The organism is Sphingobacterium sp. LRF_L2, from assembly GCF_965644235.1.
Lineage (GTDB): Bacteria > Bacteroidota > Bacteroidia > Sphingobacteriales > Sphingobacteriaceae > Sphingobacterium.
In genome coordinates, this window is record NZ_CBFFRI010000004.1 from 94,044 (window position 1) to 151,714 (window position 57,671).

Here is a 57,671-nt window from a genome sequence, read left to right on the forward strand (position 1 = left end):
CGGTGGTGATGGCAGATAAATTAGCTGTGGAGGATATCATGAAATTGCTCGCTAAAATTCCAGATATACAGCGATCTATTTTTAATTTATTTGAAATTGAAGGATACACGCATGAAGAAATTGGAATAATGTTACAGATCCCGGAAAGTACTTCTCGAACTTATTTGACGAGAGCGAAACAACGTTTGCGAAAATTGTATATGGAAGAATTTAGTGTGTCGCAAGATTTACATTCTTAATTTGCGGATAAAGATGAACGACAATAGTAATAAAGACATCATAGAAATCATCAAGAAGCAACTTAAAGAAGCTTCTGATCTTCCGTACAAAGAGGGGGCCTGGGAGTCTTTTAAGTCGAAACATGAAGTAAAGGAAGTGCGACGTGTACTTCCTGCATATTGGGCTGCCGCTGCAGCTCTTGCGTTAGTAGGTTTTACCACCTTATTTATAGTTAACCGACGAGAAGACTTAGAAAGATTGACAGCAAACTCTCTTCCGTCTGTTACGGAAAGGAATATTTCTCAGTCTCAGCCTACTACACTTCCTTCCGGGGATAAAGAAATTCCTCTCGTGCTTCATATGAAAGAAGGAAAAAGTAATGATCTTGCCCCTCAGGTATCTTCTGGTAATCCTGTAGAGAAAAGTTTAGAAAATATTCATTCTATTGACATACAAGTGAAATTGGCATCAGTATCCTTGTCTTCAGTAGGGCAGGAAGAATTGCTTTCAGAAGAAAAACTGGAGACGAAAATGAACTCGAATGTATTTACTTCGAGTTTTGAGAAAACAGATGCTGTTCCCTTTGTTTCTGATATTGGGGGATCGTATGTAATGGCACAGGCAGCTGCGACAAAACAGTCGGAAAGAGATATTTCACCGAAAAAAATAAAATTTACAGACAAATTTGAAATTGGTGCATTTTTAAGTCCATCAACTACGAGCCAAAATTTTGATGTAGGAGGAGGACTTGTTCTTGCCTATCAATTGTCTCCGAAAATTGAACTCCGAACAGGCGCTTCTTTTAATCAATATGAGGTTGGAATTTTAGCCTCGGATATCCGCAGTAATGGTGGTGAATATTATGAGTCGCCTTCTACGAATGCTCAGTTGGTTTCTAAGGATGTGCCTTATCGTGCAAATAGTTTATTATTGCCAGATCTTAATTCGGTTACCGGTAAAGTTCAAACGTTGGATGTGCCTTTTGAGATCAAATATAATGTAGGACGACAATTCTATGCCACAGGAGGACTTTCATATGCTGTAGTTCTTTCGCAGGAACGGTTCAATCATTTTAATGAGTATGCAGATGTCGCGACTTATTCGAGTGAATCAAACTCGGACCAACCTACTAAAAATCCATCGTCTGTTGTAGAGCGAACGCTCCAGACCTCAGATAATAACGTTAATCCAAATGGGTTTGGAGGGTTTGTTAATTTCTCGATAGGAAGAAGGGGTACGCTAGGTAGAAATTTGAAGATTTCTGTTGAACCATTTGTAAAAATCCCATTAGGTCGTTTTAAAACCGCTGACATGAATTATACAAATGGTGGCGTGAAGATCATTACGAATTTTTAAGCGATTGAAATATCCGAAATTTCAATCGCTATACAGTTTTTGCATTACTTACAATTTATCCACGCGTATCCAACCCATTCCTGCTGCTATAGCACCTTGAACACCGGGTTCTCCATCTTCAAACACCAAACATTCCTCCGGTAGAACTCCTAAATGTTGTGCTGCAAGGAGAAAGGGCTGAGGAGATGGCTTTCCTTCAGGAGTATCCCCTGCAGCTACTAATGTTTCAAATTTTCCGTGGATATCGATCACTTCTAATGTAATATTTAAAGTAGATCTGGATCCTCCAGAAACTAAACCTATTTTTTTCTTTCCTATGTTAGCTAGTAGATGTTCCAAAACATAGTCGATAGGTGTTGTATCACGGATAAAACGTGTAATAAAAATTTCCGATTTCCGTTTTGCAAATTTGTTTACATCAATTTCCTTGTTGTAACGTTTTGAAATTTCTTCTGCAACATCCACCGTAGGCCAGCCTGCTAATTCATCTACGATATCGTCGTTCAGATCAATATCATATTCGTTAGCAGTAGCAACATATGCTGCTTTATGGGCATGCATGTTGTCCGCGAGTGTGCCATCCACATCATAAAGGAGGGCTTTAAAGGGAGCAGATTTTTCCTGTAAAAGATCAAATTTTCGTTTAGATTCTGAATTCATAATGTAAAAATAAACAATCCCAAACATTTGCTTGGGATTGTTGATCTATTTTTGATTTTTACGTCTTGTTTTTTCCTTAATAATCAGACTAAGCTCTCTACTTGTTTGCCCTCCTACAGAAGTGTTTTCTTGTGCCCGACGGAAAAGATAGGGCATTACGGCTTTTACGGGACCGTATGGCATGTATTTCGCAACGTTGAAACCAGCTGCTGCAAGATTAAACGAAAGGTTGTCCGACATTCCTAATAATTGAGCGAAGAAGACATGTTTGTTTTTCGGTGAAATATTTCTTGAAATTATTTCATCCGCTAGTAATCTTGAACTATCTTCATTATGTGTCCCTGCCATAAGACCGATTCTGTTGAGGTGATCAAGAGAGAATCGGATAGCCTCATCATAATCTTTATCTGAATCAACTTTTGTAGCTTGTATGGGAGAAGGATAATTTTTCTCTAATGCCCGCTCACGCTCTATCTCCATATAAGCACCGCGTACGATTTTTGCACCTAGATAGAAATTTTGGGTTTGTGCGTAAGCAAAATCAGCTTTTAGTGATGCTAATTTATCACTTCTATAAAGTTGGTAAGTGTTATAAACGATGACTTCCTGTTTGTTATATTTTTCCATCATTTCTCTTGCTAAATCATCGATGGTATCTTGTATCCAGGAATGTTCTGCATCAATCAAAACTTTAATGCCCGCTTCGGAGCAAGCTTGACATATACTGTTAACTCTTTCGTAAACCTTATCGAATTCAAGCCTTTCTGTAGAAGAAAGGCTTTCTTTTTTATCCAATTTAGCAAACAAATCGAAACGACCCAATCCCGTAGGTTTAAAAACACAAAATGAAATCAGTGGATTTTGCTTTGCGAATACGACGGTTTGAAGTATTTCCATACATGTCTTATCGAAGCTCTCTTCAGATTCTTCTCCTTCAACGGAATAATCCAAAATTGTCGTTACATTTCCCTCGCCAAGTTCCGCTATAGCCTTCTTACATCCTTCTATAGATTCTCCTCCACAAAACTGTTTATAAATTGTGTTGCGAATGATTCCTTGAATAGGTAAGCCGATGTTGAGCGCAAAATTTGTAAGGGGTGTTCCGACTTTTATCAAGGTCGTATTGGCGACCATTTTAAATAGCCAATAAGCTTTTTCTAGGTCCTTATCGCTCTTACTACGAAAGGCTATTTCTGTATTATTAAAATCTAATTTTGTCGGGTTACCAGTAGCGACCATATCTGTAAAAATTAATGGACAAAATTAAATATTTATTTTGAATAGCCTTATATTTACGCCGGGTTGAACCGTAATTATTTGAAAAGTATGCAAACGTTTTCGTTAAAGGGAGATTATATACAAATGATCCAGTTGTTAAAAGTTATGAATTGGGTCGAACATGGAGCTATGGCTCAATTAGTTGTTGAAGAAGGCTTGGTTAAATACAACGGTGAAATCGATTACAGAAAACGCTTGAAAGTTAAAGTAGGAGACACCGTAGAATTTGAAGGGCAATCAGTAAAGATTATATAAAATAAAAAATAATGACAAAACAGCTATCCAGTATAGGGTATTCCGTCTATTTCGAACATGATTTAGCATCATTAGAGTCACTTATCGCAGCGCGTAACTATTCACAAGTCTTGGTATTGGTTGATCGGAACACCAATGATCATTGTTTACCGATTTTACAGCAGGCACTTCCTAACTTAACTGATTATGACATCATAGAAGTCGACCCTGGAGAGGAAAATAAAAACATCGATTTTTGTATAGGTGTTTGGAAAACGATGTTGGATTTTGGAGCTGATAGAAAGGCTTTAATGATTAATCTTGGGGGGGGAGTGGTTACGGATATGGGTGGATTTGCCGCATCGACTTATAAACGCGGTATTGATTTTATCCAGATTCCAACAACCTTGCTCTCACAGGTAGATGCTTCTGTTGGTGGAAAAACAGGTATTGATCTAGATAACGTAAAGAATATTATAGGCACATTCACTCAGCCACAAGCGGTGTATATTAGTTCTGCTTTTCTGAAGACATTGGATGATAGACAGATGAGATCTGGCTTTGCAGAAGTCATTAAACATGGCCTTATTTATGACAGAAATCTATTTGAGGAAACTAAAACAACGAATTTAGAAGTTGATAATTTGGACAATATCGTCTTTCGTTCTGTTGAAATTAAAAATAACGTCATTACTGAGGATCCAACAGAAAAGGGAATACGTAAGATTTTAAATTTCGGCCATACGATAGGGCATGCCGTAGAGGGATATTCACTATTAAATGACGAAAATCCGTTGTTGCACGGTGAAGCAATCGCAGTTGGGATGATTTGTGAAGCCTATCTAGCTCATAAGTTGAACGGGCTAAATGCTAATGAATTGGATGAAATTATAAAGAATTTCGATCAATTTTTTGATCGTTATGATTTACGAGTGAGTTCTTATGAGGAATTGCTTCTGTTGATGAAGAATGACAAGAAAAATGAAAGCGGGAAGTTAGGATTTGCTTTATTATCTCAAATCGGAAGCTGTGATTATAATTTATTTGTATCCGAAGAACTCATTATCGAAAGTTTAGATTTTTATAAAAATTTAAATTAGCTTATGAAGCAGACCATATTTGCGCTATTGTTGGTTATTATTGGGGGGATACCTTTCTGCCAAGCGCAGAAAAAAGTTTTGATTTTTTCGAAAACAACAGGATTTCGGCATAAGAGTATACCTAAGGGGATTCAGGTTGTGTCCGATATCCTTCGCGCCGAAAATATTCCTACTGTTGCTACGGAAGATGCTGCGTATTTTTGTACGGATAGTTTAAAGAAGTTTGATGCCATAATTTTCTTAAGCACTACAGGTACAATATTAGATGCGGATCAAAAAAGAGCCTTTCAACAATTTATACAATCTGGACATGGTTTCGTAGGTATTCATGCTGCTTCTGATACAGAGTATGAATGGCCTTGGTATGGTGAATTAGTGGGGGCATATTTTAATCGGCACCCTGCAGTTCAGGAAGCAAAGATTGATGTAGTTGATAGAAGTCACTTGTCGACAGCGCATCTACAGCAGGTTTGGTGGCATAAAGATGAATGGTATGACTTTAAAAACGTTCAGGATGGGCTTCATATTTTGCTTCGTCTTGATGAAAGTACGTATGATGGAGGCCAGATGGGGAAATTTCATCCTATAGCTTGGTTTAGAAGTTTTGATGGTGGACGAATGTTCTATACCGGATTAGGTCATACCAAGGAATCATACGATGTTCTTGAATTTCAAAGACATATTATTGGCGGTGTAAAATATGTTTTGTCATTGAATTAATTAAGTAGTAAAAAATAAAAAAGCCAAACTTTAAAAAGTTTGGCTTTTTTATTTTGAAAAAGATGACGATTATTTTTTTTTACGGAAACGTTTCCGTAAATTAGATGTGACAATACGATAACTAACATTATAAACAACAAAATCTAATTCTTATGACATAAGCAAACTTATTTCTATTGGCACATTTGTGCGCTAATCAATCTAATCAAGTAAACTTAATGTAAACCTTTTTTACACATACCATGAAAAAAACTACCAATTTTTGTGGAAGGGCATTCTTTTGTCCTAAAAAAACGCTCAAACAAACTTTATGGATTGCGGGAGCTCTGTTGTTGACAGGAAATCATGCCTACGCGAACTATTTACCTATCGTTGAACCTGCCTCTAAGCATGGCCTTAGAAACGACCAAGAAAAAACGGTTCGAGGGACCATCGTCGATGCGGAGAGTAAATTACCCTTAGCTGGCGTAACCTTAAAGCTAGTTGGGAAGTCGACAGCGACGTCAACAGATGCGAATGGTTTCTTTGAAATTAAAGCCACTGTCAACGATGTTATCGAGGTGAATTTTATTGGGTATCAAGCTGCGCGCGTGACTGTTTTATCTACTACCAATAATGTTAATATTGATCTACAACCCGATAACAGTAATCTCGAGGAGGTCGTAGTAACAGGCTATGGTGCACAGCGAAGAAAGGATTTAACGGGAGCTGTTGCTGTAGTCAATGTCGCGGGCTTAAAAACGCAACCAGCTGCTTCTGCGGTCGAAGCTCTGCAAGGAAGGGCGACAGGGGTTATTGTCGTAAATGATGGTGCGCCAGGCTCAACACCACAAATAAAGATTCGTGGTTTCAGTACGATCAATAATAATGAACCTTTATACATTATCGATGGTGTGCCATTCGAAGGAAAACTAAGCTGGTTAAATCAAAATGATATTGAATCCATGCAAGTTCTTAAAGACGCGTCTGCCGCTTCCATTTATGGTTCTAGGGCAAATAATGGTGTAGTAATTATCACGACTAAGGCGGGGAAGGAAGGAAAACCACAAATTGCATTTGACTCGTACGTAGGTTTGCAGACACCACGGTACAATACGTTTCCTAAAATGATGAGCCCACAGCAGATTTACGATTTAAATAACCGGTTGAATGGCACGAATTTGAGTTTGCCAGATTACTTGCTCGCAGGTGAGAAGGGGCGAGAAGATGTCGATGAAATGACTGCTGCGGATTATGATATGTCTAAGTATAATTACTCCAGGGATGCATCGACTTTCTATCAGATAACAAAAGCAAATAAGCAGGGAACGGATTGGTTCCGCGAGCTGTCACAAAATGCGCCCACGCAGAGCTATAATGTTAGTGCTACTGGAGGTGGCGAAAATGCTACATATGCAATGTCCGTGGGTCATTTAAAGCAAAAAGGAGCTATTATTCATAGCGGTTTTGAACGTTTTAGTGTAAGGTCAAATACGCTATTTAAGGCTTTTGAAGGTAAACTTCGTATAGGAGAAAACATGCAATATGGGTATACAAAAGGTTTTGGATTGGGGGTTAATCCAAATACTGCCGGTGGATATATGGAAGAAGGAAGTATTATTGGCTTTGCTTTTCGCATACAAAATATCATTCCTGTATATGACGAGGGAGGAAACTTTGCCGGATCTAAAGGTGGCTGGGGAAATGGCCAAAATCCAGTAGCCATGGCTTATCGGGGTAAAGATGATATTAATAAAAGCAATATGTTTTTCGGTAATACATTTGCAGAATACGATCTTTTAGACGGACTAACATTCAGAACGAGCTTTGGCATCAAGTATGAAAACTATTTTGGGACAGATATCACTTATCCTAACCCAGAGTTTTCTGAAGGATCTTTTAATAACAGCTTAAACGAATCGGCAGGCTATAATACAGAATGGACCTGGACGAATACGTTGAATTGGAGAAAGGTCTTTGATAAGCATAGCATTAACATTCTAGCGGGCACGGAAGCAATAGATAATCGTACCAAAGATTTAACAGCAAATAGAAATGGTTTCTTCTTACTAAACAGCCTGGACTATCTCTATTTAAATTCTGGAACTTCTAATTTTGGAAATACTGGAACAGGGGCCTTAGGCGCACTTTTTTCTATTTTCGGAAAAGTAGACTATAGTTTTGACGATCGCTTCATATTTAGTGCTACTGTTCGAAGGGATGGATCGTCTAATTTCGGAGAAAATAACCGTTATGGTGTATTTCCTGGTGTAAGTGGTGCTTGGCGCTTGTCTAATGAAGAGTTTTTGAAAGATGTAAGTTGGATAAGTGATTTCAAGCTTCGTGCAGGATATGGCGTAACAGGGAATCAAAGAATTCCTTCGTTTCAGTTTATGAACAGATATGCTTCTGTTATCAATGAATCATCGTATCCTATTGCAGGCTCTGTTTCGACAGGTATTTATCAAAATGCGTATTCGAATCCAGAAGTCAAATGGGAGCAGGTAAATGCATTGAATCTTGGTATAGATTTTACATTGTTCAAAGGGGATTTCGATGGTGCATTTGACTATTATGATAAAAAGACAAAAGATATGCTTTTCAGGGTGCCTTTACCTGCAGCAGCGGTTGGCCGGTCTGAAGCTCCTTATGTCAATGTTGGAAACATGAGGAATCATGGTGTCGAATTTTCATTGGGGTATCATTATGGACAGCGTCAGAATAGTGAGTTCACTTTAGATTTGGCCGGAACTATTTCTAGGAATATCAACAAAGTGGAATCATTGGCTCCATCCGTTTCTTCCCAAATCTATGGTAGCTTTAGAAGTATGGAAACAACCATATTAAAGCCTGGAGAAGCTTTTGGTGCATTCTACGGTTACAAAGTTGTTGGAATTTATCAAAGTGACGCGGACGTTGCGAACTCTCCTTCATATTCCGGAGCAAGAGCGGGTGGTTTAAAATATGCGGATATGAATGGTGATGGAACAATCAATGACGCAGATAGAACGATTACGGGATCTCCACATCCAGATTTCGTTTATTCTCTAGGTGTAAATGCTGCTTATAGAAATTTTGATTTAGCAATGTTTTTCTATGGATCACAGGGGAACGAAGTTTATGACGCCACTCGTTATTATACGGATTTCAGTGTGTTTTCCGGCCAGAAAAGTGCCCGTTTGCTAGACGCTTGGAGCTCAACAAACACAGGCAGTTCTATTCCTTCACCGACCTTAAATGCATCGACATTTGAATACGCTTCGTCTTCTTACTATGTACAGGATGCTAGTTTTCTAAAGTTGAAGAATATCCAGTTAGGATACAACATTCCTGTAAAGAATGTTTTTGGACAAAATACGACTGTAAGCAAACTTCGTGTGTATTTGGGAGTGGCCAATGTCTTCACAATTACGAAGTATGACGGATTAGATCCGGAAGTGAGCGCGACATCTAGCGACTACCCAGCATTGGGCGTGGACTTTGGTGTTTATCCACAGGCTCGTCAATATACTTTCGGAGTAAGTTTAGGTTTTTAGTTTAAAGAAAATCTTATCATGAAAAAGAATTCATTTTATAAATTAGTATTAGCAGCTTTTGTTGTCGTTTTTTCGGCATGTGGAAAAGATTTTCTCGAAAAAAATCCACAAGGCGAGCTATCAGAGGAACAAGTGTTGAATAGTGAAGGTATCGAAGCCAGTTTACTTGGAGCATATGGGATTTTAAATGGAAATGTGAGTGGAACATGGGGAAACTATTCCTCGGCTCCAAGTCAATGGCTATTTGGAGAAGTGGCGGCTGACAATGCTCACAAAGGATCGGAGGAAACGGATCAACCAAATATGAATTTAATAGAGCTACTTCTTCCCAATCCAGCAAACGACAATGTCTCTCAAATGTGGCAAGTGTACTACGAAGGTGTGCTTCGCTGCAACAATACGTTAAAGCTTTTAATGAAAGATCAAGAGGGAAGCAAAACGATAACTGCCGAGCGCGCTACACAAATCGAGGCAGAGGCTAGAATGTTGCGTGGCCATTATTATTTCTTTTTATGGCGTGTATTTAAAAATATTCCTTGGGTGGATGAAAATACATCCGTTGAAGATGCTAAATTGGTAACTAATGAGTCTGATATATATCCAAATATTATTGAAGACGTGAAGTTCGCCGCGGATAATTTACCTGACAGCAAGATTAATGATCAAAGCGGGCGTATGGACCGTATGACTGCAAAAGCCTATTTAGGGAAAATCTATCTTTATCAACAAAAATATGATCTTGCTTTGCCATTGTTTCAAGAGGTAATAGGTAGTAAAGATATCACTTCGATGGCTTTTGAAGATAATTTTAATGTGGAAACAGAGGATGGGCCGGAGGCAATCATGGTATCTAAGCACGCAATAAATCCAGATGGTTCGGGAGATAATGCAAACGTAGGCGATATGCTGGCAGGGCTTTATGGAACCTCTCCTGTAGGCTGTTGTGGTTTTTACCAGCCTTCTATAGACTTGGTCAATGCCTATAAGGTAAATGCTTCAGGCCTGCCTTATTTAGATGGAAGTTATCGGGATAGCCCTTATAAATCAGATCTTGGACTTACGGGGACGGCCAAGTCAAATTATCAAGTAGACAAAACGCTTCGTATAGATCCTCGGTTAGATTATACCGTAGGACGACGTGGAGTTCCTTATTTAGATTATGGGGTAATGCCTGGTGATGCTTGGATTCGAATGGCTACCTATGCTGGTCCATTTGTTGGTATTAAAACGATGATCAAACAGAGTCAATTTGCTTCATTTGCTGTTCCTGGTCAAAACTACCTTACAGCATTGGATGTAAATATCATACGTCTTGCAGATGTGGTTTTAATGGCGGCAGAATGCGCCGTCGAGTTGGGAGATTTGGATGCAGCGCTTGATTATGTAAACTCCATTCGCTTAAGAGCTGCTAATCTGCCTCACAAACAAATCGACGGCGCGGATATTGCAGCTTATGATGTAAAACCTTATCCTTCTTTTTCTTCGACAGATTATGCAAGAAATGCGGTTCGAATGGAACGACGTTTAGAATTGGCTATGGAAGGACATCGGTTTTATGACTTGGTTAGGTGGGGTATAGCAAAGCAAACTATTGAAAGTTATTCTACTTTTGAAGGTGGCTTATTGCCTGCTTTTAAAGGCGTTACATTTAATACGCATAACGCTTATTTTCCAATCCCACAAATCGAGATTGATCGTAGCGGAGGTGCTTTGAAACAAAACGATGGATATAATTAAGTATTATTTAATTACCAAAGGCGATCTGTGATTGATCTTACATATATAATGATAGGAAAGGGGGGCATATATTGCCCTCCTTTTTGTATGTTTATAGTATGAAAAGAATGTTTCTTCTGTTTGTCCTGATTTCCGTGTTTCAGCAACTTATCGCTCAGCCATTTTCTTTTTTAAGACATCAACTTGATCTTTCTCCAATATTGAATAAGCATTTCTATGGTTTTTGCTTATACGATCTCGATAGCAACCGTTTTTTATTGGGAGTAAACGATGATAAATTATTTACTCCAGCTTCTAACACAAAAAATTTCACGCTATTTACTGTGCTTAAAAATCTCGGTGATTCTCTAGATGGATTACACTATATAGAAAGAGGGGATTCCTTAATTTTTTGGGGCACAGCAGATCCTACATTTCTGCACAATAGGCTGGATTCAAGAAAAGTTTATGATTTTTTAAAAAAAACTTCTAAAAAATTGTTTTACGTAGCTGAGAAACAAATGGAAGAACCCTTTTTTAGAAAGGGCTGGGCAATGGAAGATTTTGAAGAATATTATCAACCTGAACTGAGTAGTTTTCCTATTTACGGAAATGTGGTCACTTTTCGAGAAAATAGAGGACAACTTCGGACTAGTCCAGTTTTTTTTCAATCTTGTCTCAATTACACGAATGCAAAAGCTGGTGAATTTATTGTCACACGAAAGTTTGATGAAAATTTATTTTTCATCAATAGCTCACGTATTAAGCATAATTACGTGAATGAAAAGCCTTTTCGATATTCAGATTCACTTTTTGTTCACTTATTATCGGACAGCTTGAAGAAGGAAATTAAACTTATTTCCTACAGCAAGCCATCTGATTATCGTATTTTACATTCACATGCTACCACTGATATATTACGGGAAATGATGTTACCTAGTGATAACTTTCTGGCAGAACAATTGATGATGATGACGGCTTTAAAGACCTATGGTGAGATGAATACGGCTCAGTTAAGGAAGAAGATGAAGGCGGAATATTATGATTTCCTTACGGATAAAATTGAGTTATATGACGGAAGTGGATTGTCTGTGTACAACAAGATCACACCTCGTAGCATGGTTGAATTGTTGGTTCTTCTTTATGGGATTTTTGAAGATAAGCAAAAATTACATTTCTTATTCCCAACAGGAGGGGTAAATGGCACCTTGAAACGCACTTACGGGCTAGATCAAGGAGAACCTTTTGTATGGGCGAAAACTGGAACAATAAATTCCGTTTACAATCAAAGTGGTTTCGTTAGAACAAGAACGGGTAGAAACTTAGCGTTCTCCTTTCTGAATACAAACTTTTATGGTGAGGCAACTGCTGTACGAAAAGAAGTGGCACGTGTTGTTACATTTATCAGAGAGGCCTACTAGTTCATCTTCTTTTTGATTTTTCGCTTATTAAATTTGATTAACATTGGTATATTCGCTTTAACTATGCGCGCAATACAAAAAAATGATAAACGTTTGATCCGATCGTGGTCAATGTTCGACTGGGCCAATTCAGCCTATAATTTGGTGATTACCTCGACAATTTTTCCTGCATATTACACAGCAATTACACAAACGAAAGAAAATGGCGATGTTGTTCGTTTTTTTGGTATAGAAGTGATTAATACAGCTTTGTCGAATTTCAGTTTAGCTATTGCTTACTTAATTATGGCAGTCGCCTTGCCATTTGTATCTTCTTATGCCGATGTTAGAGGAAGAAAGAAACAAATGATGATGTTCTTTACCTATCTAGGATCCTTGTCCTGCATGGGACTGTTCTTTTTTAAATTAGAAACCTTAGAATTGGGTATCATTTTGTTTGTTCTTGCTGCAATGGGTTATATCGGAGGGGTTCTTTTTAATAATTCCTATTTGCCTGAAATCGCAACGACAGATCAACAAGACCGAGTGAGTGCCCAAGGATTTGCCTATGGTTATGTGGGCTGTGTCACGTTGCAGATTATTTGCCTTGTATTTATTTTAAAGCCCGATTGGTTTGGTATCACGGATCCTTCCTTTGGCCCTAGATTATCATTCCTACTCGTTGGACTTTGGTGGGCGGGCTTCTCTACTATACCTTTCAAAGCCTTACCTAATAACGAAAAGTCGGCCATAAGATCTTCCAAGAAGCTATTTCGCACAGTTGTCATAGAGTTTAAGATTGTTTGGCGAAAAATTCAGCGCATGCAAAGAATTCGTCGATTTTTGCCAGCTTATTTTTTTTATGCTGCGGGAGTGCAGACAGTAATGATTGTTGCCGCGGCATTTGGAGCAAAAGAGCTCCATATGGAAAATTCAAAGTTAATTATTACCATTTTGTTAATACAATTGGTCGCAATAGTGGGGGCTATATTTATATCGAAGCTTTCTGCCAAATTTGGCAACATAAAAATATTAATTACGCTTGTTTACGTATGGATGGCTATCTGCGTCAGTGCCTTTTATATAAAAACGGAAACTTCATTTTATATCTTGGCGTGTGTTGTTGGTCTAGTCATGGGAGGTATACAGTCTTTATCTAGATCGACCTACTCTAAATTTTTACCTGAAAACACGAAAGATACAACCTCGTTTTTTAGCTTCTACGACGTAACCGAGAAGTTGGCAATCGTACTAGGTCTTCTTTCATTTGGAGTAATTGAACAGGTAACACATAATATTCGTTATTCAGCTTTGTCTCTATCGATATTTTTTATTGTTGGATGTGTATTACTATTTCGCGTTTTACGGTTTAATAAAGCCTTGACAGCATGAGAGTAGAAGTTTTTATACCATGTTTAATTGATCAGATTTATCCTGAGACAGCCTTTAATATGATTAAACTACTTCAGAAGGCTGGCTGTGATGTAAGTTATAATCCTGAACAGACATGTTGCGGTCAATATCCTTATAACGCAGGCTTTTGGGATGAAGCAAAAAAAATAGGGTCTAAATTTCTTACGGATTTCTCTGAAGACAAATATATCGTAGCTCCTTCCGCAAGCTGTGTAAGTATGGTTAAGAAAGGTTATGATGATCTTTTCACGAATACAATTGTGCATAATCGGTGCAGAAATATTCAATCCAACATGTATGAATTGAGTGATTTCTTAGTAAATGTGTTGAAAAAAGATTATTTTGGAGCCGAGTTGGTTGGAACAGCAGTATATCATGATTCTTGCTCGGCATTAAGGGATTGCAATATAAAAGATGAGCCTAGAAAGCTTTTATCTCAGGTCGGTGGACTTCATATTGTCCCCATGCGTAATGAAGAATCTTGTTGTGGCTTTGGCGGCAATTTATCCATGAAGTTTGATGAGATATCTTCAGCAATGGCCGAACAAAAAGTCTTGAATGCTGTTGAGGTCAAAGCTGATTACATTATTTCGACAGATAGTTCCTGTCTTCTTCAATTGCAGTCTTATATCGACAAAAATGAGCTTCCAATTAAAACAAAACATATTGCAGATGTGTTGACATCTGGTTGGGCGAATATTTAATTAAAAACCTATTATCGATGAACTCAAGAAGAGAATTTTTAAAGAATTTAGGTATAGCTACTGCTGGATTAGCATTGGCTCCTTCCTTAGAATCGTTTGCTGTAAAGAAATCTTGGTTTGATATTTCTTTGGCAGAATGGTCCTTACACAAAACCCTTTTTAAAGGCGACCTCCAGAATATCGATTTTCCGGAACTTGCAGCTAAAAAGTTTGGCATATATGGAGTTGAATACGTCAATCAGTTCTTTAAGGACAAAGCAAAAGATATGACTTATTTAAAAGATTTGAAAAATCGTGCAAAGGATAATGGCGTAACTAACGTATTGATCATGATTGATGGAGAAGGAAATCTTGGAGATGAGGAAGAAACAAAACGTAAGGGTGCCGTCGAGAATCATTATAAATGGATTGATGCTGCGGCGTTTCTAGGATGTAAATCTATCCGAGTTAATGCTGCTGGAAAGGGAAGTCCAGATGAGATTAAAGGACGCGTTGTAGAGAGTTTAAGTACTTTAGCGGACTACGGTAAAAGCAGAAAGATCAACGTTATTGTTGAAAACCACGGTGGTATTTCTTCCCATGGTGATTGGCTCGCCTCTGTATTAAGTACGGTGAACATGAAAAACTGTGGCAGTTTACCTGATTTTGGAAATTTTTATGAATATGATCGTTATCAAGGAGTAACGGATCTTATGCCTTTTGCAAAGGGCGTGAGTGCAAAAACACACGATTTTGATATCGACGGAAATGAAACACAGGTTGACTACAATCGTATGTTGAAAATTGTAAAATCTTCTGGATTTAAGGGGTTTATAGGAATAGAATACGAAGGTTCTAAACTTTCAGAAGAAGACGGTATTTTTGCGACGAAAAAGCTTTTAGAGCGTTTCAAAGCGCTTTGATAGTATTTTTTTAATATGATTTGTATATTCCGAAGAAGTTGTATTATCATCTTATTTATAGTGACTTGTGTTTTTTCATTGAAAGCTCAGGTTAACTTCTTCACGATGGATAAATGGCAGGATAGTCTCGTGAATCTGGGGAAATATGTGTTTTCACCAGATTTAGGAGAGTCCGAAAGGCTTGATAAAAACTTTGTATTTGTGAAAACCTTAGTGTCTGCTCTCAAAGAAAAGCATTCATTTATTTATAGGTTTGATAAATTGTCAACGATCTCGATCCTTTATTCGCCAGATGATTCTTTTCGTATCTTTTCCTGGAACGTTCCGCTGAATGACGGTTCGTATCTTTATTATGGAGCCATTCAGAAGAAGTCGAAAGATGGAAAATTGAATCTTACTCCGCTTTTGGATAAGACATTTGAAATAAACAAACCGGATAACAGTATTCTGTCGGCCGACAATTGGTATGGCGCTCAATATTATGATATCATTCCATGGGGTAATAGGTATATTTTGCTAGGATGGAAGGGACATACACCTGAATTTTCTCAAAAAGTCATCGAAATTTTACAATTTAAAGATGGAGCTTACCAATTAGGAGAAATGGTCTTTTTAAATGAGTCGACATTGACACGTAAGATTTTCAATTTTACAAGACAGGCAACCATGTATCTGCAGTTTGATTCGACGAGTAAAAATATAGTTTTTGATCATTTGGTTCCTATAAATGACAGTTTAAAAGGTGTTTATAAGTATTATGGGCCAGATTTGTCTCATGATGCATACCGTATCAAAGACCAGGGACTGGAATTGATCGAAAATGTCACGGTTCGAAATGGTCTAAAAGTGGAAAATGATAATGGTCAGAAGCCTGGCCAAGCGGTAAAAGGAAAAAAAAGTGGATTGTAATTTTTTTTTATTTTCTTTGTAGCCAAATCCGCTAACAATTATTAAGTCCTATATATACGAGGAAGCTTAAAACGTATACACACACAACTTTAAATATGATTCAAGAAAAAGATGAAGTCTTGGTTGATCACTTGGAAAAACAAGGGATTGATGACAAAATGGTGATGGGCCATCCTGCCAGTTTATTCGTATTGTTTTTTACGGAAATGTGGGAACGTTTTAGCTATTATGGCATGCGTGCGCTGCTCGTTACCTTTTTGATCACGGAAGTAGCGAAACATGGTTGGGGCTGGACTAATGCGGAGGCAATGGAGTTATACGGTTGGTATACGGGCTTGGTATATGCTACACCTCTTCTCGGCGGTATGTTGGCAGATCGTTTAACAGGCTATAAAAAAGCGATCCTTATGGGGGCTTTAATTATGACATTAGGACATGCGTCAATGGCGTTAGAAGGAGAATCTAGGCTTTTCTTTTATCTAGGTTTAGGTCTAATGATTATAGGAAATGGATTATTTAAACCAAATATTTCCTCAATGGTTGGGCAATTGTATCCGAATAATAGTTCAAAGAAAGATGCAGGCTACACCATTTTTTATATGGGTATTAATGCCGGTGCATTCCTGGGGTCTTTATTATGCGGATATATTGGAGAGAAAATAGGTTGGCATTATGGCTTTGGTCTTGCGGGCGTGTTTATGTTTTTCGGCATGCTTCAATTTTATTTTGGACAACGCATCTTTGGTGTAATAGGTGATGCACCTCGTAAAGATAAAGATGAAAGTCATGTTGGGGAAGACGAAAGTTTACCTGGGAATGTAGTTAAAGATCGTTTAATTGTTGTTTCGGTTCTTATTGTTGCAAGCGTCTTTTTCTTTTTAGCATTTGAACAAGCTGGGGGCTCGATGACTATTTTTGCGAAAAATTATACGCAACGTGTGTTAGAAGGTACAGCTGGCTTGACGTTTAAGTGGGTTGATGCTATCCTTACGTTGCTTCCTATTTTAGTAGTTACTTATGTACTCTCTAAATTAGCGTCTAAAATAATGAAACAATATCCACTCACGGTTATTTTTACATTAATTTCGTTTTTCTCCATTATGCTTTTGGGGGTATGGAAAATACATAAGGAATTTACATCGGATGTAACGGAGGTGACAGTTGCTTGGTTCCAGATCTTGAATGCATTTTTCATCGTAACGTTAGCATCTTCTTTTAGTAAATTTTGGGAACGTGTTTGGAACCCATCGGGGCCTGTAAAATTCGCTTTTGGACTTATTCTAGTTGGGATAGGCTTTTTGACATTGTCTTATGGAAGTATGAGTATTCCTCAAGGTGCTGCCACAGCTTCAGTGAGTATGATTTGGCTTATTTTGGCTTATTTCTTCCATACTACGGGCGAGTTGTGCGTATCTCCGGTCGGATTGTCTTACATGAGTAAACTCTCACCGAAAAAATTCATTGGTCTTATTTTTGGTTTTTGGTTTTTAGCTTCTGCTATAGCTAATAAGTTGGCAGGATGGAGCGGAGGATTGATTGATAGAATTACCGAATTGTATTCGATGTCTACTTTCTTCTTAATTATTGCCGGCTTACCGATAGGAGCAGCCTTGTTATTATTGATATTTAGTCCTTTGCTCAGAAAAATGATGCATGGTATTAACTAATCCTTGCAGATCTTAAGAAAATGCTCGTAAGTTGTTACGAGCATTTTTTGTTTGCATCGGAAAATATTTGAGGGATTTGTTTAATTTTGGCAATCTAATAAAAAGCGTATGACAGAAAATTCTTCGTTTTCACTTCGCAACCCTGCGGGTGAAGGACGGGTATTAGGACATCCAGCAGGCCTGTTTGTCTTATTCTTTACTGAGATGTGGGAACGTTTTTCCTTTTACGGAATGCGTGTACTACTTATCCAATTTTTAACAGCATCCGTACTCGGAGCAAATCCCGGTTGGGGCTGGAGTGCAGAACAGGCTGGAGCTCTTTACGGAACTTATGCAATGTTACTATATATTACACCAATTTTTGGGGGAGTTATAGGTGATAAATATATTGGGTCTCGAGCTTCCGTTATTTTAGGTGCAGCTATCATGACTTTGGGGCATGCAGCTATGGCTTTTGATTCACCTTTGATGTTCTTTATAGGTCTTGCTTGTCTCGTTATAGGTACAGGTTTTTTTAAACCGAATATGCCCGCAATCTTGGGGGAAATGTACAAGCAATTACCTGAAAAAAAAGATGGTGCTTATACCATTTTTTATATGGGGGTAAATGCAGGAGCCTTTTTCGGTATGATGTTATGTGGCTACATCGCTGAAACTTCCGGCTGGCATTGGGGATTTGGTTTAGCTGGTATTTTTATGTTATTAGGCACGATTCAATTTTGGCTCGCAGGTCCATTATTGGGACGCCTAGGTTTGCTCGATAAGTCTCAGAAAAATAAGGAAACACCGCAAAATAATTTAGAAGCCGGTGAAGTAAAATACAATAAATTTTCGACAGGAGATGTTGTACTCATGATTATTGTCGGGATTGTGGGGTTAATTTACGCATTTAACGACCCCTTATCGAAAAATAATGTATTAGACGTATTTGCCTTCATGGATACCGCCGCTTTTAGAGGACAAAACATAGCAATAGTTATTGCTTTGCTTATGTTCCTTTTTCTAATTGTTTCGCGTGCACGTCGTTATACAAAGGTTGTACGTGATCGGATGTATGGAGTCATACTTCTCGGTTTTTTCTTGATTTTCTTTTTCATGAGTTTCGAGCAGGGGGCGACTTCTTTGGTATTGGTTGCAAGAGATTATGTAAATCGTGAGTTGTCCGGGAATAGTCTTCTTATTTTCAATATTATAAATACATTGCTTACGATTGTTCCTTTGGTCATTATTTCCTGGGTTCTTATTAAGCTTGCTATTGTTACCTGGAAGAAAATCGCTTGGTCTAATGTGATCCTATTTATATGTTTTATATTGATTTGGGGAGCTGGTATTTGGATGCTGTATAAGGAGTTTACTGCGGAAACTTCTGCTATAAAAGTCTCTTGGTTTTCAACATTGAACTCATTTTTCATCATAGCACTTGCCTCTTCAGTTTCCAAAATCTGGGAGTCGAAATATAATCCAACTGCCGCCATGAAATATGGTTATGGTCTACTTTTGGTTGCAATAGGTTACCTTTTGATAGCTTTTGGCTCTTTTGGTGCTAGTGATGGAGTTAAAATATCCATGGTCTTTCTGGTATTGACTTACCTTTTTCATACTTTAGGAGAGCTATTTATTTCACCAGTTGGCTTATCCTATGTTTCAAAACTTGTACCTGCACGCATGCTGGCATTTATGTTTGGAATGTGGTACCTAGCGATAGCTATCGCACAGAAACTGGCCGCTATTCTTGGTGGACAGGTAGAGGCGATTCAGCAGGAATACTCCCTAAGTCATTTCTTTTTCCTTTTCACGATTATTCCTGCGGTAGCTGGATTACTCGTTATGGCGTTAAATCCGCTGATTAAAAGGTTAATGCACGGTATTAAATAGACTTTTTGTTGCAGTAGAAGTTTGCTGATAAAATTTCTACTCTATTAAATAGATAATTGTTATGTCGAAACAAGTTACATTAGATGACATTCAAAATTTCCAAGGTAAATACCCCAAGCAATTGTGGTATTTGTTCCTGGTGGAAATGTGGGAACGTTTTTGTTTTTACGGGATGCGTGGCGTATTGGCTATTTTCATGGTCGATCAGCTGTTGCTTTCCGAGAAAGATGCCAACCTAAAATATGGAGCAATTCAAGCCTTTGTGTATGCCTTTACTTTTGTTGGTGGAATATTTGCAGATAAAATTCTGGGGTTTAAACGTTCCCTTACTTTTGGTGCTATATTGATGATTTTAGGTAATGGCCTAATTGCTATTGACCCGCACCAGTTCTTTTATTTTGGGATCGCACTAACTATTATTGGGACTGGTTTTTTTAAACCCAACATTTCTTCCATGGTAGGTGATCTTTACAAAGAGGGAGATTCAAGACGTGATGCAGGGTTTGGTGTCTTTTACTCGGGAATTAATGTAGGAGCTCTTCTTGGAGGCGCTTTATGCGTTTGGTTAGGAAAGGAACATTCATGGAACTTAGCTTTTTTTGCAGCGGCGGTGGTGATGTTGATCGGCGTAATCATTTTTTTAGCCACAAAGAAACATTTAGGCCCAATAGGTAATAGCCCTATCGCTCATCTCTCTAAAAAGGCAAAAACAACACGTGAGATTCTTGTTTATCTCGGCGCATTAGTTTGTATTCCGTTGATTTTCATCATGGTTAATAATACGCGTTACACGGATATGTTTATGTACATAATTGGACCACTAGCGATACTCTATTTCCTATACCAAATTGTTCGAGAAAAGGAATCTCAGATTCGTCAGAAACTTATTGCAGCTTTAATTCTGATTCTGTTTTCTATTTTGTTTTTTGCTATTTTCGAACAGGCAGGAGGGTCTTTGGCCTTATTTGCAAATAACAATTTGCAAACAAACCTTTTATTTTTCAATATCGATCCTAACGTAGTCAATAACGGTGCGAATTCTTTATTTGTTATTGTTTTTAGCCCAATTTTGGGTCTTTTGTGGTTAGCTTTAGCTAAGAAAAAGCTTGAACCAAATACCGTGATTAAATTTGGGCTTGGCTTCCTTTTCTTAGCAATTGGTTATTATGTTTTCTTTGGTACACGATTCTTCGCTGATTCTTCTGGAAAAACGTCATTAGGCGTTTTTACTTTAGCCTATTTAGCTGTGACTATTGGAGAACTTTGTCTTTCACCAATAGGACTGTCGATGATTACTAAATTGTCTCCAAAGCATTTAGGTGGTATGATGATGGGATTGTGGTTTTTGGCAAGTGCTTATGGGCAATATGTTGCAGGACTTTTGGGCGCGGGAATGTCATCTCCAGATGAGAAGGCCTCTCTTCTTGATAAACTAATTGCCTACACAGACGGGTATCAACAGCTTGCTTGGTATTCGTTAATTGCTGGTGTTATCTTAATCGCCCTATCTCCGTTGATAAAGAAATTGATGCATGGCGTCAGTTAGGAAAAATAAATTCACTTAAATTTATAGATACGTGTCCGATAGCTTAGTTATCATTCCAACTTACAACGAAAAGGAAAATATAGAGAAAATCATTAGAAAGGTGTTTTCTCTATCCGTGAGCTTTGATATACTTATTGTGGATGATGGTTCTCCAGATGGGACTGCACAAATTGTAAAAAATCTACAAGAAGAATTTGCTAATCGATTATTTATTGAAGAACGGTCGGGCAAATTGGGCTTGGGGACTGCTTATATCCATGGTTTTAAATGGGCATTGCAACGCACATATGAATATATTTTTGAAATGGACGCTGATTTCAGTCATAACCCAGATGATTTATTAAGATTAAGATCTGCTTGTCTGGAGGGAGCAGACATGGCTGTTGGTTCGCGTTATGTTAAGGGGGTGAATGTCGTCAACTGGCCTATGAGTCGAGTTCTGATGTCATATTTTGCCTCGGTTTATGTACGGTTTATCATGCGCATTCCTATTCAAGATGCTACAGCTGGCTTTGTATGTTTCTCTAGAAAAGTACTTGATAAAATTCCTTTAGATAAAATTAAATTCGTTGGATACGCCTTTCAGATAGAAATGAAATTTAAAGCCATACAATATGGCTTTCAGGTAGATGAAGTTCCTATTATATTTACTGATAGAACTGAAGGGGTTTCGAAAATGAGCACACGCATCTTTCGGGAGGCTTTTTGGGGTGTAATCCAATTGAAATTAGAAAGTTTTTTTAAAAAATACAATTAATTGTTATACATTAGGTTAAAGGAAACGTATGAACGAGTATCTCGATCCCAATCCAGAAAAATTAAATCCTGCCGATAGAGATGTCGAACGTGCGTTGCGTCCGCAGGCTTTTGAGGATTTTACAGGTCAAGATAAAATTCTAGAAAATCTATCCATTTTCGTAAAAGCAGCAAAGCTTAGGGGAGAAGCGTTGGATCATGTATTGTTACATGGCCCTCCAGGACTAGGTAAAACTACCTTATCTCATATTATCGCCAATGAAATGGGGGTGAATATAAAGATAACATCTGGCCCTGTACTTGATAAGCCGGGGGATCTTGCTGGACTTCTCACTAATCTGGAAGATGGTGACGTACTCTTTATTGATGAAATACATCGATTAAGCCCCTTAGTTGAGGAATATTTATATTCGGCTATGGAGGACTTCAAGATCGATATTATGCTAGAAACAGGGCCTAATGCACGCTCTGTTCAAATATCACTCAATCCATTTACACTAATAGGTGCCACCACCCGCTCAGGATTATTAACAGCTCCTTTGCGCGCCCGTTTTGGCATAAATGCACGACTTCAATATTATGACGCAAAACTATTAACAACGATAGTCTTACGATCTTCCTCTATACTTAATACAGCTATAAGCGAAGAGGGGGCTTATGAGATTGCCAGAAGAAGTCGCGGAACACCTCGGATTGCGAACGCGCTCTTACGGCGTACTCGAGATTTCGCACAGATAAAAGGAAATGGTACAATAGACAAAGGAATTGCTCAATACGCATTGCATGCCCTGAACGTTGATGAAAATGGACTAGATGAAATGGATAACAGAATTTTATCGACCATTATCGAGAAATTTAAGGGAGGACCGGTGGGCCTAAAAACAATTGCGACAGCGGTAGGTGAAGATGAAGGTACTATCGAAGAAGTATATGAACCTTTTCTCATTCAAGAAGGATATCTGATGCGCACCTCCCGTGGACGAGAATGCACAGATATAGCATATAGACATTTAGGAAAAATTAATTTAAACAAGGGGAATACTTTATTCTAGATATATTAGAACTATGAGCCTACGAATTTCATGTTATTTATTACTGACTTTTCTACCTATTTTACTTTATGCGCAACTTGATTGCCCACCAGTTGGTAAGGAACGACACTCTGAGAAAATAAGTTTAACCATAGGAGTGGGGCCTACACTCCTTTACGGTGATATAAAAAAAGAGTATAATCTAGGGCTGGCGACTGTATTTAAAGCAGATTATAAGCTATATAAAGGACTCTACGCGGGTGTTGAAGGGCAATGGGGTATATTGAATTCGTATGGAAAATACTATAATCGGACAGATCTGGAAGTTGATTATCAAAATGTGGATCCTCGTTTTGTTAGAAACTACTATATAGCCGGAACATGGAATCTAACGGTTTATCCAGCATTATTTTTTTACGATGAATACAGAGATTTCAAAAAACCTTCGCTGCAGACCTTAATAGTTCGGGGATTGTATGGCGCGATAGGTTTTGGTGGAATTATAAATCAATATGATAAGCTCTATCGACACGATCCGAATAATCCCAATAACAATGCTGAGTTCGAAAGAAACGTCGATGGCGAAATTGAGAAATATAAAACTCCGACGAAAGATCTGTTGTTTCCAGTTTTTAATATTGGCGTAAGTTTACCAATCAACAAATATTCTTATACCTCAAGAGGATTCTGGAGTGTAGTGGTCAATGGTCAATTCAATTTTTCTGAGGGAGATCAATTAGATGCCTATCAACCAATAACAGGAGATGGCGTTTCATCGAAAGCTGACGTCTTCAGTTTTGGGTATTTAGGCTTAAAGTATACGTTTTAGAATTCTATTCGCCCTACTTTTTAGTGCAGGTGTAGGATTTTTTAATAGAAAGTGGATTTGCGCAATAAGTTCCTCTTTCACCCAAGTATGCGAATCACTAAGGTAGTAAAGTACATTGAGACAATTGACAGTAACGGCTACTGGACAATTTGCGTTTATAATCCAATTAAAACAACATTCTATTATTAGCTGTTCTTCTTGTTGTTTCAGAATTACAATTCTTTGAGAAGGATGGGTGAGGAGCATACATATTTTTGTATAACTTCGAATGCAGCTCCAATTACATTGTTCTTTTAGCCTGCTTAGAAAGGTTATATACATACCTTTAATCAAGGTGTTATCATCAAGTAGGACATGCTCCAATAACCAAGATGCTCGAAATGCAATTTGTGTATCAGCATGGATAGAATATTCAAGCAACATCGGTATAGTGAGCCCTTGCTCTTCTATGAAAGTTTTACCAAATGACTTTGCCTTAAAATAACGAATATCTTCTTTTAAAAACTTTAAAATAGCCGACTGATTATTCTCCATAAAACTTAGGATTAAAGTTCACTAAAAATAATTGTTGGGTAGCTCGAGTTATCGAAGTATATAACCATCTCAAAAATTCTGTATTAAGCATGTCATCATTAAGATATCCTTGATCAACGAATACGCATGGCCATTGCCCGCCTTGAGCTTTGTGACAAGTTATAGCATATGCAAATTTGATTTGTAATGCGTTGTAATAAGGATCCTTTTTAATAGCCTCTAATCTATCTTTTTTTTGAGGTATATCGATATAATCTTGTGCTATAGATTCATAAAGACGTTGCTGCTGATCGTAAGGTAGATTTGGTGCATCTACATGTATACTGTCCAATAATACTCTACATAAAATAGGGTCTAACTCATCGTCATCAATAAATTCCAATGAAATGTCGGCAAAACGAAACCCGTGTTGATCATGTATGTTGGACACTTTTCTTACCTTAGCTAAATCTCCATTTGCAATAAAACCCGTATTTTTTTCATCATGCTGTTGTAGCCAATAGTAATTGTTACGTACAATCATCACTAGATCTCCGCCCGTAATTTCTTCTTCGCGAAATAAGATTTGATTTCTAATATGTTGATTGTATAGGTTCGCGGATTTATTCGAACGACATATAACTATGGAGTTTTCGATGTCAAATTTATCATAACTGTAATGCAATCCTTCAATAAGTCTTTCTCCATTCATTCTAAAAATATCTCCAAAGCCTTTGGTAACAAATTGAGGAAAAGGTAAGTGGTCTTGCTGTTTTTCTATACTGATATCGTCCCTAATTTTTGTAGCGTTATACAAAATACCCGAAGCTTGCTTTTGACGTACAACTTCCGTTAGTTCGAAATGAAAGACTTGCATGTGATAGTTGGAAGCAATGTGTTCATTATCTAAGGCGGGACTGTCGAGCATACCTACTGGTGGTAGCTGCGCAGTGTCGCCAACAAACATTAAACAACAATTATTACCGGAACGAACAAATCTGATTAAATCATCCAAAAGACTACTCGAAAAAAACTGTACGGCATCATCAGCAATCATTGACGCCTCGTCAATAATGAAAAGAGTGTCTTCATGTAGATTTTCAGCCAATGTAAAATCTAATTCTATGGTAGAGGCCGTTTTCTTTCGATAAATTTTTTTATGGATTGTGTACGCTTTTTTACCAGAATAATAGCTCATTACTTTCGCAGCGCGACCAGTTGGCGCTAGCAATACTACCCGTTTTTTTAATAAGGGTAACACACTGACGACCGCACTGATGATCGTGGTCTTTCCTGTCCCGGCATACCCTTTCAAGAGGAAGCAGGTTGTGGAATTGAAAGTTGTTAAAAAAAAATCCAGTAGCTTAAATACCTCAAGCTGTTGTTTTGTAGGCTGCCAGTGAAATTGTTTGACAAGCAGTTCTCGAATAGACATAACCAAAGTTATCTAAAAGGTTGGTCAAATCAATTGTAAAAGCTAATTTTGTTTTTATAAGTAGGCAGAACCGTATATCACTTACATGAACTATACATCAAAAAATTTTCATTTACATTACGTCTCACGATACCGATTAATTATAAAGTCAGGGTTCGCAACCGATACATTGATTGTGGTAGACGAAGACAACGAAGTTCAAGCTTTTCATTCGTATCCATCTGAAGAACCGAGTATAGAGGCGACTAAATTACTAGGACTACCTTTTCAAAAGATTTTTATAGGGTTACCACTACAAAGTTTAGTGTTTATTCCCTCTGAAGTTTACAATACAGAAGACCGTGAGATCTACCAAGAATTTTTACTAGACGATAAGATTGAACGAAGTTACCGTTGTGATATTGAAAATTTAGGAGTTACAGGTTATTTTCAATTTGATTTATTGTTACTAAATCGTTGGCAGGCCATATTCCCTCAAGCAAATTTTATGGCAGACTTTCAAGTTGTATTACGCGATATACAAGCGTATATTCCAGCAGAAGGTACCGTGCTAGGTGTGCATGTAAGGGATAAGCAAGTTGAGCTTTTCGTATTTATTCGTGAACGTTTCCAATTGTATAATATATTTGATATCGAAACACCAGACGATCTACAATATTTTATTCTACACGTGTGCAGGCTTTTAGCAATCAGTCGAATTGATAAAATCCTTGTTTCGGGAATTGATGCCGAACATACTTTTATGGAAGTTCTACGACAACATGCGCATACCATTGAATTTGTAAAATCAACATTAAACTTGTACTCAAACGATATCGATGTTGTTAAAGAAGCTCAACTATTAAACATACTAGCTGATTTTCCTTTATGCGTATCATAGGAGGAAAATTCGGCGGACTTCGGCTCACGCCGCCACAAAACTTGCCCGTTAGGCCAACAACTGATATCGCAAAAGAAGCGTTATTTAATATATTGGAAAATAAAGGGGCATTTGAGGATTGTGCTTGTCTAGATTTGTTTGCTGGCACAGGTAACATCAGTTTTGAATTAGCATCTCGAGGAGCTGCGTCGATCGAGGCTGTGGATATTCATTTTAAATGCCTTCAATATATTAAGGATACGGCTACAAAGTTGAAAATAGATGTTATTAAGACGAGGAAAGCAGATGTAATCAAGTTTATTGGAAGCGCGAAAGATAGTTATGATTTTATTTTTGCAGATCCACCTTACGACCTATCAGCGCTACCGCAACTTGCAAACGCAATCATTAATCAAGGCATGTTAAAAAAAGGCGGTACTATGGTTATTGAACATCCCTCTACTAGAAAAATGGATGATTCTTCCTTTTATTTAGAGACAAGGAAATATGGATATTCTTCATTTAGTTTTTATCAATTTACGTGATGCTCAAACTTGATATAAAAATAGCTGTATTTGCAGGGTCATTCGACCCCTTCACTTTTGCTCATAAAGATATAGTAGACCGAGGTCTTTGTTTATTTGACAAAGTTGTTATTGCTGTAGGTAAAAACAGTGCAAAAACAGGTGTATTGCCTTTTGAAGATCGTGTTGAATCTATCAAGCAAGTTTATAAGAATAACGAACGGATAGAAGTGGAACAGTTTAACGGTCTCACAGTAGATTTTTGCAAGAGGGTAGGTGCTAATTTTATTTTACGCGGTTTAAGAAATACAAACGATTTTTTGTTTGAACAAGCTATTGCCCAAAATAATTTGTTACTTGCGCCAACTATAGAAACCTATTTTCTTGCTTGTCAGACAGGATTAGGGCATATTTCTTCAACAATTGTACGTGATATATGGATGAACCAAGGTGATATTTCTAAGATGGTGCCTGAAGAAGTTTTGTTTTATCTAAAAAGAAGTAAATAGGGCTTATGTTCGCCCTATTCTAACTTTTTTACCTTTTATTTTTAAATTGTTTGCAATCTTTATAATACCTAAAACGACATCTCTATTCACCGCTACAAAAGATTCCTTTTCTTTCACTTCTATTAATCCGATATCTTCTTTCTTGATATCAGGAAGATTCAAGAGAAAACCTACGATATCAACTTTATTTATTTTATCTTTTTTTCCTCCTGTTATGTAAAGCGTTGCAAAAGCTGAATTTGTAGGCAATGTATAGTCTTCATCATCTAAATGTAAGGTTTCGCTATCAACGGGAAGATATGGGTAATCTTCCTCAGGTTTTAAAATTACAAAAACTTCCCCGGACGATTGCATTCGAGCGGTTCTACCGTTTCTATGTATAAAAGCATCTTCTTTGTATGGAAGTTGATAGTGTATGATGGTCTCAACCTCGGGAATATCGAGCCCTCGAGCAGCTAAGTCGGTCGTAACCAATATTCGGTTAGAATTGTTCCTAAACTTCAATAAGGCAAGTTCTCGATCAGGTTGTTCCAATCCACCATGGAATAGATCATGAGTGACCTCGTATTCTTCTAATAAAGAACTTATATGATCAACAGCATCCCTGTGGTTGCAAAATATTATTGTTTTCTTTTCACCATTTTTTGACAATATTCGGAGTAAATTCTTTAATTTATGCTGCGAAGGGCTGATGATCTTTTTTACCGAGATCTTGGGCTTAGAGTCTCCATCGCCAGAAAAATCTACAATCACAGGCGAATGTATTCTAGCAAAGTCGGGGATTTCTGACATTTTCGTCGCGGAAGTCATGATAGTTCTTCCTATATGATTCATCTGTCCCAGGATGTAACGCATCTGTCCTTCAAACCCAAATTCAAGTGATTTGTCAAATTCATCGAGTATAATTGTATGGACATCGTTAATATTGACATGATTACGTTCGATATGGTACATCAATCTGCCTGGTGTACCGATTAACAAAGCCGGGGATTCGCGAAGTTTGTTTCTTTCAACTTTAGTATCATTTCCACCATATACACAAGTAACTTTGAAACCAACATGTACTTTTTTGAGGACCTGTTCAATTTGCAACGCTAATTCTCTGGTAGGAACTAGTATCATCGATTGTGTACCCGGAATATCTTTTCGGAGATGCCTTTCTAAAAGTAAAGTAAATGCCAGTGTTTTCCCTGTTCCAGTCGGAGAATGTAAAATAAAGTCTTTTTCAGGATTGTATTGTTCAAGTACAGCTGTCTGCATTTCATTAAGATTTGCAATCTGCAATCGCTGTAAAATTTCTTGGAGTTTCATAGAAACAAAGTTACAATATAAAATATGTTTTTTTCAGTAGATTAATAGAACAGGCGAGGCTGCGATACTTAAGCTGCCTTGGTTTATTGCGTAGAGATGTGCTTAAAAATAAAGAAGGACTAATCCTTACCTTCGAAGTAATCGATTAGTCCTTATATTATCTATATGAAATAGATACGATCGTTGTTATGAATTAAAAATGAAATTGCACACCAAGAGTTGGAGATAGAGAATTTGCATCCAATCCGAATTTATTTTCGGTGATATCATTTGTTTTGTTTTTATCAGATTCGAAATAAAGTCCTCTAACCTTGAACTCGATACCTATTTTACTTGTAGGGAAGAACGCAAAACCAGGTGCTAATTCAACACCGTATTTTTCAAATTTTTGTTCATTTGTTACCGTTGCACTTTCTACAGTATTTTTTCCCCAAGCCATAGGAACAGATAATTGAGAGAAAAATTTAAATTGCCCCTCACCAATATAATTTCTTACAAAGGGAGCCACTTGGAAGTAATTTGTTTTGTTTGTAGTGATACCATTTTCATTTTTCCCCCAATTATAACCGACACCAGTACCTACAGCCCAATTATCGCTAACGAAATAGCCTACGGTTGGATTGATTGAAAACGCATTTTGTTTGATATCCGTGTCTTTAGTTTTTGAAGTTTCGAAACCGACTTGACCACCAACGATAAATTTACCTTTTTCTGTTTGTGCTTGTGATGCTAAAGTTAAAGCGGTTACTGCTGTGAGTGTTAAGAATAATTTTTTCATAATACTTGAAATTAATGTTTGTTGAAAATATTTGACTTTTTATCAATATAATTCAGTATGTCCAATATATATGCCAATGGAAGCAACAAATGTCATTGAAATGTTTGTTTATACAACTAATTATCAAGCAATAGATTATATACCAGAAGCTGATTTAAATTTTCTAACGCTTTTTTAAAAAGAACAGAAAACAGCCTGTCGAGGTGACGTTACGTCTGTTTTTAAGCAAAAATGTCATGTTATTATGGCAGATAATGAAAGGTGATAGTTATCATCTGCTTGGTTTTAGAACATAAAAAAAGCCCAGGTATCTGGGCTTTTTTATATTTACTTATAAAATATATACTATTCAAAATATTCTTTGATGCGTTCGAAGAATGATTTTTCACTCTTACCGGGTTGTGGTTTGAAATTAACAGAACTCTTCAGCTTTTCTAAAATAGAACGCTCTTCTGGAGAAACAGCTTTAGGTGTCCAGATATTGACGTAGACAAGTTGATCACCTTTATGATATGAGTTTACTTCCGGCACGCCCTTTCCTTTTAACCTTAAAATTTTGCCACCTTGCGTACCTGGGTCAATTTTTATTTTTGCTTTACCATCTATCGTTGGAATTTCTACGCTTGTTCCTAATGCAGCATCCGCAAAGTTGATATATAAATCATAGATTATATTGATACCATCTCTCTTTAAGGACTCGTGAGGAACTTCTTCAATCAGAATGATAAGATCTCCAGGAACACCACCTCGAGGGGCAGCATTTCCTTTTCCGCTCATAGACAATTGCATTCCCTCACTAACACCAGCAGGGATATTGATGCTGATAGTTTCTTCACCACGCTCTAGCCCTTCACCTTTACAGGTTGTACATTTAGAAGTAATTTCTACACCTTCACCATTACAAGTAGGGCAGGTGCTCGTAGTCTGCATCTGACCTAAAATAGTATTTGTTACACGCCTTACAGATCCAGATCCACCACAGGTATTACATGTATGATAAGAGGATTTGTCTTTAGCCCCAGTGCCATTACAAGTATGACAGTGAACCTGTTTATTGACCTTAACCTTCTTTTCTACACCTTTGGCAATTTCTTCCAACGTTAATTTGACCTTGATGCGTAGATTTGTTCCTCTTTGTACACGTCTTCCTCCACCACGGGAACCACCGCCGAAAAAGCTTTCAAAAGGACTGCCACCACCAAAAATATCGCCAAATTGACTAAATATGTCATCCATATTCATTCCGCCACCTCCAAAACCAGAAGCAGAATTTCCTGAATGGCCGAACTGATCGTAGCGTTGACGTTTCTCTGGATTGCTCAATATTTCGTAGGCTTCTGCCGCCTCCTTGAAGTTTTCCTCAGCATCTTTGTCATCTGGATTTTTATCCGGGTGATATTTAATAGCCAACTTACGGTAAGCCGACTTTATCTCTGATGCATCTGCTGATTTAGAAACACCTAATACGTCATAATAATCTCTCTTAGCCATGCTCTTATTGCCCTATAACTACTTTTGCAAAACGAACTACTTTCTCATTTAAAAAGTATCCCTTTTCGACAACATCGATCACTTTATTTTTCCATTCTTCAGAAGGAGCTGGTATTGCCGTAATAGCTTCCTGAAATTCTGGATCAAAAGGATTCCCTATAATATCTTCCATTTCCTTCAAGCCTTCTTGCGCCAAGGTTTTACGGAATTTTTGATTAACTAAATCAATTCCCTGTTTTACAGAATCAATTTCTTGCGCCGTTTGCATTGCTGTTAGTGCGCGATCCAAGTCATCTAGAACAGGCAGTAACTTATTGAGGACATCTTTGCTAGCGGATTGAATAAGTTCCACTCGTTCTTTTGATGTTCTCTTTTTATAATTGTCGAACTCCGCAAATAAACGCGCATATTTATCTTGCGCATTAGCTAGTTCTAGCTTTAATTGATCTTCTACAGTTTGATCACTAACTTGGTCATCCACATTCTCAGTAGAAGCTTGATCCAAATTGTCTACGTTTTCGTCTTGAATATTATTTTCCTGTTCGTTCATCATATCTAATTATGTAGCTCGGATAGTATCTTTCTTGCTATTTCAATTATATTGCCATTGTATATAAAACCGACACCCTGTCAGTTTATTTCATGATAAACTACCAAAATGTCGGTTTGCTGTTGTTTATGTCAGTAAGGATTAAATACTCACGTTGTCATAAAGTGCGGTGTCAGCAGTTTTAATAATACGTGCTGGCATATTCTTTATGATCTGATAGTCGTGTGTCGCCATCAGCACAGATGTTCCTGCTGATGCTATATCTTTTAATAATAATACAATTTCTTCGGAAGTTGCGGGATCTAAGTTTCCCGTAGGCTCATCTGCTAGGATAATCTCAGGATTGTTTAACAGAGCCCTCGCGATAACCACACGTTGTTGTTCACCACCGGAAAGCTCGTGCGGCATTTTACGTAATTTAGAGCGTAAACCTACTTTCTCTAAGACATCCAGCATTCGGTTTTCTATAAGTCCACGCTCCGTCCAACCTGTAGCTTTTAATGCAAATTCCAAATTCTTTTCTACCGTCCTGTCATTTAATAGGTGAAAATCCTGAAATACAATACCTAATTTTCTGCGTAAATAAGGGACATCATTTTCATGAAGTTTCTTCAAGTCAAATCCCGCAACCATACCTTCGCCACTATTTATGTATAAATCGCCATAAATAATCTTTAATAAGCTGCTTTTTCCGGTACCAGACTGTCCGATTAAATAAATAAACTCTCCTTTGTTAATATCTAGATTTACGTGAGAGAGAACTAAATGCTTTTGTTGATAGATGTCTACGTTTTTTAATTTTATAACTGTATTGTCTGCCATACCATTTTATACTTCAATTTTTTTTATCTGACCAAAAGGCATTTCCTGAACAATGCGCATGATATATTCTGCCTTATCACCTAATCCAATTTTTTCTAGGGATTTGTCGGGTCTATCTACTCTAAAATATGCCAATAAGGTAAATGCTTCATCCCGTAACTGCACATAATCTGGAATTTTGGCAACACCCTTCACTTTTATAACATACATAATGAAACAAAGTTATAATTTTTTATGTAACAGCCCATCTTTAATTTCGTAGTATTTAAACTGAGGTATTATTAGATAGAAACTCTAAAACATTAACCCCATCAGCATAATCTTCTAGTGAGGGAGATTGGCTTTTACCAAAAGAAAAGACAGGAATGACACTTTGTACATCAATCTCTGTGATTAAACACTGGATGCCATCCGCCACGCTGTCAATTTTCTCGATAACTTGAGAGACAGTATCATATTCCTCGTAAAATAGAACACCCAAAGGCGAAGCGATACGCGTGTCCTCTTTCAGTAATAAGAAGCCGTTGTCAAAATGTTTATCCCCATTTATAAGGTAAATGGATTTATTATAATCATAGTTATTCCCATATTTGAAGTGATCTTTGACGAAATGAAAAGCTTCAATGGCTTCGAAAAGACGTGCTATATCAAAGCCTTTCGGAATATAAATCTTAGAAACAGAACGGCAACCTAATCCAAAATAATCGAAGATATCAAAGCCCAATTGATAGAGCTGTTCTGAGGATTCTTCGCCAGACAGTAAAGCAACTGAATTACGGTTTTTTCGAATAATATTAGGTTTTTTTCCAAAATAATGCTCAAAGTAGCGGGAACTGTTATTGCTACCAGTAGCGATAACGAGATCATAGTCCGTCAATCTATCTACAATTTCTATTTTAGATCCAAAATCAGGTTCTATTTGAATAAGTTGATCTACAACAAATTTTGTTAGACCTGCATCATCTGATGAGACTTTAATCTGACAGCAAAAACCCGCGCACAGCACGCATAGTAAATCATGAAATCCTACGAGAGGAACGTTCCCTGCCATAATAACACCAACTTTAACGTTCAGATCAACATCTGGTAGATTGGCCAACCAAAGGCTTAGTTTATCTTCGGTTAGGTTAGAGCCAATGGATGAAAGCTGTTTTATTGTATTCTCTTTTGTATACCAAGGGTTTTTAATCGCTGCCATTGCTACAGCATCTTGAACTTGCTGGTTTCCAGAAGTAAGCAAATCACCCAATTTCGCAAAAGCTTCTATTCGTTGTTTCTGTGTCAAAATCTTTTTATTTAGAATCGTTCTGATATTTTTTTCAAGTATCTTTGTGTGTCTTAAGAATAACTACTAACTTTGTATAGTTTTACTTAAGAGGCGAGACAAAATTAGTTTATTTTATATAATTGTAAGGTTATAAATGGCAATTAAAATTACTGACGAGTGTATAAATTGTGGTGCATGCGAACCAGAGTGCCCCAACAACGCGATATATGATGCTGGTGTGAGTTGGAAATTTTCTGAAGGAACTGCTTTAGAAGGTGTAATCGATTTTGGGGATGGAGTAACGTTGGACTCCAACGCCTCTCAAGAGGCACTTTCAAACGAAGTGTATTACATCGTTTCAGATAAGTGTACAGAATGTGTTGGTTTTCACGATGAACCTCAATGTGCGGCTGTTTGCCCTGTGGATTGTTGTGTAGAAGATGAAGATATTGTGGAAACGGAAGAGGAACTTTTAGCGAAAAAAGCTTGGCTACACGCTGAATAATTCTTTTTACGAACTTAATTATAAAAAAGCACTGCAAGTTTTGTAGTGCTTTTTTATTTATTCCTGTTTTTGATACCGTTCTAAATTTGGTTTAAAAGTCATTTTTTTTATTTTTGTTGATCAAAGAAACAAAAACTAAGCTAAATGTTAAAAAAACAAGTGGGTTTTATAACCCTTTTCACCGTTTCTATTGCCATTATCCTAACATTGATTTACGAATTTAATTTGTTTGCTATTCATCCCGATTTTATGATGGGGATTCGTTGGGTCGTGGGAGCGGTTTTGATGCTAAATGCAATATTTAGAAAAAATTTAACCACATGGATACTCACTTGTCTCGTGTTAGGGATTTTTGTTGGTCTGGACTTCCCAAATTTAGCCCGTGCAATGCAACCCTTATCACAAGGGTTTATTAAATTAGTTAAAACAATTGTCGGCCCGATTTTATTTGCCACTTTGGTTTTCGGTATTGCGGGGCATTCAGATTTAAAATCTGTCGGACGTATGGCATGGAAATCCATGCTGTATTTCTTTTGCGCTACGAGTTGCGCTATTTTTATCGGGTTAATTGTTATTAATGTTACAAAAGCTGGAGTAGGCGTAGATGTCGCAAATATGCCACATGAAGAATTGCCAAAAACAGCTACGATCACGGAGACGGACCAGAAGGCCTTAGAGCATATCTCTTCTGAAGCACATGGCGTTTATAAGTTTAATGCTTTCATACGTGATACATTTCCCGAAAACATTGTTAAAGCAGTTTACGAGAATAAGGTTTTACAAATTGTCGTTTTCGGAGTTTTATTCGGTATAGGGTTGGCGTTGGTCGAAGAGAAGAAAAGGAAGCCTTTAGTCGATTTTACGGAAAGTCTCTCGGAAGCGATGTTCAAGTTTACCAATATTGTTATGCTATTCGCTCCGATTGGTGTAGGTGCTGCGATGGCGTATACCGTTGGGCATCTGGGGGTCGATATCCTGAAAAATCTATTTATGCTTTTAGGAAGTCTCTATTTGGCGTTGGTTATATTCCTTTCTTTCGTTTTATTGCCTATTGCCTTATTTCTTAAAATTCCCATAAAGCAATTTGTAAACGCCATAAAAGAACCGGTGTCTATCGCATTTGCAACAACAAGTTCTGACGCAGCTTTACCTAAAGCTATGAGTGCTATGGAGAAATTTGGTGTGCCACGAAAAATAGTATCTTTTGTAATTCCAACAGGCTATAGCTTTAATTTAGATGGAACATCGCTTTATCTTTCTTTAGCAGCTATTTTTGTAGCGCAAGCTGCCGGCATACCCTTAACAATTGGACAGCAGCTTTTGATGGCCTTCACATTAATGATAACATCAAAAGGTGTTGCAGCCGTGCCAAGAGCATCCTTGATTGTGCTTATTGCTACAGCGGATCAATTTGGCTTGCCAACATTCGTGATAGCTGCAATATTAGGGATAGACGAATTAATGGATATGGCACGTACTTCTGTTAACGTGATAGGCAATTGCTTAGCTACGGTAGTAGTTGCTAAATGGGAAGGAGAATTTGATGAAAAAGCTCCTTTTCTTCAAGATGTCAAATCAGAAGACGAAGTCGCAGGATAAAATAGAAATAAAAAAAGCTACCAAATTTGGTAGCTTTTTTTTATTTAAGTACGGTATATCTATTGATATCCGAGTAGTTTCATCACCTGTTTAGAATTTTGCTCCTCACCGAAAACTTCATAATTAAATGTTTCGTCTCTGTTTCTACGTACCAAAACATGTTTAGGCGAAGGTAATAGGCAATGATGTATACCGCCGTAGCCACTTAAAACATCTTGGTAAGCACCTGTGTGGAAAAAGCCTAAATATTGCACCTTTCTGGTTTTTGGCATGAAGACAGAATTCATGTGAGCTTCCTGATTGTAATAATCCTGTCCATCACACGTTATACCACCCAAATTCACACGTTCATATTCCGAATCCCAGTTGTTAATAGGTAGTAGGATGTATTTTTGGTTTAAAGCCCAAACATCCGGAAGATTTGTGATAAATGAACCGTCAATCATAAACCATTTTTCACGGTCATTTTGTTGCTTGCGGCCCAAAACCTTATATAATATTCCTGAAGCCTCGGCTACCGTATATTTACCAAATTCCGTAATGATATCCGGCTCCATAACTTCGTGATGCGCACAAATTTGCTTTATACGATTAACGATTTCATTGACCATATACTCGTAATCGAAATCGTGCACTAGCGAATCCTTGAAAGGCATTCCACCACCGATATCTAACGTATCTAGATCGGGATTTACTTTTTTGAATTTACAATAGAGTGTTACATATTTTTCTAACTCATTCCAGTAATAAGGCGTATCGGAGATACCCGAATTAATGAAAAAATGCAACAACTTCACCTTAAAATTAGGGTTGTCGGCAATTTTGTTGTTATAGAAATCAATTACATCTTCCTGTCTTATACCTAATCTTGACGTGTAAAACTGTGAGTCAGGTTGTTCCTCTGATGCAATTCTTACACCTAAAGCACAAGGCTCTTCAAGCTCGATTTCGTCATCATAAAGATTAAATTCTTCTTTGTTGTCGAGTACAGGTATAATGTTTTTATAGCCATCGTGGATCATGTCGATGATATACTGCTTGTATTGGTACGTTTTAAAGCCATTACAAATCACTGTAATATCTTTATTGACTGTCCCTTGTCTTTCAAGAGAGTCAATCATCGGCATATCAAAGGCAGAAGAGGTTTCCAAATGTATGTCATTTTTCAAAGCCTCTTCGACAATATGTTTAAAATGTGATGATTTTGTACAGTAACAATATTTATAAGATCCGCGGTAGTTGTGTTTCAAAATAGCCGTTTGGAATAATATCTTCGCTTGCTGAATTTTTTTGCTGACAATAGGTAAATAGGTAAAGCGCAAGGGAGTGCCATACGTCTCTATCATTTCCATCAAATTCAAATCGTGGAAGTACAATTCGTCGTCGATAATTTCGAATCCGTCTTGCGGAAAACCAACACTTAAGTCAAGAAATTCCTGATAGCTCTGCATTTTTTATTATTTTTGGCAAAGATATACTTTCGGCATGAATACCTAACTATAGCGGGTGATATTTTTCAGATTCATTATCAGAAAGTTATAAAAATTACGAAATAATTACATGGCTTATTCGATTCAACAGACGCTAATAACACAGACAGTTCAGGCCGTTAAGGCCCTTTATGGTGCGGATCTACCCGATTCTCAAGTTACCTTACAAGAGACACGTAAGGAATTTGCGGGACACATCACTATCGTGGTATTTCCTGTAACACGCTTTTCAAAAAAATCACCAGAACAAACGGGTACAGAAATAGGAGAATGGTTGCAAGAAAATTTACAAGAAATCTCCGCCTTTAATGTAATTAAAGGCTTTTTAAATATCAGTTTATCAGATGATTATTGGGTAAGCTTAGTGAATGACACACTTATCAAATCTGATTTCGGCGTATTTGCACCTACAGGCAAAAAGTTGATGGTGGAGTACAGCTCGCCCAATACAAATAAACCGTTGCACCTTGGACATATCAGAAACAATCTGCTCGGATTCTCTGTGGCAGAGATATTAAAAGCATATGGTTATGATGTTATCAAAGCTAATTTGGTCAATGATCGCGGGATTCACATCTGTAAATCCATGCTTGCTTGGCAGCTGTTTGGCAATGGAGAGACCCCAATCACCTCAGGCCTTAAGGGAGATCATTTGGTCGGCAAATACTATGTAATTTTTGATAAAGCTTATAAACAAGAAATAGACGCTTTAAAAGCAGAAGGGCAAGCAGAGGAGGACGCGAAAAAAAATGCGCCTTTGATTAAACAAGCTCAACTCATGCTGCAAAAATGGGAATCAGGTGACGAGGAAACCCTCGATCTTTGGAAAACCATGAATGGCTGGGTGTATCAAGGATTTGAAAAAACCTACAAGCAGCTAGGTGTTGATTTTGATAAATACTATTATGAGTCGGACACCTATTTATTAGGTAAGGATATTATACAAGAAGGACTAACAAGCGGTGTGTTTTTTCAAAAAGAAGACAAATCTGTATGGATTGATTTGACTGAAGAAGGCTTAGATCAAAAACTGGTGCTGCGTGGTGATGGAACTTCGGTGTATATCACGCAGGATTTAGGTACCGCGCAATTGAAATATGATGAGTTCAAAATGGACGAATCGATCTATGTAGTAGGCAATGAACAAGATTACCATTTTAAGGTTCTTTTCCTTATTTTAAAGAAATTAGGAAAAGCATGGGCAGATGGCTTATTCCATTTATCCTACGGCATGGTCGATCTTCCTTCTGGAAAAATGAAATCTAGAGAAGGTACCGTGGTTGATGCTGATGATCTTATGTCAGAAATGATCGAAACAGCGAAGATGCGTACAGAAGAATTAGGAAAAACAGCAGGTTTGTCGGAAGAAGAGAAATCCGTATTATACGATACCATAGGGATGGGCGCTTTGAAATACTTTCTATTGAAAGTAGATCCAAAGAAACGACTGTTATTCGATCCGAATGAATCTGTGGATTTTCAGGGCCACACAGGACCGTTTATCCAATATACACATGCGCGTATTAAATCGGTATTACGGAAAGCGGACTTTGATAAAACGAGTCCATCAGCCAAGCCTACAAAATTATCACCCTACGAACAGGAGTTAATCCAAGCTTTGAGTGCTTATCCTCAAGCTATCGAGGCTTCTGCTAAGGAGTTCTCACCTGCACAATTGGCTAATTATGCGTATGATGTAGCGAAGTTGTACAATAAATTTTACCACGAGGAAACGATTTTGAAAGCTGAAGACCAGGATGTAAAAACATTCCGATTACACCTTTCAGCTGTTTCTGCTCACGTAATTGCAGAAAGCATGCGTTTATTAGGTATCCAAGTTCCTGAAAGAATGTAATATGAGGAAGTATAAGGTAGGACTTATTGGTTTTTCGATCGGAGGGCAGGTATTTCATGCCCCATTCATTGTAGGTAATCCTGGTCTTGAGCTGTATAAAGTCACGGCAAGAAAATCAGATCAAAAACAACTACTTCAAGAGAAGTATCCCCAAGCCATTGCCGTACAGGAGGCAGATGAAATATTGAATGATAGTCTTATTGATCTTGTTGTCATTGCGACTTCCAATGATGTACACTATGCACTGGCGAAGAAAGCACTGGAGGCAGGAAAACATGTGGTCGTTGAGAAGCCGTTTACCAATACCAGTTCAGAGGCTGATGACCTTATTGCTTTGGCAAAAAGTAAAGGCTTGTTGTTGACTGTTCATCACAATGCAAGATTTCATTCTGATTTCAAAACAGTAAAAAAGGTAATTGATTCAGGGGCATTGGGAAAACTAGCAAACTATGAAGCTCGATATGATCGTTTTCGTAATTTTTTAAGGGAAGGTGCTTGGCGAGAAAAAGATTTACCAGGTTCGGGTATACATTATGATTTAGGAGCACATCTTATCGATCAAGCTTTGCAGTTGTTTGGAAAGCCTGAGTGGGTTTTTGCTGATTTACGCAAACAACGTGAAGGAGCACAAGCAGTTGATGATTTCGAATTTATCCTCAGTTATCCAACGATAAAAGTATCGCTAAAAGGTCAGATGCTAGCCAAAGAGCCTACTGCTCGGTATGCAATTTATGGACAGAACGGCTGTTTTATTAAGCCGGGTACCGATCCTCAAGAGGCAAAACTACGCGAAGGATTTCTTCCACACGAAGATCCAAATTGGGGAGAGGAAGAATCTATCGATTATGGACGATTGTCCACTATTGAAGATGGTATAGAGCATTTTGAGACGATCGTGAGCGAACGTGGTACAGGAAGTGATTTTTATGCCAATGTGTTAGCTGTATTGGAAGGAGAAAGCAAATTAAATATCACTGCTGAGCAAGCACGCGACGTTATTCGCATCTTAGAGGCAGCGGAACAATCATGGACGGAAAAACGTGCCATTTCGCTCACTAACGAACTTATAGCCTATTAATGCTATACGACGCAATAATAATAGGAGGAGGGGCCTGCGGCTTAATGTGTGCGGCGCAAGCAGGATTACTCGGTAAACGTGTGTTACTTTTAGAAAAAAACGATAAGGTAGGCGCAAAGATTCTTATTTCAGGAGGGGGACGATGCAACTTCACGAATACAGGTACTTCATTGGAGAACTTCGTTTCAGATAATCCACATTTTCTAAATACAGCATTCTCGTTATGGACCGTAGAAGATACTATTGACTTCTTTAGGAATTTTGGTCAAATAGAAGGCGAAGAAAAAACACTAGGGCAACTCTTCCCTCGTTCAAACAAGGCAAAAGATATCGTACATGTTTTTACCAAATTACTGTATGAGACCGGTCAAGATATTTGGTTAAATACGGAGGCCAAATCTGTTGTAAAAGAAGGGGATACTTACGTTTTAACTGCCATTCGTGACGGACGAGAGCAGAAGTTGCAAACCCGCAAATTGGTATTCGCATCGGGGGGACTTCCAGTAGCCAAATTAGGCGCATCTGATTTCGCTTTGCGTATTGCCAAACAATTCGGTTTATCCGTTATTCCTACAGCGCCAGCATTGGTTCCACTTACGATAACAGGAAAAGATGAACGTTGGTATGCAGAATTAGCCGGTAATACAATTTTTTCACGTGTATATAACGATAGGATATCGTTTGAAGAAAATATATTATTTACACATTGGGGATTAAGTGGGCCTGCGATTCTACAGATTTCTTCCTATTGGCGTCCAGGCGAGAACTTTTTTATAAACTTACTACCTCATGCAGATATAGGAGATCTTATAAAGAATGAAAGAATAATTGGAGGAAAACGTACGATTGGTCAGCTACTTCAGCCATACTTTTCGAAGAAAATTGTAGATTCATTGGGCAAGTATCTGCCTATTCATCTAAAAATTGCCTCATTGAGTAAATCTGATGCCTTACTTATAGCCGAAACAGTTCACAAATTTAAGGTAAAACCTGCTGGCGATAAAGGATATGACAAAGCTGAAGTCATGCGAGGCGGTATAGCGACCACCGAGTTAGACCCGAGGACCTTGGAATCAAAAAAGAATAAAGGATTGTATTTTGGAGGCGAAGCTGTAGACATCACCGGCTGGCTAGGAGGATATAACTTTCAATGGGCTTGGGCCTCAGGTTTTCTCATTGCGCAGGATTTATAAAAATGACTTTAACTTTTTGACGAACACATGTTCATCACGAGAAATACGACTGCTATCCTAAATATTCCACTAAAAACATTAACTTTGCCCACGAAGCAAACCGGTTCTATCGCTGTCCTTGTTATGAGGAAAGAGGAAAGTCCGGGCAACAAAGAGCAACACGCTTCCTAACGGGAAGGCTCTTCTTTAGAAGAGACAGAAAGTGCCACAGAAAATATACCGCTCATCTTCAGGTGAGTAAGGGTGAAAATGTGAGGTAAGAGCTCACGGTCTTGTATGGTAACATACATTACGGTAAACCTCGTGTGTTGAAAGACCAAATAGGTTACGAACGAAGGCTGCTCGTCTTCTATTGCTAAGGCAATATTCGTAATGGGTAGGTTGATTGAGCTTGCATGCGAATGCAAGTCTAGATAAATGATAGAAATCCTAACGGATACAGAACCCGGCTTACAAGGTTTGCTTCTTTTTTGTAAATTGTCCTGTTATTTGCTAAATTGTTATTCTATTACCAAGATAAAGATATATGACAACAATCCTGATTATCGACGATGAACGTCCTATAAGAAGTTCGCTACGTGATATATTAGAATACGAAGATTACAAAGTTCTTGATGTCGATAATGGACTTGAGGGACTCGAGTTATTAAAGAAGGAAAAGATAGATCTGGTATTATGTGATATCAAGATGAACAAGATGGATGGGATGGAAGTTCTAACAGCAGCTCAAGAGATTGCTGAGGCCCCGTTCATTATGATTTCCGGACACGGAAATATCGAAACCGCTGTGGAAGCAGCAAAAAGAGGCGCTTACGATTTCCTCGAAAAACCATTAGATCTTAATCGATTACTTATTACCGTGCGTAATGCCCTTGAAAAAGGCACATTAGTAAAAGAAACTAAAGTTCTTAAGAAAAAGGTTTCGAGGACAAAAGAAATTCTAGGCCAATCATCGGGTATCAATTTAATTAAAGAGACGATAGACCGTGTTGCACCTACGGATGCTCGTGTATTAATCACAGGAGAGAATGGTTCTGGTAAAGAATTAGTTGCAAGATGGCTGCATGAGAAGTCAAATAGATCATCTTCCTCTTTGGTTGAAGTAAACTGCGCAGCTATACCATCAGAATTAATTGAATCGGAATTGTTTGGACATGAGAAGGGCTCATTTACCTCAGCAGTAAAACAACGCATCGGAAAATTTGAACAAGCAAATGGCGGTACTCTATTTCTTGATGAGATAGGCGATATGAGTTTATCAGCTCAGGCTAAGGTCTTGCGCGCACTTCAAGAAAACAAAATCACTAGGGTTGGGGGGGAGAAAGAAATTGACGTCAATGTTCGTGTCATAGCCGCAACCAATAAAGATCTGTTGAAAGAAATTGAAAACGGGAATTTCCGTATGGACCTTTATCACAGACTTAGTGTTATATTGATTCACGTACCTTCGTTAAATGAACGAGTAGATGATATTCCCGTTATCGCATCCAGCTTCTGTGAAGAAGTTTGCAGCGAATATAATATTCCGACCAAAGAAATTAGCGATCAAGCGATGAAAGCGTTACAGGGTTTACCTTGGAGTGGGAATATCCGGGAATTGCGTAATATGATTGAGCGACTTGTGATCTTAAGTGATAAGAAAATTACAGATACAGAAGTTCATCTTTATGCCAATCCTTCATCTTCCCATGCAAGTTCAGCTCGGGTACAATTTGAGTCGAAGAATAATCCGGCTTTTGATTTTGATAAATTTGATTCCTTTCAAGATTTCAAAGATCATGCAGAAAAGGAATATATCAATTTTAAATTGGATAAAAATGTCTGGAATGTATCGAAAACAGCTGATGAAATTGGCATTCAACGAAGCCATCTATATCATAAAATTGAAAAATTCGGTTTAAAGCGTGCTGAATAAATAAGAAAGGCTGTGGATATCCACAGCCTTTTTGCCTATTAATCGTTAAATTTTCTTTTTTGTCGCCTATATAATACGATGATGACAATTATTAAAAGAATCACCCCCAATATAATCGCCGCCGTTGGTGACGTTTCGTGAGATGCGGCAGCTATATGTCTTGGATTTGCCATTGTGGCAAGTGTTAAGTAACTGAATAAAATAATAAACCCCACTTTTCTCATAACTTTTTGTTTTTGAATTTATAATCAAGTTAATATATGAATATAATTTGACTGTAGCAAATATTTAAATGCAAAATCCACTCCAAATATGTTAAATAACGTTAATTTATTATTAATATACAATTAATTCTTAGTTAGGCTATTTCCAAGTGTTTAAATCACGAGTAGCCTAAGCTTAATCACAAAGTCTTGGACGATCCAAAAGCTCTTGTGCTTCCTGTAAGATTTGATTTCTGTCGTTCGCTTTTATTTCTATATGATTTAAAAAGCTGGGATTATCGACCAGTTCCTGCACTAAAATACACTGCTGCTTAAGCAAAGCCGATTTCTGCAAATCAGTCAAAGTCGTTAAGCAAGTAATAGGATAGAGGCCATTATTATCGACCCTTACCTTCAAGCTGCTTTCAGCAGGATAATCCCATCCAAGTAAGTTGATATTGTAGTAGCTGCTGAATTCCTTAGAATCTATCGTAAAATATGCGTTCGTTACCAACCAACCCTCCGTGAATTTTTTATTTTGTCCAAAAAACGAATAATATTGATCGGTAATGTCTATAAATCTCGATTTGAAATACATAGGAGTCGTAACCGATATTTTTGCGTCGATATCATTTCTAAATTTACATTCGATCGCAAGCATTCGATCATCCTTTGCCGCTACGACATCAATTTCATGCGTAACAGCATGCCCTTGTATAGTTTGACTGGTTATTGCTTTATAGTCTCCGTCGATAAATAATTTGCTAATCCATCGTTCAAAATAGAATCCTTCCGGACCAAGCTCACGTAAAGCCTTTTTTAAAGAATACCGTGCAGCATAAGCTCCTTTATATGTCTTTAACAAATTAAACGCGATCTCATACAATTCTCTTGTTCCTATGCCATCATAGAGATGGGACTGTATATCTCTGTATACCTTTTCAACTTGAATAGATGATGCGCCAGATTTAGCCAAAGAATTGCGTAAGCTTTCTGCGTTAAAAGGAACGAGTTCTCCCGAATATTTTCTTATGTTCATACATGTATTTAAAATTAATTGCGATAATATACGAAACAATTTAACGAAACAGATTGTTATAACAGAAACAAAAGTTATGGGTATTGTAGAATTAGGTTTAAACAAGTTAAAACATAAGTTAGACGAGGTCTGTGAGCACGGTGAGATAGGCAGTTCGGAGAGAATATTGTCTGTCGTTGCCGGAGGATTCATTGTTGCCTTCAGTATTAAACGAGCTCTAAAAAGTCCTTTGAAGTCTTTTTCAGGATTAGCATTAGGAACAGCGTTGGTTGCAAGAGGTGTAACTGGAAAATGCCCAGTAAAAGGAGCATTAGAAAAAGAACCTGAGGAAACAATTACCGTCGTTGAGCATAAGTATTTTGTGAAGTAAATCTGGTTTTGTTATATTTTTTATAAACGATTTGGCCTAATAGTCAAATCGTTTTTTTTACCTGCTAAAATTTCCTAGTTTTATTCCCTACTAAAGGATAACGATGAAAAAGATAGTTGTTTTTACAGGAGCAGGGATTTCTGCTGAAAGTGGATTGAAAACGTTCAGAGGTACTGATGGTCTGTGGGAGGGATATCAAATAGAAGATGTAGCAACACCGGCCGCATGGAAAAAAAATCCAAAGCAAGTTTTAACATTTTATAATCTTCGTAGAAAGCAATGTTTGACCGCTCAACCCAATGAAGCACACCTTATACTGAAAGAACTTGAAAATTGGTTTGATGTTCAGATTGTGACACAAAATATCGATGATTTACATGAGCGGGCTGGTAGCTCGAAAATCCTGCATCTTCATGGTGAAATACGAAAGGCACAATCGTCACTAAATCCTCGGTTTGTATATCAAATGGAAACAGATGAAATCAACATGGGGGATACCTGTGAATTGGGTTCCCAATTACGGCCAAACGTTGTTTGGTTTGGAGAAGCGGTGCCTAACTTAGAAAAAGCCATTTCCATGACAAGAGAAGCTGATATTTTTGTCGTTATCGGAACATCACTGCAGGTTTATCCAGCAGCTAACTTAATTCACGAAACTTCGGATGCTTGTGAAATCTACCTCGTCGATCCCGATGCAGACGTATTAGCTATGGACAAGAATTTCAATCGAATACCATATGCAGCGACGAGAGGGATGAGGCTGTTGCTTGATATTCTGCAAAATAATATTCTGTAGGTTTTTTTATCAGTTTGGTTATTAATTACTTATGTTGATTCAGGAACTATGTGAGTTCATCTAATTATAAGCATAACCAGTTATAATCAACGTTTGCCGCAGAATATTATTCTGAATCAATATATTTTAATTTGTTAAAAGCTGTTTTGCAGTATTTTACATGGTTTATTTAAACTACATATCTAGTTTAATTATACCGGTTATAAGCCTCTATAAACGATTGGCGCATACTTGCAAATTGGCTAATAACAGAACCAATAAACTGCTCGTCTAGGATTTCGAACACACCATTCACGCCACCAACAATATCAGTTTCTGCAATTTTAAAGGACTGCTCAAGTGTACCTTGTTCAAACTTTATAATGAATTTTTGATTCATTGCAAAGATGGATATTTTACAATCAGGATGGGGGAGTTCAGCAATAATACGCATATGATTTTACATTTATGGGTTGCTGCAAAGTTAAACAATAACTTCACAGCAACCCATTCCAAGATTATTAAATTAAAGTATTTAAGATTAAACGATACCTTGCGCAAGCATAGATTCAGCAACTTTTATAAATCCACCAATATTGGCACCTTTTAAATAGTTGATATAACCATCCTCTTCCTTACCGTGTTTAACACATGTTTTGTGGATGTTATTCATGATTGTCTTGAGTTTTCCATCAACTTTATCCGACGACCATTGTTGTCCAGCCCAGTTTTGAGACATTTCTAAGCCCGACACAGCAACACCACCAGCATTTGCAGCTTTCCCAGGTGCGAAATGAATCTTCGCCTTGTGAAAGACTTTGATAGCTTCAGCAGTAGAAGGCATGTTAGCACCTTCAGCAACACAAATACAACCTTGAGAAACCAGCAATTGCGCATCCTCTTCGTTTAGTTCATTTTGGGTCGCACAGGGCAATGCAATATCGCATTTGAAGTGCCATGGCTTTCTGTCGGTATAAAATGCAGCTGTTTTGTACCTGTCTACATATTTAGGCAGTTCTCGTCCAATTTCTTTTAAATAAGCCAGCTTTTCAAGCGTGAAGCCCTCAGGGTCATGTATAGTTCCAAGACTATTGGATAAGGTGATCACTTTCGCTCCTAAATGAATCGCTTTTTCCGTAGCGTAATACGCCACATTACCAGCGCCGGAAATACAAATCTCCTTGCCAGCAACCTCTTCATCCATATTTTCGAAGACACACTGTACAAAGTATAATAATCCGTATCCAGTAGCTTCAGGTCTCAAATAAGACCCTCCCCAATATTTTCCTTTACCTGTCAATACACCCGTAAAGTTGTTTTGTATGCGTTTATATTGACCGAAAAGATAACCTATTTCACGTTCGCCCACACCAATATCTCCCGCAGGCACATCTGTTTCGGCGCCGATATGGCGGTATAATTCCGTCATAAAACTCTGGCAGAAACGCATGATTTCCATATCTGATTTTCCTTTAGGATCAAAATCAGAACCGCCTTTTCCACCACCCAAAGGTATGCCCGTTAAACTATTTTTGAAAACCTGTTCAAAAGCAAGGAACTTTAAAATACTTAGATTTACTGTAGGAGAGAAGCGTAATCCCCCTTTATAAGGGCCGATCGCGCTGTTCATCTGCACCCTAAATCCCCGATTTACCTGAACCTGATTCTGATCATTTAACCAACTAACTTTAAATATAATTATACGTTCTGGTTCAATTATACGTTCTAATATTTTAGCGTCAATCCAGTCCGGATGTTTTTGATTAATATAAGGGATTAAATCTTCGGTGACTTCAGCTACAGCTTGTAAAAATTCTGATTCGTTCGGATTTTTTGCTCGTGCGTAAGCAATAAAACTTTCAAAGTTTAGCGACATTTTGTAAAAAAATTTGGTTCTAACATAGACTTGTGTTGCTAATGTATTAATTAATCTTTAAAAAACCTACAAATCCCATAATTTACTTGTTATAACTTTGTTTATATAATTTATATTATGTTAAATAGTATTATTGAAAAATGCGTGAAACCCTCCTTTATCATATTATAGCCCATAAAAAAAGAGACCAAATTATTTGGTCTCTTTTTTTATAAGATTCGATTTGCCTTTACGCTACATTTTCAATCATCAGCGCACCAACTGTTAGGTTCGTTCGAGGATCTATCAAAATAGCTCTTGAGTTTTCCGGAAACTGCTGCTGCGTATCAAATACGATATCACCTGCAGCCTTAACAGAAACTTTTCCAATATCATTAAGGGAAATATTTTCATCATAAAGTTTATTTTGCGTATTAACGTCAAACTTATAATGTACATCCGATATTTTAATTTTCGTTACCGCTGTATGATGCTGAAGTAAATATACCTGAGATGGATCCAAAGGTTTATTATCAAACCAACAGATATTTGCTTCAAAATTTCTTTCCGCTAATGGTGCATGATTTGCCGGCGCAATGATATCACCACGTGAAATATCTACGTCATCTTCCAGGTGAACGATTACAGATTCACCTTGCTGCGCTGTCTCAAGGTGAATTCCAGCAAGCTCGATCAACGATATTTTGCTTTTTATTCCACCGGGTAAAATAACCACATCTTCACCAACCTTTAACCCCTGTCCTAACACTCGACCAGCGTAGCCCCTATAGTCATGGAGTTCTTCTGTCTGTGGCCGGACAACCCACTGTACCGGGAAACGCCAAGGTTGTTCCGCTTGGTCCTCAATCTCCACGCTTTCCAAATAATCCAAAAGCGAAGGACCATTATACCATGACATACGTTCCGAAGCATGAACTATGTTGTCACCTTTTAGTGCCGAAACCGGAATAAAATCAACATTTTCCAATTCAAGTTTTGTCGCTAAAGCCAAGTATTCGCTTTTTATATTTTCAAAGACGTGCTCCTCAAAATCCACCATATCCATCTTGTTCACACAGACTAAAACCTTCTTTAGAGCTAGCAATTTAGCCAAAAAAGAATGCCTTTTTGTCTGTTCAATAACCCCTTTTCGTGCATCTACCAATATAATGATCAACTCCGAATTAGAGGCTCCTGTCACCATGTTTCTGGTATACTGAATATGGCCTGGTGCATCAGCTATAATGAATTTTCTACGTTCCGTTTGGAAATATTTGTAAGCCACATCAATAGTAATACCCTGCTCCCGCTCCGCTTTCAATCCATCTGTAAGTATCGCTAAATCAACGGTTCCATCATTATTTTTTCTGTTGGCTTTTTTGATTGCTTCAAGCTGATCGTCTAAAATTGAGTTTGTATCGTAGAGCAATCGACCTATTAACGTGCTTTTTCCATCATCAACTGATCCTGCAGTTATAAATTTTAATATATTCATTTTCAGTTGTTTAAAAATAACCTTGTTTTTTACGTTCCTCCATTGCTGCTTCAGAAACCTTATCATCCATCCGAGCACCTCTTTCGCTTACAGTAGATGCTTTGATTTCAGCGATAATATCATCCAAAGCAGTTGCTTCAGAATCTACAGCCGCAGTACAGGTCATATCTCCTACTGTTCTAAATCTTACCGATTTATAATCAACAATATCTTCGTCATCAATATTTAAAAATGGCGCTGATGCCATCCATTGACCGTTGCGGAATACAACCTCACGTTCGTGACTAAAATAAATAGAAGGCAACGCTATGTTTTCCCGTTTAATATAATTCCACACATCCAATTCCGTCCAATTTGAAATCGGGAATACCCTTACATTTTCACCCTTATGAATTTTTCCATTAAAAATGTTCCATAATTCAGGTCTTTGCCGTTTAGGATCCCATTGACCAAATTCATCGCGAACAGAAAATATACGCTCTTTCGCTCTCGCTTTTTCTTCATCTCTTCGAGCACCTCCAATACAAGCGTCAAAACCATATTTTTCAATTGTATCTAGCAATGTGATCGTTTGTAGTGCATTCCGGCTTGCATTCTTTCCTTTTTGTTCAACAGCCTTCCCTTCGTCGATACTATCTTGAACATGGCCTACAATAAGCTTCTCTCCTAGCTCTTCGATAAGATGATCCCTAAATTGGATCGTCTCCGGGAAATTATGCCCTGTATCGATATGTACCAAGGGAAAAGGAAATTTCCCTGGTCGGAACGCTTTCTTTGCTAAATGAACTAAGGTTATAGAGTCTTTTCCTCCAGAAAACAAAAGTGCAGGGTTTTCAAACTGCGCTGCTACCTCTCGTAGGATATATATAGCCTCGGCTTCTAAATGATCTAAATAATCCATTCTCTCTCTTTATTGTTATTTTGTTGTAACGTGTAAACCACACTCCTTTTTACTTTTATCTTCCCACCACCATCGTCCAGCACGAAAGTCCTCACCCGCTTGGATTGCACGGGTACAAGGTTGACAACCTATACTTGGGAAGCCTTTATCGTGCAAAGGGTTGTAAGGAACACCATTCGTTTTCAGAAACTGTTCAACCTGTGAAAGTGTCCAATGGAATAAAGGATGTATCTTGATAATGCCATTTGCTTCATCCCATTCTACCGATTCCATATCTTCTCTGTTGGTAGATTGCTCTGACCGTATTCCCGTAATCCAGATTTTATATCCTTTTATAGCACGATGTAGCGGTTCGATCTTTCGGATGTAGCAACATTCCTTCCGGTTCTCTACAGATTCATAAAAGCTCGATGGCCCTTTTTGCGTCACCATTTGCTCCACAGCCTCCGTATTTGGAAAAAAAGTCTTGATTGGCAGTTTATACTTCTCTAGCGTACGGTTCCACACATAGTATGTCTCCGGGAACAATCTTCCAGTTTCTAAGGTAAATATAGCCGCTTTACTCTTTGCTTCGGCCATCAGATGCGTAATGACCTGATCTTCGATGCCAAATGAAGTAGAAAATACGGCATCACTTCCAAACTTTTGCTGTACGTACTGGATGATCTCCAGCGCATCGAAATTCGCTATCTCATGTTTGATCTGTGTTATCATATCCTTACCTCCTTCCTAAAACTTCTTTTGTATGTTCATTTAACACACGAACTTTTTCCTTAAAATCCCCCTTCACACTATCGCGTAGTTCACCCATTAGTGCAAGCGTTTCATCTATTTCCTCCGGCAGTAATTCATCAAGAAACTCCCGTAAGCGTTTCGCAATAGTCGGTGATTTCCCGTTGGTTGAAATGCCGATTTTAAGATTTCCCTTTCTTACCACAGACCCTAGGTAAAAGTCGCATAAAGATGGCTTATCCGCTACATTTAATAGGATATGTTGTTCCTTGGTTAAATTACGTATATGCTGGTTTAACGACTCATTATTTGTCGCCAATATAACCAAGTCAATATTGTTTAGATCCGTGTCCTCAAAATCCCGATTAGAAATACGGATATTTGATCTCCCTTCAGCAAATTCCAAAAAATCGGCGTCCACACGGCTTGCAACAACATGAACGTTTGCTTTCGGCGAATTGGCTATGATCGCTTGAAGTTTCTCTAAGCCAACGGGGCCAGCCCCAACCAAAAGAAGTTGAATTTCATCCAGTTTTACGTATATGGGGAAAAGCTCGTTCATTGTAGTGCAAGTGTATGCTTCAGATTCTTTTTTAGCTTTTCAAAATCTCTATGCTTTGCAACAACTTCGCCAAGCACAATGATAGCCGGCACGCCAACTAAATTTCGTTCAGCTTCCGCTAAGATCGTATCGATTCTTCCCATTGCGATTCGCTCGGTCGGTAATGAACCATTTTGAATAAGAGCAATAGGCAGATTGTGTTTACCCTCGTTCTTATAAAGCTCCACGATTTGCGGCAGTTTGGAGTAGCCCATAAGAACCACCACCGTAGCACTTGTATGTATTGCATGCTTTAGATCATCAGAAAGCCTTCCGTCAGATGTAGATCCCGTAATCACCCAGAAGCTTTCGCTGATTCCACGATACGTCAGCGGAATCTGCTGCAGGGCGGTCAGTCCCATAGACGACGAAATCCCAGGAATCACAGCTGTAGGAATATTAAACTGATGGGCGTAATCCAATTCTTCGCCCCCTCGGCCAAAAACAAAAGGATCTCCCCCTTTGAGCCTTACCACATGCCCATGCGTTAACGCATAGTCTACCAGCAGTTTATTAATATAGTCTTGCGATGTCGAAATTCTTTCCGCACGCTTCCCTACATATATTTTCGTACAATCCGCATTTGCGTAGTTCAATATTTCTTCATTGACCAAAGCATCGTATAGAATAACGTTCGCTTGCTCAATTGCTTTTACAGCTTTCAGTGTTATTAAATCAGGGTCACCAGGTCCAGCACCTACCAAGGTGATAAATGGTTTAATTTGCATCTCTTCTCTCCTCTTTCTTTTTGTTCAACTAACTCGTTACCCGAAGGTCCTCTCTTCTGCTGGCACTTTCATAATGAAAAGCAGTAGCCTGTTTCATAAATAAATCGGCAAACTCCTCCGAAGGCTCGTATTTATTGATCTGTAATACACGATCAGAAAAAGAACTTGGAAATTCAAATACACCTGTTTGTACATAATGCGTATCGAAGTCGTTAATCACGGCAGCCTGCGAGCTTGCGTTGACACCTTTATCTAATAGTAAAGCTTTTGCAGTCCACACAAACGAACTGTAAGCATGATAAATCGCATCAGCATATTGCTGCTCTTCAAATGCTTTTTTAGCCAAGTCGATTTTTTCTTCAGCTTCCAATAATAGTGTAGCGACAAGATCAATAACTACCCCGGCACATTCTCCAACACCGATAGCAGTCGCAAAGCTTTCTTCATGTCCCCAGTCGATGAATTCATCCGCAGAAAGATTCGTTAGATCAGCAAGAGGTTTTAACAAACGATAGAAGTAATCCTTCGTTTGGCGATCATAATACGCGTGGAAATTTTCCCCATCAATACGAAATGCCTTAAAGTCCGTTAATATCAAGTCAACCACCTGCAATACTCTCTTAGTAGGTACTTTAATAACACGCTCTGCCACACGACCTTTTCCATCCCCAATTGTACCACCACCTAACATAACCTGTGCCGCAGGTACCACTTTTCCTTCCGCCTTCACCGAGCTTCCGTGGAAGCCGATGTGTGCCAACCCATGTTGACCACAAGAGTTCATACAGCCAGAAATCTTAATCTTAAGATCCTGCTCATAAATAAACTCTTCATGGAACTCGTGAATATATTTCTCCAGCACTCTGGCCATTTCTGTAGAATTGGAGATTCCCAAGTTACAGGTATCCGTTCCAGGGCAAGTTGTAACATCCGAAGTACTATTGTAGCCCGGTTTAGCATAGCCCAGCTCTGTAAGCACATTAAATATGTGTGGCAATGACTCCGCTCTCACATATTTAAACAGCAAGTTTTGATCTTGAGTAATACGGATATCATCAGCGATGTGATCTCTCACGCCATCGATTAATATTCTTGCCTTAGCCGTTGGGATATCCCCCGTTAATACCTTTACATAGACACCAAAGTATCCCTCTTGTTTTTGTTCAAAGACATTCGTCGCTCTCCATAACAAATACGCATTAGCATCTACCGGTTCGACAGGTGTCACTGTAGAAGCAGGAGGCGCTGGCTGCGCAATAATATCTCTATTTACTTTATACGTCTTTATTTTATTTGCCGTACGTTCCTCATCAATTAAACGAAGAACCTCTTCCAATCCAAGTTTCTGGACAAGATACTTAAAGCGTGCTTTATTTCTATTATTTCTTTCACCATAACGGTCAAACACCCGAAGCGTAGATTCCATGTAAGGAAGTAAATCGTCTTCCGGTAAAAAATCAAATATTTCGTTTGCCAAAATCGGCTGTGAGCCCAAGCCACCACCAAGCATAACCTTGAAGCCCCTTGTTTCTACGCCATCAATAATTTTCACCTTAGGAATAAAGCCAAAATCGTGAATGTAAGAGAAGGCCGTATCTCTATCACTCGAAGAATAAGAAATCTTAAACTTTCTACCCATTTCCGCACAGAAAGGATTTCTTAGCAAGTACTCAAACGTACTCTGTGCATAAGGAGAAACATCAAAAGGTTCATTCGGATCTATCCCCGCAGTGGGTGACGCTGTCACGTTACGGACCGTATTTCCACAAGCCTCTCTTAAGGTGATATCATCTTCCGCTAATTTAGCCCAAAGTTCAGGCGTTTTATCTAAGCTAACATAGTGAATCTGAATATCCTGACGAGTCGTTAAGTGCAAATTTTTGCTTGCATATTCATCAGATATGTCCGCGATTTTTAACAGCTGTTTAAATGTTACCCGACCAAAAGGCAACTTTATACGAACCATCTGAACACCGCTTTGACGTTGTCCGTAAACACCTCGAGCTAAGCGAAGCGATCTGAACTTCTCTTCTGGAATTTCACCACCTCTGTAGGCTCTAATTTTTCTTTCCAGTTCAATTATCTCTTGTTCTACTACTGGGTTTTCCAGTTCTGTACGAAAACTCTGCATAATATCTTCTCTTCTCTTTTTAAGATTTTGACAATTATCAGCGTGTATTGCTGATTTCTTTTCAATAACTTGTTTACAAAGTTATAAAATATTTATCTACTAATCATACAATATCTACCAATTTAGTATATATTTGTAAAAAAAATATTTTCTGTTTTTATAAAAATAATCAATTGAGGAGACATAATTATTTAATATACAGTCTATTTTTTCTATTTGCGTGTGTTTCTTGCGCGCCAAAAGTGAAAGAAGGGTATGATGAAAAAACGGGATACATAGGGAATATCTCAATTTCAGGAGCATTCGCACTATACCCAATTGTGGTATTATGGAGTGAAGACTTTAAGAAAGAACATCCCAATGTGCGGTTTAACATTTCTGCTGGAGGGGCAGGTAAAGGAATTTCGGACGTATTGTCGAACATGGTAGACATTGGACTCGTATCTAGGGATCTGCATGATCAAGAACTTAGTAAAGGAGCCTTACCCATTCATGTTGCCAAAGATGCCGTGGTAGGCACATTCAATAGCGCACATCCCAATTTCGATTTATTACAAAAAAGAGGATTAACACAGGATGAGCTCATTGGCATATTCGTCAAAGGCAAATACAAAAGATGGAAAGATATAGACCCACGTTTTGTAGACGAGCCCATAGAAGTCTATGTCCGTTCAGATGCTGCCGGCGCAGCGGAGACCTGGGCTAAGTTTTTAGGCGAACGCCAAGAAGGCTTGCACGGAGTCGGCATATTTGGAGATCCGGGATTAGCCCAAGCAATTAAAGACAAACGTTTTGCGATTGGCTTTAATAACATCAATTATGTTTTTAATTTAAAGACAAAAGGAACATCCGACGGTCTGGCCGTTGTTCCAATAGATATTAACGCAGATGGTGTTATCGCAGGGAATGAAGACTTCTATACCAATTTAGATTCACTCACTGCCGCAGTGGCCGAGGGGAAATACCCTTCACCCCCTGCACGCGACCTTACTTTCGTTATTCGTTCCGATAGGAAAACCAAATTACTAGCTGCTTTTATACAATTTGTGCTTGATAAACAGCAGCAAGGATATCTGCTAGAAAATGGATATGTACCATTAAATGAATCGCTTAAAGAAGAAGAGTTAAAGAAGTTGTAACGTGAATTGGAGATTAATTAAAGATAGAGTTGCTCAAAAGGGCTTTGCAACATTATTAGGGGTATCCCTATTGGTGATTGTGTTTATTTTGATCGGACTGGCCTATAAATCAGCGCCTTTATTGAAAGCCGAGAGTTTAGGCCGGATTCTAACCGAAAGCGTTTGGTCGCCATTAAAAGGAAGCTTCGGTTTTCTCCCCTTTATTATGGGCACGATATGGGTCACCTTGATTTCCCTTATCATTGCCGTTCCCTTATGCGTGTTAGCATCCGTCTACCTCGTAGAATATGCCAGTGACGCGTTACGAAACATGGTTCTTCCACTGATGAATGTTCTGGCCGCCATCCCCCCGGTATTGTACGGCGTCTGGGGTGTACTGTTTGTCGTGCCTATCCTCAGCCAGTTTGTAGCACCGCTCTTCGGAGTAGATACAACAGGGTATTCTGTTTTTGCAGGAGGCATTGTTTTGGCTGTTATGATTTTCCCGATTATGATCAGCATCATGGTCGAAGTCTTGCAAACCATCCCCCAAGAGCTGAAGGCAGCTTCGCTATCTTTAGGAGCAACGAAATGGGAAACCATCACGAAAGTGATTCTTATAAAGGCAAAACCAGGGCTTTTAGCGGCTATCGTATTGGGCGTATCTAGGGCCTTTGGCGAAACAGTCGCTGTTTTAATGGTTTGCGGAAATATCCCGCAGCTACCCAAAAGTTTCTTCGATGCAGGTTATCCCCTTCCCGCACTCATCGCTAATAATTTTGGAGAAATGATGTCCATTCCTTTGTACGATTCGGCACTCATGTTTGCCGCTTTATTATTATTTGTTATCATTTTTGGATTTAATCTTTTATCACGTATTATATTGAACAGACTGGAGGCAAAAGCAGAATGAGTAATGTAAAGAAACGCCTTTTGAAAGAAAAAATAGCCAAGGTAGCTATGCAGGCCTCCGGGATAACCATAACCGGATCACTCTTTTTTATTGTCGGCACGATACTATATAAAGGATTGCCCTATCTTTCCTGGGAGATGATCAGTCAGTCGCCCAAAGGAGGATTTTACATTGGTAAAGAAGGAGGAATATTCAATGCCATTTTAGGATCGCTGTATTTAGCAGGCTTTTCCACTTTTTTAGCCGCTATTATCGGTATTCCCATTTCCATTTATTTGAATATATACATCAAGAACGGAACATTTACCGAGCGAGCTTCCAAGTTATTATTCGATGTACTTTTTGGCATCCCATCTATCGTATATGGTGCAATCGCCTTCAGTATTATGGTATGGATGGGCATACGGGCCTCTTTGTTGGGCGGAGTAATCACCATAACCCTATTGACCATTCCTATTGTCGTGCGTACCGTCGATGAACTGTTGAAGACCGTGCCCGTTGATTTAAAACATGTTACCTTCTCATTAGGGTCAACCCGTTGGGAAACAGCCAAAATGTTCCTTCGCTATATCAAACCCGGTATTTTTACCGCCATACTCTTAGCATTCGGAAGAGCGATCGGCGATGTAGCAGGCGTTCTTTTAACAACCGGGTTTAGCGACAACCTTCCCAAATATATCGATGAACCCGCAGCCACACTTCCTCTGGCCATCTTTTTTCAATTAAGCAGTCCAATACCCGAGGTGCAAGGCCGCGCTTATGCTTCTGCTTTAGTTTTAACATTTATTATTTTAATTATTGTCATATGCACACATCTACTAGCATCAAAACAACAGAAACACAAGATTTAATAGCTGTGTCTACTCCGCATATTCAAATCAAGGATTTGAATGTTACCATAGAAGGAAAGCGCATATTGAAAAATATCAATCTTTCCATTCCAAATAATTCCGTAACCTCTATTATTGGTCCATCGGGATGCGGAAAAACGACATTATTAAAGACCTTGAATCGTCTCATTGATGATGCTAAAGGTGTTGAAATTTCAGGTTCTGTATTAGTTAACGGAGAAGATATTTATGGTAAAGACGCAGAAGTAACTCATATTCGAAAGAAAATGGGCTTACTGTCTCAAAAACCCTTTCCCTTGCCGATGTCAATCTTTGACAATGTCGCTTATGGACCACGTATTCACGGCGAGCGCGATAAAAAAGTACTTAAGCATATCGTAGAAACACAACTACGCAATGTCGGTTTATGGGAAGAAGTAAAAGACCGCTTAGATG

The 57,671-nt window shown here is 38.2% G+C and carries 55 protein-coding genes and 1 other RNA gene (2 of these 56 cut by a window edge); 34 read left to right on the forward strand and 22 right to left on the reverse strand.

The genetic code is table 11. The annotated features are described in order from the left end of the window. A protein-coding gene (locus tag ACSZOX_RS09235) for an RNA polymerase sigma factor (RefSeq protein WP_437919597.1) crosses the window boundary here: on the forward strand, positions 1-239 show its 3' portion. The gene continues 373 nt to the left of window position 1, outside the view; 239 of the gene's 612 nt are visible here — the last part of the coding sequence; the start codon falls outside the window, past its left edge; the stop codon is at positions 237-239. Between the two features lie 13 nt (positions 240-252). Then, positions 253-1,575, forward strand: a complete 1,323-nt coding sequence (locus tag ACSZOX_RS09240) for an outer membrane beta-barrel protein (RefSeq protein ID WP_437919598.1) — start codon at positions 253-255, stop codon at positions 1,573-1,575. Between the two features lie 48 nt (positions 1,576-1,623). Here ACSZOX_RS09240 and ACSZOX_RS09245 read toward each other — a convergent pair whose 3' ends face one another. Both ACSZOX_RS09245 and ACSZOX_RS09250 read right to left on the reverse strand, forming a co-directional pair. Next, positions 1,624-2,235: an HAD family hydrolase gene (locus ACSZOX_RS09245; protein ID WP_437919599.1), complete on the reverse strand. Its 612-nt coding sequence runs from the start codon at positions 2,233-2,235 to the stop codon at positions 1,624-1,626. A gap of 45 nt (positions 2,236-2,280) precedes the next feature. After that, positions 2,281-3,474 carry a proline dehydrogenase family protein gene (locus ACSZOX_RS09250; protein WP_437919600.1) on the reverse strand — a complete coding sequence of 398 codons (1,194 nt, stop codon included), beginning with the start codon at positions 3,472-3,474 and terminating at the stop codon, positions 2,281-2,283. Between the two features lie 87 nt (positions 3,475-3,561). Here ACSZOX_RS09250 and ACSZOX_RS09255 point away from each other — a divergent pair, with 87 nt between their 5' ends. The 16 genes from ACSZOX_RS09255 to ACSZOX_RS09330 all read left to right on the forward strand — a co-directional run bounded on the left by ACSZOX_RS09255 (position 3,562) and on the right by ACSZOX_RS09330 (position 23,830). After that, a complete protein-coding gene (locus tag ACSZOX_RS09255; protein WP_437919601.1) occupies positions 3,562-3,768 on the forward strand; it encodes an RNA-binding S4 domain-containing protein in 207 nt (68 codons plus the stop codon). 11 nt (positions 3,769-3,779) lie between these two features. Continuing rightward, positions 3,780-4,847 carry a 3-dehydroquinate synthase gene (gene aroB / locus ACSZOX_RS09260; RefSeq protein ID WP_437919602.1) on the forward strand — a complete coding sequence of 356 codons (1,068 nt, stop codon included), beginning with the start codon at positions 3,780-3,782 and terminating at the stop codon, positions 4,845-4,847. A gap of 3 nt (positions 4,848-4,850) precedes the next feature. Further along, positions 4,851-5,567 (forward strand): ThuA domain-containing protein, encoded by a 717-nt coding sequence (locus ACSZOX_RS09265; protein WP_437919603.1) that lies wholly within the window; start codon positions 4,851-4,853, stop codon positions 5,565-5,567. A gap of 242 nt (positions 5,568-5,809) precedes the next feature. Next, complete coding sequence (locus ACSZOX_RS09270) at positions 5,810-9,082, forward strand: SusC/RagA family TonB-linked outer membrane protein (RefSeq protein ID WP_437919604.1); 3,273 nt, start codon at positions 5,810-5,812, stop codon at positions 9,080-9,082. An 18-nt stretch (positions 9,083-9,100) separates the two neighbouring features. Continuing rightward, positions 9,101-10,819, forward strand: a complete 1,719-nt coding sequence (locus ACSZOX_RS09275; protein WP_437919605.1) for a RagB/SusD family nutrient uptake outer membrane protein — start codon at positions 9,101-9,103, stop codon at positions 10,817-10,819. A gap of 98 nt (positions 10,820-10,917) precedes the next feature. Then, a complete protein-coding gene (locus ACSZOX_RS09280; protein WP_437919606.1) occupies positions 10,918-12,219 on the forward strand; it encodes a D-alanyl-D-alanine carboxypeptidase in 1,302 nt (433 codons plus the stop codon). Between the two features lie 63 nt (positions 12,220-12,282). Next, complete coding sequence (locus ACSZOX_RS09285) at positions 12,283-13,590, forward strand: MFS transporter (RefSeq protein WP_437919607.1); 1,308 nt, start codon at positions 12,283-12,285, stop codon at positions 13,588-13,590. After that, positions 13,587-14,315, forward strand: coding sequence for a (Fe-S)-binding protein (locus ACSZOX_RS09290; protein ID WP_437919608.1), 729 nt, complete (start codon positions 13,587-13,589; stop codon positions 14,313-14,315). The genes ACSZOX_RS09285 and ACSZOX_RS09290 overlap by 4 nt, the downstream gene beginning before the upstream one ends. A 17-nt stretch (positions 14,316-14,332) precedes the next feature. Then, the gene (locus ACSZOX_RS09295) at positions 14,333-15,217 is read left to right on the forward strand and encodes a sugar phosphate isomerase/epimerase family protein (RefSeq protein ID WP_437919609.1); all 885 of its coding nucleotides are present in this window, start codon (positions 14,333-14,335) and stop codon (positions 15,215-15,217) included. 105 nt (positions 15,218-15,322) lie between these two features. Further along, positions 15,323-16,126 carry a hypothetical protein gene (locus ACSZOX_RS09300; RefSeq protein ID WP_437919610.1) on the forward strand — a complete coding sequence of 268 codons (804 nt, stop codon included), beginning with the start codon at positions 15,323-15,325 and terminating at the stop codon, positions 16,124-16,126. A gap of 95 nt (positions 16,127-16,221) precedes the next feature. Then, entirely contained in the window at positions 16,222-17,793 is a 1,572-nt protein-coding gene (locus tag ACSZOX_RS09305) for a peptide MFS transporter (protein ID WP_437919611.1), read from the forward strand. A 108-nt stretch (positions 17,794-17,901) separates the two neighbouring features. Then, a complete protein-coding gene (locus ACSZOX_RS09310; protein WP_437919612.1) occupies positions 17,902-19,668 on the forward strand; it encodes a peptide MFS transporter in 1,767 nt (588 codons plus the stop codon). 61 nt (positions 19,669-19,729) lie between these two features. After that, positions 19,730-21,214: a peptide MFS transporter gene (locus ACSZOX_RS09315; protein ID WP_437919613.1), complete on the forward strand. Its 1,485-nt coding sequence runs from the start codon at positions 19,730-19,732 to the stop codon at positions 21,212-21,214. A gap of 31 nt (positions 21,215-21,245) precedes the next feature. Then, the gene (locus ACSZOX_RS09320) at positions 21,246-21,971 is read left to right on the forward strand and encodes a polyprenol monophosphomannose synthase (RefSeq protein WP_437919614.1); all 726 of its coding nucleotides are present in this window, start codon (positions 21,246-21,248) and stop codon (positions 21,969-21,971) included. A 28-nt stretch (positions 21,972-21,999) separates the two neighbouring features. After that, positions 22,000-23,022, forward strand: coding sequence for a Holliday junction branch migration DNA helicase RuvB (gene ruvB, locus ACSZOX_RS09325; RefSeq protein WP_437919615.1), 1,023 nt, complete (start codon positions 22,000-22,002; stop codon positions 23,020-23,022). A gap of 13 nt (positions 23,023-23,035) precedes the next feature. Next, the gene (locus tag ACSZOX_RS09330; RefSeq protein WP_437919616.1) at positions 23,036-23,830 is read left to right on the forward strand and encodes a hypothetical protein; all 795 of its coding nucleotides are present in this window, start codon (positions 23,036-23,038) and stop codon (positions 23,828-23,830) included. Here the strand turns inward: ACSZOX_RS09330 and ACSZOX_RS09335 are convergent. Both ACSZOX_RS09335 and ACSZOX_RS09340 read right to left on the reverse strand, forming a co-directional pair. Beyond that, positions 23,813-24,364, reverse strand: coding sequence for a hypothetical protein (locus ACSZOX_RS09335; protein WP_437919617.1), 552 nt, complete (start codon positions 24,362-24,364; stop codon positions 23,813-23,815). The genes ACSZOX_RS09330 and ACSZOX_RS09335 overlap by 18 nt on opposite strands. Beyond that, a complete protein-coding gene (locus ACSZOX_RS09340; RefSeq protein ID WP_437919618.1) occupies positions 24,354-25,778 on the reverse strand; it encodes an ATP-dependent DNA helicase in 1,425 nt (474 codons plus the stop codon). The genes ACSZOX_RS09335 and ACSZOX_RS09340 overlap by 11 nt, the downstream gene beginning before the upstream one ends. An 85-nt stretch (positions 25,779-25,863) precedes the next feature. On the opposite strand from ACSZOX_RS09340, the gene ACSZOX_RS09345 reads away from it, so the two are divergent. Genes ACSZOX_RS09345 through coaD form a run of 3 tightly spaced genes read left to right on the forward strand, consistent with a single transcriptional unit; the run spans position 25,864 to position 27,670 of the window. Further along, a complete protein-coding gene (locus ACSZOX_RS09345) occupies positions 25,864-26,658 on the forward strand; it encodes a DUF3822 family protein (RefSeq protein WP_437919619.1) in 795 nt (264 codons plus the stop codon). Beyond that, positions 26,646-27,182, forward strand: a complete 537-nt coding sequence (rsmD, locus tag ACSZOX_RS09350) for a 16S rRNA (guanine(966)-N(2))-methyltransferase RsmD (protein ID WP_437919620.1) — start codon at positions 26,646-26,648, stop codon at positions 27,180-27,182. The genes ACSZOX_RS09345 and rsmD overlap by 13 nt, the downstream gene beginning before the upstream one ends. Further along, entirely contained in the window at positions 27,182-27,670 is a 489-nt protein-coding gene (coaD, locus tag ACSZOX_RS09355; protein WP_437919621.1) for a pantetheine-phosphate adenylyltransferase, read from the forward strand. Before rsmD ends, coaD begins: the two co-directional genes overlap by 1 nt. A 3-nt stretch (positions 27,671-27,673) precedes the next feature. Here the strand turns inward: coaD and ACSZOX_RS09360 are convergent, their stop codons facing one another. The 7 genes from ACSZOX_RS09360 to ACSZOX_RS09390 all read right to left on the reverse strand — a co-directional run bounded on the left by ACSZOX_RS09360 (position 27,674) and on the right by ACSZOX_RS09390 (position 33,907). Continuing rightward, complete coding sequence (locus tag ACSZOX_RS09360) at positions 27,674-28,981, reverse strand: DEAD/DEAH box helicase (protein ID WP_437919622.1); 1,308 nt, start codon at positions 28,979-28,981, stop codon at positions 27,674-27,676. A gap of 193 nt (positions 28,982-29,174) precedes the next feature. Next, positions 29,175-29,759 carry an outer membrane beta-barrel protein gene (locus ACSZOX_RS09365; protein WP_437919623.1) on the reverse strand — a complete coding sequence of 195 codons (585 nt, stop codon included), beginning with the start codon at positions 29,757-29,759 and terminating at the stop codon, positions 29,175-29,177. Between the two features lie 345 nt (positions 29,760-30,104). Then, positions 30,105-31,250 carry a molecular chaperone DnaJ gene (dnaJ, locus tag ACSZOX_RS09370; protein ID WP_437919624.1) on the reverse strand — a complete coding sequence of 382 codons (1,146 nt, stop codon included), beginning with the start codon at positions 31,248-31,250 and terminating at the stop codon, positions 30,105-30,107. Positions 31,251-31,254: 4 nt separating this feature from the next. Next, positions 31,255-31,803 carry a nucleotide exchange factor GrpE gene (locus ACSZOX_RS09375; protein ID WP_437919625.1) on the reverse strand — a complete coding sequence of 183 codons (549 nt, stop codon included), beginning with the start codon at positions 31,801-31,803 and terminating at the stop codon, positions 31,255-31,257. Positions 31,804-31,941: 138 nt separating this feature from the next. Next, positions 31,942-32,622, reverse strand: a complete 681-nt coding sequence (locus ACSZOX_RS09380) for a cell division ATP-binding protein FtsE (protein ID WP_437919626.1) — start codon at positions 32,620-32,622, stop codon at positions 31,942-31,944. Positions 32,623-32,628: 6 nt separating this feature from the next. Continuing rightward, the gene (locus ACSZOX_RS09385) at positions 32,629-32,832 is read right to left on the reverse strand and encodes a fructose-6-phosphate aldolase (protein WP_437919627.1); all 204 of its coding nucleotides are present in this window, start codon (positions 32,830-32,832) and stop codon (positions 32,629-32,631) included. 55 nt (positions 32,833-32,887) lie between these two features. Next, the gene (locus ACSZOX_RS09390) at positions 32,888-33,907 is read right to left on the reverse strand and encodes an acyl-CoA reductase (RefSeq protein ID WP_437919628.1); all 1,020 of its coding nucleotides are present in this window, start codon (positions 33,905-33,907) and stop codon (positions 32,888-32,890) included. Positions 33,908-34,043: 136 nt separating this feature from the next. On the opposite strand from ACSZOX_RS09390, the gene ACSZOX_RS09395 reads away from it, so the two are divergent. Continuing rightward, positions 34,044-34,394 carry a 4Fe-4S dicluster domain-containing protein gene (locus tag ACSZOX_RS09395; RefSeq protein WP_437919629.1) on the forward strand — a complete coding sequence of 117 codons (351 nt, stop codon included), beginning with the start codon at positions 34,044-34,046 and terminating at the stop codon, positions 34,392-34,394. A 144-nt stretch (positions 34,395-34,538) separates the two neighbouring features. Further along, positions 34,539-35,993 (forward strand): dicarboxylate/amino acid:cation symporter, encoded by a 1,455-nt coding sequence (locus ACSZOX_RS09400; RefSeq protein ID WP_437919630.1) that lies wholly within the window; start codon positions 34,539-34,541, stop codon positions 35,991-35,993. A 59-nt stretch (positions 35,994-36,052) separates the two neighbouring features. Here the strand turns inward: ACSZOX_RS09400 and ACSZOX_RS09405 are convergent, their stop codons facing one another. Then, the gene (locus ACSZOX_RS09405) at positions 36,053-37,444 is read right to left on the reverse strand and encodes an arginine decarboxylase (RefSeq protein ID WP_437919631.1); all 1,392 of its coding nucleotides are present in this window, start codon (positions 37,442-37,444) and stop codon (positions 36,053-36,055) included. A gap of 109 nt (positions 37,445-37,553) precedes the next feature. Between ACSZOX_RS09405 and argS the strand changes: the two genes are divergently transcribed. The 5 genes from argS (at position 37,554) to ACSZOX_RS09430 (ending at position 43,524) form a co-directional block, all read left to right on the forward strand. Further along, a complete protein-coding gene (argS, locus tag ACSZOX_RS09410) occupies positions 37,554-39,338 on the forward strand; it encodes an arginine--tRNA ligase (RefSeq protein ID WP_437919632.1) in 1,785 nt (594 codons plus the stop codon). 1 nt (position 39,339) lies between these two features. Further along, on the forward strand, positions 39,340-40,416 hold the full coding sequence (locus ACSZOX_RS09415) for a Gfo/Idh/MocA family oxidoreductase (RefSeq protein ID WP_437919633.1): 1,077 nt from the start codon (positions 39,340-39,342) through the stop codon (positions 40,414-40,416). Beyond that, the gene (locus tag ACSZOX_RS09420; RefSeq protein ID WP_437919634.1) at positions 40,416-41,609 is read left to right on the forward strand and encodes an NAD(P)/FAD-dependent oxidoreductase; all 1,194 of its coding nucleotides are present in this window, start codon (positions 40,416-40,418) and stop codon (positions 41,607-41,609) included. Before ACSZOX_RS09415 ends, ACSZOX_RS09420 begins: the two co-directional genes overlap by 1 nt. A 93-nt stretch (positions 41,610-41,702) precedes the next feature. Next, an RNA gene (rnpB, locus tag ACSZOX_RS09425) (RNase P RNA component class A) lies at positions 41,703-42,078 on the forward strand. 57 nt (positions 42,079-42,135) lie between these two features. Beyond that, positions 42,136-43,524 (forward strand): sigma-54-dependent transcriptional regulator, encoded by a 1,389-nt coding sequence (locus ACSZOX_RS09430; RefSeq protein WP_437919635.1) that lies wholly within the window; start codon positions 42,136-42,138, stop codon positions 43,522-43,524. Between the two features lie 38 nt (positions 43,525-43,562). Here ACSZOX_RS09430 and ACSZOX_RS09435 read toward each other — a convergent pair whose 3' ends face one another. Beyond that, complete coding sequence (locus ACSZOX_RS09435) at positions 43,563-43,697, reverse strand: LPXTG cell wall anchor domain-containing protein (RefSeq protein WP_437919636.1); 135 nt, start codon at positions 43,695-43,697, stop codon at positions 43,563-43,565. 226 nt (positions 43,698-43,923) lie between these two features. After that, positions 43,924-44,766 (reverse strand): ATP cone domain-containing protein, encoded by an 843-nt coding sequence (locus tag ACSZOX_RS09440; RefSeq protein ID WP_437919637.1) that lies wholly within the window; start codon positions 44,764-44,766, stop codon positions 43,924-43,926. A gap of 76 nt (positions 44,767-44,842) precedes the next feature. On the opposite strand from ACSZOX_RS09440, the gene ACSZOX_RS09445 reads away from it, so the two are divergent. Both ACSZOX_RS09445 and ACSZOX_RS09450 read left to right on the forward strand, forming a co-directional pair. Next, on the forward strand, positions 44,843-45,136 hold the full coding sequence (locus tag ACSZOX_RS09445; RefSeq protein ID WP_437919638.1) for a YgaP family membrane protein: 294 nt from the start codon (positions 44,843-44,845) through the stop codon (positions 45,134-45,136). 103 nt (positions 45,137-45,239) lie between these two features. Next, positions 45,240-45,932, forward strand: coding sequence for an SIR2 family NAD-dependent protein deacylase (locus ACSZOX_RS09450; RefSeq protein WP_437919639.1), 693 nt, complete (start codon positions 45,240-45,242; stop codon positions 45,930-45,932). A 187-nt stretch (positions 45,933-46,119) separates the two neighbouring features. On the opposite strand, the gene ACSZOX_RS09455 is transcribed toward ACSZOX_RS09450, so the two are convergent. The 8 genes from ACSZOX_RS09455 to ACSZOX_RS09490 all read right to left on the reverse strand — a co-directional run bounded on the left by ACSZOX_RS09455 (position 46,120) and on the right by ACSZOX_RS09490 (position 54,354). Then, positions 46,120-46,365: a hypothetical protein gene (locus tag ACSZOX_RS09455; RefSeq protein WP_437919640.1), complete on the reverse strand. Its 246-nt coding sequence runs from the start codon at positions 46,363-46,365 to the stop codon at positions 46,120-46,122. An 87-nt stretch (positions 46,366-46,452) separates the two neighbouring features. Continuing rightward, entirely contained in the window at positions 46,453-47,787 is a 1,335-nt protein-coding gene (gdhA, locus tag ACSZOX_RS09460) for an NADP-specific glutamate dehydrogenase (protein ID WP_437919641.1), read from the reverse strand. A gap of 229 nt (positions 47,788-48,016) precedes the next feature. Next, a complete protein-coding gene (locus ACSZOX_RS09465; protein WP_437919642.1) occupies positions 48,017-49,261 on the reverse strand; it encodes a sulfate adenylyltransferase subunit 1 in 1,245 nt (414 codons plus the stop codon). A gap of 10 nt (positions 49,262-49,271) precedes the next feature. Further along, positions 49,272-50,162 carry a sulfate adenylyltransferase subunit CysD gene (gene cysD, locus ACSZOX_RS09470; RefSeq protein ID WP_437919643.1) on the reverse strand — a complete coding sequence of 297 codons (891 nt, stop codon included), beginning with the start codon at positions 50,160-50,162 and terminating at the stop codon, positions 49,272-49,274. A 15-nt stretch (positions 50,163-50,177) separates the two neighbouring features. Then, on the reverse strand, positions 50,178-50,876 hold the full coding sequence (locus tag ACSZOX_RS09475) for a phosphoadenylyl-sulfate reductase (protein ID WP_437919644.1): 699 nt from the start codon (positions 50,874-50,876) through the stop codon (positions 50,178-50,180). Positions 50,877-50,880: 4 nt separating this feature from the next. Next, on the reverse strand, positions 50,881-51,456 hold the full coding sequence (locus ACSZOX_RS09480; RefSeq protein ID WP_437919645.1) for a precorrin-2 dehydrogenase/sirohydrochlorin ferrochelatase family protein: 576 nt from the start codon (positions 51,454-51,456) through the stop codon (positions 50,881-50,883). After that, entirely contained in the window at positions 51,453-52,223 is a 771-nt protein-coding gene (gene cobA / locus ACSZOX_RS09485; protein WP_437919646.1) for a uroporphyrinogen-III C-methyltransferase, read from the reverse strand. Before cobA ends, ACSZOX_RS09480 begins: the two co-directional genes overlap by 4 nt. Positions 52,224-52,251: 28 nt before the next feature. Next, on the reverse strand, positions 52,252-54,354 hold the full coding sequence (locus tag ACSZOX_RS09490) for a HEPN domain-containing protein (protein WP_437919647.1): 2,103 nt from the start codon (positions 54,352-54,354) through the stop codon (positions 52,252-52,254). Positions 54,355-54,527: 173 nt separating this feature from the next. Here ACSZOX_RS09490 and ACSZOX_RS09495 point away from each other — a divergent pair, with 173 nt between their 5' ends. The 4 genes in view from ACSZOX_RS09495 to ACSZOX_RS09510 are tightly spaced (at most 1 nt apart) and all read left to right on the forward strand, a layout consistent with a single transcriptional unit that may run on beyond the window. Then, the gene (locus ACSZOX_RS09495) at positions 54,528-55,493 is read left to right on the forward strand and encodes a PstS family phosphate ABC transporter substrate-binding protein (protein ID WP_437919648.1); all 966 of its coding nucleotides are present in this window, start codon (positions 54,528-54,530) and stop codon (positions 55,491-55,493) included. A 1-nt stretch (position 55,494) separates the two neighbouring features. Continuing rightward, entirely contained in the window at positions 55,495-56,385 is an 891-nt protein-coding gene (pstC, locus tag ACSZOX_RS09500; RefSeq protein ID WP_437919649.1) for a phosphate ABC transporter permease subunit PstC, read from the forward strand. Further along, positions 56,382-57,236, forward strand: coding sequence for a PstA family ABC transporter permease (locus ACSZOX_RS09505; RefSeq protein WP_437919650.1), 855 nt, complete (start codon positions 56,382-56,384; stop codon positions 57,234-57,236). Before pstC ends, ACSZOX_RS09505 begins: the two co-directional genes overlap by 4 nt. Next, positions 57,191-57,671, forward strand: partial view of a phosphate ABC transporter ATP-binding protein gene (locus ACSZOX_RS09510; protein WP_437919651.1) — the 5' portion only. 329 nt of this gene lie beyond the right edge of the window; only the first 481 of its 810 coding nucleotides appear in the window; its start codon is at positions 57,191-57,193; the stop codon falls past the right edge of the window. The genes ACSZOX_RS09505 and ACSZOX_RS09510 overlap by 46 nt, the downstream gene beginning before the upstream one ends.

Coding starts and splice junctions, on each gene's coding strand:
- ACSZOX_RS09240 (WP_437919598.1), top strand. CDS start 253: ATGAACGACAATAGTAATAAAGACATCATAGAAATCATCAAGAAGCAA.
- ACSZOX_RS09245 (WP_437919599.1), bottom strand. CDS start 2,235: ATGAATTCAGAATCTAAACGAAAATTTGATCTTTTACAGGAAAAATCT.
- ACSZOX_RS09250 (WP_437919600.1), bottom strand. CDS start 3,474: ATGGTCGCTACTGGTAACCCGACAAAATTAGATTTTAATAATACAGAA.
- ACSZOX_RS09255 (WP_437919601.1), top strand. CDS start 3,562: ATGCAAACGTTTTCGTTAAAGGGAGATTATATACAAATGATCCAGTTG.
- aroB (WP_437919602.1), top strand. CDS start 3,780: ATGACAAAACAGCTATCCAGTATAGGGTATTCCGTCTATTTCGAACAT.
- ACSZOX_RS09265 (WP_437919603.1), top strand. CDS start 4,851: ATGAAGCAGACCATATTTGCGCTATTGTTGGTTATTATTGGGGGGATA.
- ACSZOX_RS09270 (WP_437919604.1), top strand. CDS start 5,810: ATGAAAAAAACTACCAATTTTTGTGGAAGGGCATTCTTTTGTCCTAAA.
- ACSZOX_RS09275 (WP_437919605.1), top strand. CDS start 9,101: ATGAAAAAGAATTCATTTTATAAATTAGTATTAGCAGCTTTTGTTGTC.
- ACSZOX_RS09280 (WP_437919606.1), top strand. CDS start 10,918: ATGAAAAGAATGTTTCTTCTGTTTGTCCTGATTTCCGTGTTTCAGCAA.
- ACSZOX_RS09285 (WP_437919607.1), top strand. CDS start 12,283: ATGCGCGCAATACAAAAAAATGATAAACGTTTGATCCGATCGTGGTCA.
- ACSZOX_RS09290 (WP_437919608.1), top strand. CDS start 13,587: ATGAGAGTAGAAGTTTTTATACCATGTTTAATTGATCAGATTTATCCT.
- ACSZOX_RS09295 (WP_437919609.1), top strand. CDS start 14,333: ATGAACTCAAGAAGAGAATTTTTAAAGAATTTAGGTATAGCTACTGCT.
- ACSZOX_RS09300 (WP_437919610.1), top strand. CDS start 15,323: ATGGATAAATGGCAGGATAGTCTCGTGAATCTGGGGAAATATGTGTTT.
- ACSZOX_RS09305 (WP_437919611.1), top strand. CDS start 16,222: ATGATTCAAGAAAAAGATGAAGTCTTGGTTGATCACTTGGAAAAACAA.
- ACSZOX_RS09310 (WP_437919612.1), top strand. CDS start 17,902: ATGACAGAAAATTCTTCGTTTTCACTTCGCAACCCTGCGGGTGAAGGA.
- ACSZOX_RS09315 (WP_437919613.1), top strand. CDS start 19,730: ATGTCGAAACAAGTTACATTAGATGACATTCAAAATTTCCAAGGTAAA.
- ruvB (WP_437919615.1), top strand. CDS start 22,000: ATGAACGAGTATCTCGATCCCAATCCAGAAAAATTAAATCCTGCCGAT.
- ACSZOX_RS09330 (WP_437919616.1), top strand. CDS start 23,036: ATGAGCCTACGAATTTCATGTTATTTATTACTGACTTTTCTACCTATT.
- ACSZOX_RS09335 (WP_437919617.1), bottom strand. CDS start 24,364: ATGGAGAATAATCAGTCGGCTATTTTAAAGTTTTTAAAAGAAGATATT.
- ACSZOX_RS09340 (WP_437919618.1), bottom strand. CDS start 25,778: ATGTCTATTCGAGAACTGCTTGTCAAACAATTTCACTGGCAGCCTACA.
- ACSZOX_RS09345 (WP_437919619.1), top strand. CDS start 25,864: ATGAACTATACATCAAAAAATTTTCATTTACATTACGTCTCACGATAC.
- rsmD (WP_437919620.1), top strand. CDS start 26,646: ATGCGTATCATAGGAGGAAAATTCGGCGGACTTCGGCTCACGCCGCCA.
- coaD (WP_437919621.1), top strand. CDS start 27,182: ATGCTCAAACTTGATATAAAAATAGCTGTATTTGCAGGGTCATTCGAC.
- ACSZOX_RS09360 (WP_437919622.1), bottom strand. CDS start 28,981: ATGAAACTCCAAGAAATTTTACAGCGATTGCAGATTGCAAATCTTAAT.
- ACSZOX_RS09365 (WP_437919623.1), bottom strand. CDS start 29,759: ATGAAAAAATTATTCTTAACACTCACAGCAGTAACCGCTTTAACTTTA.
- dnaJ (WP_437919624.1), bottom strand. CDS start 31,250: ATGGCTAAGAGAGATTATTATGACGTATTAGGTGTTTCTAAATCAGCA.
- ACSZOX_RS09375 (WP_437919625.1), bottom strand. CDS start 31,803: ATGATGAACGAACAGGAAAATAATATTCAAGACGAAAACGTAGACAAT.
- ACSZOX_RS09380 (WP_437919626.1), bottom strand. CDS start 32,622: ATGGCAGACAATACAGTTATAAAATTAAAAAACGTAGACATCTATCAA.
- ACSZOX_RS09385 (WP_437919627.1), bottom strand. CDS start 32,832: ATGTATGTTATAAAAGTGAAGGGTGTTGCCAAAATTCCAGATTATGTG.
- ACSZOX_RS09395 (WP_437919629.1), top strand. CDS start 34,044: ATGGCAATTAAAATTACTGACGAGTGTATAAATTGTGGTGCATGCGAA.
- ACSZOX_RS09400 (WP_437919630.1), top strand. CDS start 34,539: ATGTTAAAAAAACAAGTGGGTTTTATAACCCTTTTCACCGTTTCTATT.
- ACSZOX_RS09405 (WP_437919631.1), bottom strand. CDS start 37,444: ATGCAGAGCTATCAGGAATTTCTTGACTTAAGTGTTGGTTTTCCGCAA.
- argS (WP_437919632.1), top strand. CDS start 37,554: ATGGCTTATTCGATTCAACAGACGCTAATAACACAGACAGTTCAGGCC.
- ACSZOX_RS09415 (WP_437919633.1), top strand. CDS start 39,340: ATGAGGAAGTATAAGGTAGGACTTATTGGTTTTTCGATCGGAGGGCAG.
- ACSZOX_RS09420 (WP_437919634.1), top strand. CDS start 40,416: ATGCTATACGACGCAATAATAATAGGAGGAGGGGCCTGCGGCTTAATG.
- ACSZOX_RS09430 (WP_437919635.1), top strand. CDS start 42,136: ATGACAACAATCCTGATTATCGACGATGAACGTCCTATAAGAAGTTCG.
- ACSZOX_RS09435 (WP_437919636.1), bottom strand. CDS start 43,697: ATGGCAAATCCAAGACATATAGCTGCCGCATCTCACGAAACGTCACCA.
- ACSZOX_RS09440 (WP_437919637.1), bottom strand. CDS start 44,766: ATGAACATAAGAAAATATTCGGGAGAACTCGTTCCTTTTAACGCAGAA.
- ACSZOX_RS09445 (WP_437919638.1), top strand. CDS start 44,843: ATGGGTATTGTAGAATTAGGTTTAAACAAGTTAAAACATAAGTTAGAC.
- ACSZOX_RS09450 (WP_437919639.1), top strand. CDS start 45,240: ATGAAAAAGATAGTTGTTTTTACAGGAGCAGGGATTTCTGCTGAAAGT.
- ACSZOX_RS09455 (WP_437919640.1), bottom strand. CDS start 46,365: ATGCGTATTATTGCTGAACTCCCCCATCCTGATTGTAAAATATCCATC.
- gdhA (WP_437919641.1), bottom strand. CDS start 47,787: ATGTCGCTAAACTTTGAAAGTTTTATTGCTTACGCACGAGCAAAAAAT.
- ACSZOX_RS09465 (WP_437919642.1), bottom strand. CDS start 49,261: ATGAATATATTAAAATTTATAACTGCAGGATCAGTTGATGATGGAAAA.
- cysD (WP_437919643.1), bottom strand. CDS start 50,162: ATGGATTATTTAGATCATTTAGAAGCCGAGGCTATATATATCCTACGA.
- ACSZOX_RS09475 (WP_437919644.1), bottom strand. CDS start 50,876: ATGATAACACAGATCAAACATGAGATAGCGAATTTCGATGCGCTGGAG.
- ACSZOX_RS09480 (WP_437919645.1), bottom strand. CDS start 51,456: ATGAACGAGCTTTTCCCCATATACGTAAAACTGGATGAAATTCAACTT.
- cobA (WP_437919646.1), bottom strand. CDS start 52,223: ATGCAAATTAAACCATTTATCACCTTGGTAGGTGCTGGACCTGGTGAC.
- ACSZOX_RS09490 (WP_437919647.1), bottom strand. CDS start 54,354: ATGCAGAGTTTTCGTACAGAACTGGAAAACCCAGTAGTAGAACAAGAG.
- ACSZOX_RS09505 (WP_437919650.1), top strand. CDS start 56,382: ATGAGTAATGTAAAGAAACGCCTTTTGAAAGAAAAAATAGCCAAGGTA.